This is a genomic window from Caballeronia sp. GACF4 (genome assembly GCF_023631025.1).
In the GTDB taxonomy this organism is placed as follows: domain Bacteria; phylum Pseudomonadota; class Gammaproteobacteria; order Burkholderiales; family Burkholderiaceae; genus Caballeronia.
Genome location: NZ_JALQDW010000002.1, coordinates 401,170 through 457,759 on the forward strand (window position 1 = coordinate 401,170; position 56,590 = coordinate 457,759).

Sequence of the window (56,590 nt, forward strand, 5' to 3'; positions counted from 1 at the left end):
ATGGCGGGGACGCGCCGTCCGTCTACACGGCGTTCTTCGACGCTTACGTGGCGCAACGGCGCGGCGGGTTATCGAAGGACCGCTACTGCGCGTTTCAGGGGACGATCGCCGCGCGCTACGGCGTATATCGCGCGAATCCGGGGCCGGAGGCGCAAAGTGCATGGGCCAGCTTCTTTCTGGATCAGCGGGCGCAGGCTTTGAGCTGGCGCGCGGCAGTCGACCCGACGCTGCGGGCAGGATAGGACGCGGCGCAGATAAGTCCGCGTCCGAAATCGCTTGGGAAGCGAAGGCTAGGAGAACCGCTTGAATGCCTTGATGGTGGAGTCGCCGGTTGCGGTAAGGCGCCATTGTTGTCGGCCCGAAGCCAGGTTCTCGAGTTGAACGAGTTGACGTTCGAGCAATGCATCGAGTTCATCGCGTTCCATGTCGACCTGATTGGGCTCTTCCTGAACCAGCAGCAGCGTGGCGAATTCGTGCGGACTCAGCATTCGTGTTCTCCATTAAGACCGAACGGCAAGGCGACCGGCTTTGTGAGCCGGGTCTCTTTGCTTCTAAGCGTTATTTGGAAGACTTCAATCTGCCGGGCAGTCGCGTTGTCGTGTGCTGCGTTTGCCGGGAATTCGGATTGTAGGCAAGCGTCTGAAGAGTGCCAAACTCCCGGTGAAAATTTTGGCTTTGACATTTCCTCGTCGCGCAAGCGGGTCCCAAGTCAGCCGAACTTGAAGAAATTACTTGAAGGTTTTGCCGCACTGCAAACACGCCAAAACAGGTTTATTCAGCGCCATGCCATTGACTCATCAATTGCGGCGACAAATGAATTTGCTTTGAATTAAGCAGACAATGCACCATTCGTTCTTTTGAACTGTCGGCTGATCGACGCGGCAAGCCGTTAGACCAGATCGGCTCGCTGTTAATCCGGACATCAATCACATGACTCGTTTCAACTGGCAGAACCCTTATCCGACTCCGCGCTTGCCGGTTTTCGCGCGCAATATCGTTTCGACGTCGCATCCGCTGGCCGCTCAAGCTGGCTTGCGCATGCTCTGGAAGGGCGGTAACGCCGTGGATGCGGCCATCGCCGCAGCGGCCGCTATCACGGTCGTCGAGCCGGTTTCATGCGGGCTCGGCGGCGACGCGTTCGCGCTGGTCTGGGACGGCAACCAATTGCATGGACTGAACGCTTCGGGCGTGGCGCCAGCAGCCTGGAACGTGGACTATTTCCGCACCAAATACGGCGAAGAGAACGGTCTTGCCCGTCAACCCAAACGCGGCTGGGACGCGGTGACGGTGCCCGGCGTCATCGCCGGATGGGAAGCGCTTCACGCGAAGTTTGGTTCGCTGCCCTTCGCCGATTTGATGCAACCTGCCATCGAAATCGCGGAGCGCGGACACGCGGTGGCCAGCATCGTCGCCTATAAATGGGCGGCCGCCGTGCCTGAACTGAAAGACCAGCCAGGCTTCGCGGATGTCTTCATGCCGCGTGGACACGCGCCCGAAGTCAGCGAACTCGTGCGTTTTCCCGGCCATGCGAACACGTTGCGACGGCTCGCGGAGCACGGCCCGCGCGCGTTTTACGAAGGCGAAAGCGCCGAGCGCATCGCTGCGTTCTCGCGGCAGGGCGGCGGCGCCATGACCATGGACGATCTCCGAAATTACCGCGCCGAGTGGGTCGAGCCGATTCAGAAGGATTATCGCGGCTACACCGTGCACGAGATTCCGCCGAACGGACAGGGAATCGCGGCGCTCATCGCGCTTGGCATCCTCAACAAGTTCGATGTCCGCGCGCTGACCGTCGACCGCATCGAGTCGCAGCATCTGCAGATCGAGGCGATGAAACTGGCGTTCGCGGATGTATATCGCTATGTCGCCGATCCGCGCTCGATGGAAGTCACGCCCGAGCAAATGCTCGACGACGCCTACCTCACGGAACGCGCCAAGCTGATCGATCCGAACAAGGCAAGGCATTTCGACTTCGGCATGCCGAAAGCGGGCGGCACCATCTACATGTCGGTCGCCGACGAGCGCGGCATGATGGTGAGCTTCATTCAATCGAACTACATGGGTTTTGGCTCGGGCGTGGTCGTGCCGGATACAGGCATCTCGCTGCAAAACCGCGGTTGCGGGTTCTCGATGGACCCGAAGTCAGCGAACGTGGTCGAGGGCGGCAAGCGGCCGTTCCACACGATCATTCCTGCGTTCCTCACGCAAGAAGTGGATGGCCAGCGCGAGGCCGTCATGAGCTTCGGTGTGATGGGCGGCGACATGCAGCCGCAAGGACATCTGCAGTCGATCGTGCGCATGCTCGACTACGGGCAACAGCCTCAGGCCGCCTGTGACGCGCCGCGCTGGAAGGTGAATCACGATTTCACGATCGATATCGAAGCGACACTCGACCTCGAAACGGCCCGCGCGCTCGAAGGGCTCGGCCACACCATCAAGTCGGTCGACGATCCGTACATGGATTTCGGCTCGGGACAATACATCTGGAAGCTGGATCGCCACGATCCAGAGCGTGGTTACGTTGCCGCAAGCGACAGTCGACGAGACGGGCTCGCGGCCGGCTTCTGAGCCTGCACGCGCCGGCAGCTGATCACGGCGGCAGGCGCGTCGTCGACGCCAAATCGCGCAACCTCCCTTGGCGGCACATTTCGTGCTCCTTCGTGCGCCAGCCGTTCTTGCGCATCGACTCGTAAGAATTTGACGTAGACGGAACTGCGCTGATGCGGCGCAAGTCTGTCCCCATGTCTGCAAATTCGTTGCAGGACGGCTAAGATGGAAAAACAAGCCGTTAAGACGCGAAGTTGAAGTCGCCCGAGCCGAATGGTTCGCGGCGTCGCCTGAACCTCGGCCCGCTCTTGTTGGCCGATGGCGCGTTCAGTCCATCCAGGGAGCGCGATACATGCACACCGATAGTACCCATGTGATGCCGTGGCGCATCGAAGACATCGATCTCAACCGGATCGATCGTCAGAAAGCGGCATCCAACGAACATCTTCTTTTGCTGTTGTGCGCATGCTCATTCATCGAGAGCGGCACGGATCTCTACACGAGCAATCTCAGCAAGTATTTTCACGACGACCCCGAGATTTCGGCGTGGCTGAACGACGAATGGGAGCCCGAAGAAATGCAGCACGGCCGGGCGCTCAAGACTTACATCAACCACATCTGGCCGGAATTCGACTGGGACCGGGCTTTCAAGAGCTTCTTCGACGAGTACTCGCTAACGTGTTCCTACGAAGCGTTCGAGAAAAAGCGTGCGCTCGAAATGGTGGCGCGGTGTGTTGTCGAAACGGGCACGGCCACGCTGTATCGCGCGATCAACGACTGCTCGGACGAGCCGGTGTTGAAGGAGATCACCGACAACATCCGCACCGACGAAGTGCGCCACTACAAGCACTTTTTCCGCTTCTTCAAGAAGTGGAACAAGATCGAAGGCAACGGGCGTCTCGCCGTGCTTGGCGCGTTGATCCGTCGCGTGATGGAACTGAAGAGCGAAGACTCGGAGATCGCGCTACGGCACGTGTTTGCGGTGCGTTATCCCGAGCGCGTCAAGGACTCGAGCTATAACCGCGAACTGTTCGCGCAGGTGAACGCGCTCGTGCGGCGCAATCTTTCGGCGGATCAGTGCATCAAGATGCTATTGAAGCCGCTCGATCTGCCCGCGCGCATTCAGCCGAGCGTTCACTATCCGCTTGCCAAGATCACGCAGTTGTTTTTCCGCTGATCAGGACGATGCCCGCTCAGGTTCATGCGGGCATTCGGTGGATCTGCCTTTCAAGTCATTTCCCCCATGACCGATGCCACGCCGCGTCAGGCCGAACTCTCGTCGCAAACGCCTTTCGATGAATGGCCGCCTGAACTCAGGACGCTCTTCGATGGCACGCTGACCGGCGCGCCCGTCGGCTTCACGGCGTCGCTATGTGCCGTCGACAGCGGCGGGCGCGTCCGCACCGCGCTCCTAAGTGCGGGCGAGCTGCTCGCGCCCGACGCGCGCACGCTCGTGTTCGCGTTGTGGCCCGGCTCGCGTACCGCGCAGGCGATCGCCGCGAGCGGGCGCGCGACCATCGCCTTCGTATTCGACGAAGCGTTCTTTCAGGTTCAACTGGATACGCGCCGCGTGGCGCTCGACGATGTCCCGCTCGCATGCTTTGTCGCCACGATCGAAAGCGGCGAAGCGCAACGTGTCGCCTATGCGCGTTTGAAGAGCGGGATTTCGTTCGAACTGACGGAGACCGAGAGCGTGCTCACGCGCTGGCGTGAGCAGCTTGACTGGCTGAAGCGGGCAGCGAGCGCTGCCGCCTGAAACACACCTTCGAATACTTAACGTCCGCGGCCGCCCGAGCGCATGCCGTCGCGCCGCGCGCCGCCGCTGTCGCTGCGCGCCTTGCCGCCGAGCAGCGCGCCGGGATTACCGGCCTTTGCGTTCGGATTCGCCGCGCGTGCCGCATCCGGACGGCGCGTTGCCGCGCCTGCATTGGCGTTGGGAGCGGCGGGCTTCGCGCCGGCAGGCTTGGGACCGCGTGCATCGCGGCCATCGCGTGAATTCGCCGCTTGCGATCCGCCGTTGCGATTACCGTTCGCCGGCTTGCCACTGCCGCGCGCTTCGCCAGATGCCGCGCCGCTTGCACGGCCGCCATCGCGTCGCGCTTCGCCGCCACCGCGCTTCGCTTCGCCTTCGCGTCGCGGGGCGCTGCTGCGCTTCGCTTCGCCGCCTTCACGCGGACCGCCGCGCCCTTGGCTGCGGCGCTGAATCGGTTCGGGACGCGCATCCGGGTCCGGCTCGAAGCCGGGAATCACTTCCTGCGGAATCGGGCGCTTGATCAGACGCTCGATGTCCTTCAGCAACTGAAGCTCGTCCACACAGACGAGCGATACCGCTTCGCCATCCGCGCCCGCGCGACCCGTGCGGCCGATACGGTGTACGTAATCTTCCGGCACGTTCGGCAAATCGAAGTTGACCACGTGCGGCAACTGATCGATATCGATACCGCGCGCCGCGATGTCGGTGGCGACGAGCACCTGCAAGGTCTGATCCTTGAACTCGGCCAGCGCACGCGTACGCGCCGACTGACTCTTGTTGCCGTGAATCGCAAGCGCGCTGATGCCGTCCTTGCCCAATTGCTCGGCAAGCCGGTTCGCGCCGTGCTTCGTGCGCGTGAACACGAGCACCTGGAACCAGTTGTTCGTGCGGATCAGATGCGTGAGCATCTCGCGCTTTCGGTCGCGATCCACCGGATAAATCTTTTGTTCGATACGCTCGGCCGTCGTATTGCGGCGCGCGACTTCGATCAGCGCGGGCGAATCGAGCAGGCTGTCGGCCAGCGCCTTGATTTCATCCGAGAAAGTAGCCGAGAACAGCAGGTTCTGACGCTTCGCGGGCAGGCGCGCGAGCACGCGCTTGATATCGTGAATGAATCCCATGTCGAGCATGCGATCGGCTTCGTCGAGCACGAGAATCTCGAGCTGCGACACGTCGATGGTCTTCTGCTGCATGTGATCGAGCAAACGTCCCGGCGTTGCCACGACGATATCGACGCCGCGCTTCAACGCGTCGATCTGCGGGTTGATGCCCACGCCGCCGAACATCACGGTCGACTTGAGCTTCAGATATTTGCCGTAGGCGCGCACGCTTTCCTCGACCTGCGCAGCGAGTTCGCGCGTCGGCGTGAGAATGAGCGCGCGGATCGGACGCTTCGTTCCGGCGGCAGCGGGCGCCAGTTGCGAAAGACGTTGCAGGATGGGCAGCGTGAAGCCGGCAGTCTTGCCCGTGCCGGTCTGCGCGCCCGCCAGGAGATCGCCGCCCTTCAGAACGGCGGGGATGGCCTGGAGCTGGATCGGGGTCGGAACGGTGTAGCCCAGTTCGTTGACAGCGCGTAGCAGAGGTTTGGACAGGCCGAGTGAATCAAAGGACATAAGGGATTTTCGAATTCGTTGTGTCGAACGGCGTGCATGCGAATGACGTTGCGGCGAACCGTGGTTCTGCCGGTTGCGCGCATGTGCGACGCTCGGAAAAAAATCGGGCGGCTTGCCATCGAGCGTTCATCGATTCATCGACGAGCGCGAAGCGTTGCCGCGGGGATTCGACGCGTTATCAAGACACGCCGGCTGGCCGTAAGTTGCATCGATGAAGCCGCGATGCCCGGGCTCACTCGCTGTTCGCCGCTTCACGCGACATAGCGCGCGACGCTCACGAACTGACAGAGACTGCCCGCCAGCACGAACAGATGCCAGATACCGTGGCCGTGCCGGATACGCTCGTCGTTGATGAAAAAGTAGATACCGGCGCTATAGATCACGCCGCCCGCCACCAGCCACGCGGTGCCCGCGGGCGGCAGCGCCGTCACGAGTGGACGGACGGCTACGAGCGCGAGCCAGCCCATCAACACGTACAGCACCATCGAAACGCTGCGGGTTCGGCGCCCGAGCGTGAGTTCCTGCGTAATGCCGAGAACCGCGAGGCCCCAGCTTACGCCGAATAGCGACCAGCCCCAGGGACCGCGCAATGTCACTAGTGTAAACGGTGTGTAGCTGCCTGCTATCAGCAAATAAATTGCCGAATGGTCGCACTTTTGCAGAATCGACTTCAGGCGAGGCGAGCGCACGCAGTGGTACAGCGTCGAAATCAGGTAGAGCGCGCAGAGCATGGCGCCATAGATGGCGAAGCTCACGACCTTATAGGCATCGCCGTCCAACGCACCCATTACGACGAGCGCCACCAGACCGGCGATCGACAAGACCGTGCCGATCAAATGGCTGATGCTGTTGAAACGCTCGCCTACGTACATGCCCGATCCATACCGAAAGACGCGCCGGTGACGCGCCACAAAAGACAAGGGGCGCGGCCTAAGTTGAAGGCTGCGCCCCAATGCGTATTGTACGCTGTCTTTCCCGAATGTCAGTCGAGCGGCGCCGAACGCAGATTACTCACCTGCTGCGGCGACACCGGCGTGCCGTGATTGCCCCACGACATACGGATGTACGTCACGACCGCGGCCACTTCCGTATCCGACAGCGACTGCGCGAACGGCGGCATGCCGTGCGGCATCGGGTTGCCACCCGTGCTCGGCGGATAACCCCCGTTGAGCGTCATGCGGATCGGGTTGACCGCCGACGGCATCTGAATGGACTGGTTATTCGCGAGCGGCGGATATGCCGGCGGCTTGCCAAGACCATTCTCCTGGTGACACTTCGCGCAGTTCTCGGTGTAGACCTTCTTGCCCATGGTCAGCAATTCGCCGCCGAACTTCTCGGAGGTTTCGAGCTGCAACGACTCCGGCGCTTCCTTCTTTTGCGGAATCGACTTGAGATACGTCGAGATCGCGTTGATGTCGCCGTCGGTCATGTACTGCAAGCTGTTGTGGACGACTTCAGCCATCGGGCCGAATACCGCGCCACGCTGCGACACGCCGGACTTCAGCAAGTCGTTGATGTCCTTGATGTCCCAGTCGCCGAGACCGGCTTCCTTGTTCGACGTCAACGACGGCGCATACCAGTTTTGCAGCGGAATCAGACCGCCGGCAAATGCCGCCGAGCTGACCGGACCGCCCATGGCGTTGATCGACGTATGGCACATGGCGCAATGGCCGAGGCCTTCGACCAGATACGCGCCGCGATTCCATTCGACCGATTTGGTCGGGTCCGGCTTGTACTCGCCTTCGCTGAAGAACAGGGTGCGCCAGCCGATCAGCAGATTGCGATTGTTGAACGGGAAGCGCAGTTCATGCGGACGGCTCGCTTCGTTGACCGGCGGGACGGAGCGCAGATACGCGTAGATCGCGTCCGAATCGGCGCGCGTGACCTTCGTGTAGCTCGTGAACGGGAAGCCTGGATAGAGCAGACTGCCGTCCTTCGAGCGGCCGGTGTGCATCGCGCGATAAAAGTCGTCCGACGTCCATTTGCCGATGCCGAATTGATCGTCCGGCGTGATGTTCGGCGTGAACATGGTGCCGAACGGCGTCGCCATGGGCAGGCCGCCCGCGAATTCCTTGCCGCCGCGCACCGTGTGGCACGCGATACAGTCGCCGGCGCGCGCGAGGTATTCGCCTTGTTTGATCAGCGCGGCTTTGTCGGTAGGCGTCGCCGCGACGGCGCCGCCCGAATGCAGGTTGTCGCCGCCCGACCAGAGGACGGCGGCGGCTGCGACGGCTGCCACCACGACAGCCGAGGAGAGTGCGAACAGGGACTTGCGTTTCATTATGTTGTCGCTCCAGACGCCTTATTGCGGTTCGCTGCCGCAGGTCAGCGGCATCTTCAACGAGCCAGCGGGCGCGGGCACCGGGTTGGCGGGTGCGGTTTGCGTAGAGAGCCAGGCAGCGACGGCGGTCACGTCGTCGTCAGTCAGGCGCGAGGCGATTTGCTGCATGCAGTCAGGCGCTTTCGCGTGGCGCGTGCCCGATTTCCATGCGCCGACTTGCGCGCTGATGTAATCCGAGTGCAACCCGACGAGGCCCGGAATGGCCGGCTGCATGCCGGTCAGACCCTTGCCGTGACAGGCCGCGCAGGCGGGAATGTTCTTCGATGCATCGCCGTTCAGCACGATTTGCTGGCCGCGTGCAAGCGTGGAAGCCGAAACATTCGTCTTGGCAGGCGGCGGATACGGCGGGCGCTGGCTCGAGAAGTATCCGGCGATCTGATGAAGGTAGTCGTCCGAGAGATACGTGACGAGGTAGTTCATAGGCGGATACTTGCGCCGGCCTTCGCGGAAATTCTGGAGCTGGTTGTACAGATAATCGGCAGGCTTGCCGGCAAGACGCGGGAAATAGTCATTGTCCGTGCCTTCGCCATGAACACCGTGACATGCCGTGCAGCCTTGCACGCGCGCTGCCATGGTGTCCGGGGCGATCGGCTGGTTCTGCGCCTGGGCTTGTGCCTGACCCGCGCCGAATACGCCGGCGCTGCTGACGACGGCCAAAGCGAGCAGCGGACGAAAAATGCGTCTTGAAAACACGCGACACTCCATGAAATTCGGGGACCTGCCGAGCTTCGTGCGGCTCGGTGCGAAGGTGGCGAACCACGGCCACGCGTTGGGTGGCGGAGGGTGGCGGGCCACGGCCATAGTGGCTCGACGAGCCTCTGATGCGACGCGGAATTCTATCATCGATGCATGATGATGACTATTTGACACAACTTTCCGCCCTCACTGAGGCGCAATCGCGACAATCTGCCGCGTCACAACCAAGAACTTTGACATAGCGCAACACACATGCAGGTCGACAAAGCATCGACTTTATTGTGCGAAAACGGGGTCGCTGCACTCTATTCTCACGGCAAGCTTAGGAAGCTCGATGCGCAGGTTCAAGACCTTTCAATGGTGCCGCGCAAGGTGCGTTCGTTTAGACTGCGCGGGCCGAGACTCGCAGGTTCTTCCATGATCTCCCCAGCCTTACATCCAACAATTGGCGTTCCCGAAGCGTCCACGGCGGCGCCATGAACGGCGATTTCGACTTCCTCTGGCTCGCGCAGGTCGTATTCGGAGCATTGAGCGATACCGCGTTTGCCTGTGCGCTTGGCGCGGCGCTCTTCGACGCGTGGCTCTGCGGCGAAAGAGCGCACGCGGTCGTTTCGCCTGCGCATCGGGGTTGGCGGCATGCAGCGCGTGCCGGAACCGTGGCCGCAATTACCTTCGTGGCTTGCAACTTCGTGTGCTTGTGGCTTCAGGCCGCGGCGATGAGCGGTTCGCCTGTCAGCGATGCGGGCGCGTCGCTGTGGCTCGTCGCGACTAGCACGCAAGCGGGCATCGGCTGGCTGGTGGCGTTGGCGGGCGGCCTGGTGATCGTGCTGGCCTGCGCGACGGGCAGACCGCAAGGCGCATCGAAGACAGGGTTCGCGATCTTCGGCGCGCTCGTGGCCGCTGCAGGGAAAGCGGCTATCGGCCATGCCGCCGATGCCGGTGCGTTTTCCCTCGCCGAAGCCGTGCAGACGCTGCATCTGCTTGCCACGGGCGTGTGGGGCGGGATCGTCATCGTGGGCGCGCTGGCGATGTTGCCGGCGCTCGGAACATCGGTGGCGCGTGCGTCGTTGATTCGCATCGTCGCGCGCATGTCGCGGGTGGCGATGCTCGCGGTGATCGTCATCATCGCGACGGGCGTGTTCAACGCGTGGCGCGGCACGGACGGATCGGCGGCGGTGCTCGTCGACAGCAACTGGGGGCACGCGCTGATCGTGAAAACGGGACTGGTTCTGGCGGCGCTCGCCTTGGGCGCGCTCAACCGCTGGTCGGTGTTGCCGCGCCTGCAGCGCACGGCATCGACGATGGATGCGCACACGGTCATCAACGTGATGCGCCTTGAAGCGGTGCTGATGCTTTGCGTGTTCGCCACGGCGTCGGTGTTGTCTCACGGCGTGCCAGGCGCGGCGCTCGCCGGCTGAACGCGTTTCGAACGCTTACTCGTATCCCAGCCGATGGCTGACGATCGGCGCGCAGAACAGCGCCACCGCGCAGCCGATCACTTTCCCCTGCAATTCGACATAAGCCGTGTGCGAGCTTGCAACGAGCAGCACTTCGAGCATTTGCGGCGCGCAGAAAATGCCCGCCACGCCAATGAACCAGTTGGTAACGACAGGAATGCGCCAGCCACGCTGCGCGCCAATTGCCGCCGCAACGACGCGCGCGACGCCGAAAACGACGAGCGCGCCGACGGCCATCTGCGCGCGGATATATTCATCGGGAAGGACTTGCCACATGGCTGTTCTCGTTCTTGGTGACTGTTCGCAGCTTACTTTGCAAGAATCTCGCCATATGTACGACAAAACGCAATCGGCGTCAAAAAAATCAGAAGGTGTGTTCCGGGCCGGGGAATGTGCCTTCACGCACTGCGCGCACGTAAGCGTCGACCGCCGCGAAAATGGTCGGCTGTCCCTGCATGAAATCTTTGACGAAACGCGGACGCTTGCCGTGGAAGATGCCGAGCATGTCGTGCAGCACCAACACCTGTCCCGAGCAGTCGATGCCCGCGCCAATGCCGATAGTCGGAATCGCCAGACTCTCGGTCACTTCGCGCGCGAGCAGCGTCGGCACGGCTTCGATCACGAGTAAGCGGGCGCCCGCCTGCTGGAGCGCCAGCGCGTCGCGGCGCATTTGCTCGGCGGCCGCTTCGGACTTGCCCTGCACCTTGAACCCGCCGAACGCGTGCACCGATTGCGGCGTGAGACCGACGTGTCCGCATACGGGAATCGAACGCTCGACGAGAAAGCGCACCGTGTCCGCAAGCCATTCGCCGCCTTCGAGCTTCACCATCTGCGCGCCGGCGCGCATCAGTTGCACGGCGTTGGCGTAGGTTTCCTCGCGCGATCCGATGGTGCCGAACGGCATATCCGCGACGATCAGCGCGCTCTTGCTGCCGCGCGCCACGCAAGCCGTGTGATACGCGATGTCCGCGAGCGTGACCGGCAGCGTCGTCGCATGGCCCTGAAGCACGTTGCCGAGCGAATCGCCGATCAGTATGACGTCGACGCCCGCGCGATCGAGCAGCGCGGCGAAGCTCGCGTCGTAGCACGTGAGCATCGCGATTTTTTCGCCGGCTTCACGCATGGCCTGGAGTTTCGGGACGGTGATCGCCGAACGGCTCGTTTCCTGCAAGTACGTCATGGTCGTTTCAAAACTCGATTAGGGGAAAACAGCAGCAAGCCTGGCGCTCAGACCGACACGCCTTTCACGAAAGATTCCTTGCGTCCGCGCATGGTCTCGATGCGCTCGACGAGCAACGCGAGATCTTCTTCCGATGTCAGCGGGTTCAGATGCTCCGCGTTCACCGTGAGCAGCGGCGTTGCATCGTAGTGATAGAAGAACTCGTTATACGTATCGCACAGTGCGCGCAGATACGAATCCGAAATCTGCAGTTCCATGGGGAGCGCGCGTTTTTGAATGCGCGAAAACAGCACTTCGGGACTCGCCTGCAGATACACGACGAAATCCGGCGCGGGCCCAGTGGTACCGATGCGTGAGGCCAGGTCCTTGTACAACTGGAACTCGTCGTCGGGCAGCGTGAGGCGTGCGAAAAGCTCGCTCTTCTGCGTGAGAAAGTCCGCGATCAACGGCGTGTGGCCGGTGAGCATTTCCGCGGCTTCACGCGTCTGCGTCACGCGCTGCAACGCGAAACTCAGTTGCGTCGCGAGCGCATGGCGCGTGGTGTCGCGATAAAAGCGTTCGAGAAACGGGTTGTCCTGCGGGCGCTCGAACAGCGTGCGCATGGACCAGCGTTCGGCGAGCAAGGTTGCAAGCGTGGTCTTGCCCACGCCGATAGGACCTTCGATCGCGATATAGCGGTGCGGCGGGCGCAGTTGCGGCGCGGTGACAGTGAGAGGCGGAGCGCTCATCGGCAATTGGGTTTGGTGGCGGCAGCGGGTGCCTCTGCTGCACTGGATGGAGCGGCGCGCGTGAGCACCTGACATTGGCAGGTCGCGACCTGCTCGATACGCTGATCGGCGACGCCCGCGAGAAATGCATTGGCGCGGCCGCGTTGCGGAATGACGAGTTCGGGTTCGAGTTCAAGCAGCGGCACGAGCACGAACGCGCGCTCCGTCATGCGCGGATGTGGCACGATCAGGTCCGCTTCGTCGATGCCCGACTGGCCATACAGCAGGATGTCGAGGTCGAGCGTGCGCGGCGCATTGCGATACGGCCGCTCGCGCCCGAATTGTTCCTCGATGTGGTGACACAAGCGCAAAAGCGCGCGCGCCGGCAACGATGTTTCGAGCTTCACGACGCAATTGAAATAGTCGTCGCCCGAAGAGTCGATCGGCGCGGTGCGGTAAAGGCTCGATTTGGCGAGCACGGTGATCGTGTGCTGCTGGGCGAGACACACGACTGCGTCTTTCAGGGTCTGGCGCGCATCGCCGAGATTCGCTCCCAGGCCCAGATAAGCAATCGTCATGGCAGAAGTCCTACGCCGTCGTTCGGCGAAAAGCGGGTAGATCCCGGCGATACGGCCCGGGGGCAAACCTGTATTCGCTACTGTAACGAAAAGCGGCGTTATTCGTTGTCGGCGCCTTCGACTGGGCCCGAGTCGCTCGCCGCGCCTGCTTCGTGTGCTTCGTGCTCCGCGGTCTCGCCGTTCTTGCGCTTTGCGTTGCTGCGCCGCCGGCGCTTCTTCGGACCGCGATCTTTCGTGCCGCCTTGCGAAAGCAATGCTTCGCGATCGGCGTGATCGGCTTCGATGAAATCGGTCCACCATTGACCGATTTCGGCATCCAGTTCGCCCGACTCGCAACGCAGCAGCAAGAAATCATAACCCGCTCTGAAGCGCGGATGTTCCAGCAGCTTCAAGGCGGTGCGGCCGCGCTTTTCGAGCCGATGCTGAAGCCCCCAGATCTCGCGCATATCCGACGAAAAACGCTTGTGAATGGCGAGCTTTTCGGTCTGCATGTCGAGCACGTCGTCCATTGCGCGATGCAGCGCCGGCACCGGATAGTCGCCGGCTGCGGTGAACTGTTGCCAGCGCGTCTGCACGTCGTGCCAAAGCAGCGTGGCGAAGAGAAAGCCCGGCGACACCGGCTTGCCCGCGCGCACGCGTTGGTCGGTGCTCGTCAACGCGAGCGTGACGAACTTCTCGCCATGCGGTTGCTCCAGCACGACATCGAGCAAAGGCAGGACGCCATGATGCAGCCCTTCCTTGCGCAGACGCGTGAGACACGCCAATGCGTGACCGGAAAGCAAGAGCTTAAGCATCTCGTCGAACAGACGCGCGGCGGGCACGTTGTCCATGAGATCGGCGAGTTCTTGAATGGGCGCGCGCGTGGCGTCGTCGATCTCGAAGCCGAGCTTGGCCGCGAAGCGCACGACGCGCAGCATCCGCACCGGGTCTTCGCGATAACGCGTGGCCGGGTCGCCGATCATGCGCAACAGGCGCGCGCGGATGTCGGCCATGCCGTCGTGATAATCCAGCACGGTTTGCGTGGCCGGATCGTAGTACATCGCGTTGATGGTGAAGTCGCGGCGCGTGGCGTCTTCGTGCTGCTCGCCCCACACGTTGTCGCGCAAGACGCGGCCGCTCGCGTCGACCGCGTGCGTGCGCGTGTCGAGTTCGCTGCGCTTGTAGCGGCGCGGCGCTTCGGCGGCGGGCGCGGTTTGCGCGGGCGGTGCATCCACGAGCGCGCGGAACGTGGAAGTCTCGATGATCTCCTGCCCGAACTGCACGTGCACGATCTGAAAGCGCCGCCCGATGATGCGCGCGCGCCTGAAAAGCCGTTGCACTTCGTCGGGCGTGGCGTCGGTCGCGACATCGAAGTCTTTGGGCGCGACGCCGAGCAGGAGATCGCGCACCGCGCCGCCGACGATGAACGCGCGATGCCCCGCCTGTTGCAGCCCGTCGGTCACGCGCACCGCGTTCTTCGAGATGAGCGAAGGATCGATGCCATGAACATCCGACGACAGGATGACCGGCACGCTCGGATCGCGCTTGGGCGGCGCGACGGTTTTCTTGCGCGTGCTCTTGCGAGCCGGTTTCGTTTCTGACGAAGCGCTGGCTTGAACGTCGCCATCGGTGGTATCGGCGCTTTCTTGTCCGAACAGCTTGCGGATGAGTTTTTTAATCACGTGTATCGAAGAGGTTCAGAATGCGCCAGCCTTTGGCTTGCGCATGCGCGCGCAGGGTGTCGTCGGGATTGGTTGCGACCGGGTCGGTCACGCGTTCGAGCAACGGGATGTCGTTGTGCGAATCGCTATAAAAATAGCTGTGTTTGAAGTCGGCGAGCGACTTGCCGAGCGTGCCGAGCCATTCCTCGACCCGCACGATCTTGCCTTCGCGATAACTCGGCGTGCCGGTCGGCCGGCCCGTGAGCGCCCCTTGCGGGTCGTTGTCGACGGTTTCGAATTCGCAAGCGATCAGCGTTTCGATGCCGAACGCTTCCGCGATAGGCGCGGTGATGAACGCGTTGGTCGCGGTGACGAGGCAGCAGAGATCGCCATTGTCCTGATGCTCGCGCACGAGCGTGACGGCAGCCGGGACGATGCGCGGATTGATCACCTCGCGCATGTACTGCGCGTGCCAGTCGTCTAGTTGCTCGCGCGAATGCTTGGCAAGCGGCCCCAGCATGGCGTGCAAATACGCGTTGATATCGAGCACGCCCGCCTGGTATTGGGCGTAGAAGGCATCGTTTTGCCGCGCGAAGCTGTCTGCATCGACGATACCGAGCTTGACCATGAAGCGGCCCCATTCGTGGTCGCTGTCGGTGGGAATGAGCGTGTGGTCGAGATCAAAGAGGGCTAGGTTCATGGGAGCGCATTTTACTTGAAGCGGGTCGGAGCGTTGTCTGTAGCGGCGTGCGCGTGAGGCTCGCCGAACAGGTCGATGGAATCGGGCGATGCGCTTTCCGTCTCGGACCCGGCCAGGTCCCACGAAGGCTGGCCGAAGCGCGCGAGCACGGTGCGCAAAAGCGGCATGGTCACGGCGCGCTTTTTTTCGAGCGAGAAGCGGTCGAGTTCGTCGAGCAGCGCCATGAGACTCGGCATGTCGCGCCGGAAATGCGTGAGCAGATAAGCGGGCACGCCTTCGGCCAGCACGATGCCGCGCTCGCGCGCCGCGTGCCGCAGCACCGACGCCTTGGCGTCATCCGCGAGCGGCAGCAGATGGAACACGAGGCCCCAGCCGAGCCGCGTGCGCAGGTCCTCGCGCACGGCGAGCTGCATTGGCGCGACATTGCCGGTCGCGACGAGCGCGCTGGCGGGATAAGCGCGCACTTCGTTGAAGAGATTGAACAGCGCGATTTGCTGCGCGGGCGAGAGGCCGTCGCAATCGTCGACGGCGTAGAGCGTCACGCGCGGATCGAAACCGAACGCGTTCAGCGCGCTTTGCGGGCTCAGAAAGCGCGCGCGGCCGTTCGCCTCGTACACGAGCGCGTGCAGCAGATGGCTGCGGCCGCTGCCGGCTTCGCCCCAGATATAGAACGTGCGATCCGCGACGGGTCCGGCCGCGAGCGCGCCTTCGAGCTCGCGCAGGCGCGTCACCAGTTCGTGGTTGCTCGCGGCGAAGAAGTTGTCGAAGGTGGCGGGCGGTGGTGTGCCCAGGTCGAGCGTCAGTTGGCGTTGCACGTGAGAAAGGAGTCGGTTCGGGCTGTTTGGGCGGATCGGTTGTGTCTTCGTCTTGTCTTCGTCGTGTCTTGAAAACAGGCGGTTCGGGTGCGCCGATGTTCGAAACGCCGCCGCTGGCCGCCTTTCGCGCGCGGCGCCGCTGCTTTCGCCGGACCGTATTCGATCTCGAAAAGAGCGCCGGCAGGCTTCGATGCACGCGCGGGAAAACCAGCCGGACGGCTGTCATCGGGTAAAATCGCATTTTACCGACCTTCTTGCGCTCCCCCCATGAATCAACCGAAATCCGCCCCTGATGCTCCCGGTTTGTCGTATCGCGATGCGGGCGTCGACATCGACGCAGGCGACGCGCTCGTCGACCGGATCAAGCCGTTCGCCAAGAAAACCTTGCGCGAAGGCGTGCTGGGCGGCATCGGCGGATTCGGCGCGCTGTTCGAAGTGCCCAAGAAGTACAAGGAACCGGTGCTCGTGTCGGGCACGGACGGCGTCGGCACCAAGCTGCGTCTCGCGTTCGAACTGAACCGGCACGACACGGTGGGCCAGGATCTCGTCGCCATGAGCGTGAACGACATCCTCGTGCAGGGCGCGGAACCGCTTTTTTTCCTCGATTATTTCGCCTGCGGCAAGCTGGACGTGGATACGGCGGCGGACGTGGTGAAGGGCATCGCACAGGGTTGCGAATATGCGGGCTGCGCGCTGATCGGCGGCGAGACAGCGGAAATGCCGGGCATGTACCCGGACGGCGAGTACGACCTCGCGGGCTTCGCAGTCGGCGCGGTGGAGAAGAGCAAGATTATCGACGGCAGCACGATCAAGCCGGGCGATGTCGTGCTGGGTCTGGCGTCGAGCGGTATCCATTCGAATGGGTATTCGCTGGTGCGCAAGATCATCGAGCGGGCGAATCCCGACTTGAACGCCGATTTCGACGGCCGTTCGCTCGCCGACGCGCTGATGGCGCCCACGCGCATCTACGTGAAGTCGCTGCTGTCGGCCATGCAGACCGTGACCGTGAAGGGCATGGCGCATATCACGGGCGGCGGTCTCGTCGAAAACATTCCGCGTGTGCTGCGCGAAGGGTTGACGGCTGAGCTGGATCATCGCGCTTGGCCTTTGCCGCCGCTGTTCGCATGGCTGCAGAAGCACGGCGGCGTCGCGGATGCGGAGATGCATCGCGTGTTCAACTGCGGCATCGGCATGGCGGTGATCGTCGCGGCGGAAGACGCGCAGGCAGCCACCGGCTTGCTGTCGGCAGCGGGTGAACAGGTTTGGCAGATTGGTGTGGTGCGGGAAAGCGCGGATGGGGAGGCGCAGACGGTGGTGGTTTGAATGCTTGCCGCGTTGTGATGTCGGTGTTGAAAACCCTCGCTGGTGGCGGGGGTTTTTGTTTTTCAACTACAGCAACGACATTACTCAGACGGCTGCGCGAGGACGCGTTCGAGTTTGGGCAGCGCGCTTTGCACCGTTTCCCAAACAATGTCCAGATTCGTATCGAAATAGCCGTGTGTCATGCGATTGCGCATGCCGCGTAGCTTTTCCACGGTACGGCAGCGTTGCTTTCCGCGAAGTCGGGAAACTCGGCCTCAATTTGAACCGCGGCTGCCCCTATTACGATGAGGTTCAGAATAACTGCCTGCTGAACCATCCGATTCGCGACGAAGTCTTCCTTGCTCAGCTTCTGAAGGTAGCCGCGTGCAGTTCGCGAAGCGTCCAGCAGATGGTCGATATAGTCGGTCAGGCGCAACTGGCGCTGTTTTGCATTCATACCGCGCGCGCCTCACTCAGAACAACGGATCGAAACTTCATTGGCAAGTCTTGCGGTGTCACGACGTCCACCGGCACGCCGAGCAGTTCTTCCAGTTCGACCTGAATTGCTCCAAGGTCGAAAAGCGTCGCTCCTTGTAGAGCATCAACCAAAATGTCGAGATCGCTGCCGTCGTCGTCTTCGCCGTGAAGAACCGAGCCGAAAACCCGCGGATTTGCCGCATGGTTGGCCGCGATGATGCGACGAACGTCGTTGCGATGCACTTCGAGCGCTGATGAAGGTTTGGTCATGGGACGGAACAATAAGAAGCCACGCATGAATGATAACGCGGCTTTGCCTTGAGGCATGAAGCGCAAGCGAGAACCGGTTTCGCCGCTTTTCTTGACGCCACCTCACCCCGCGACCGCCAACACCGTCGCCACCGCCCGCTCCGTTGCATCCCCCGCGCAACAATCCACCACCGCCCGCTCCGGTATCGAACGCAGCCACGTCAACTGCCGCTTGCACAACTGCCTCGTCGCGAAGACGCCCTTATCGCGCATTTCGTCATAGCGTGTCGCGCCGTCGAGATACTCCCATGCTTGCCGATAACCCACGCATCGCATCGACGGCATCGACAGATCGAGGTCGCCACGGGCGCGCAGCCGCTTCACTTCGTCGATGAAACCGTGCGCCAGCATCGTATCGAAGCGTTCCGCGATACGCGCATGCAGCACCGCGCGATCCGAAGGTTCAAGTGCAATCGGCACGAAGCGATACGGCGCATCGCCCGAAGACTCACGCGGCGCGGCAAGCAGCGCCGACATCGGCTGCCCGGTGAGCATGAACACTTCGAGCGCGCGTTGAATGCGCTGCGAGTCATTCGGCGCGAGACGCGCGGCGGTTTGCGGATCGATTAACGCAAGTCGCGCATGCAACGCCGGCCAGCTGTCGCGCGCGGCATCGGCATCCAGAAGAGCGCGCGTATCGGCATCGGCGGGAGGCAAGTCGTTCAAGCCCTGCGTGAGCGCCTTGAAGTACAGCATCGTGCCGCCGACCAGCAGCGGCACATGCCCGCGCGCGACGATCTCGCCGACGAGCCGCAGCGCATCGTCGCGAAACTGCGCGGCGGAATAGCTCTGTGAGGGATCGATGATATCGATCAGATGATGCGCGGCCAGCGCGCGTTCTTCCGCGTTCGGCTTGGCCGTGCCGATATCCATCTCGCGATAAACCAGCGCCGAATCCACACTGATAATCTCGACCGGCCGCGCCGAGCGCGCGGCGAACGCAAGCGCCGCCGCTGTCTTCCCCGATGCCGTCGGCCCCAATAAACACGCGATGGAACGAGCCGTCATTGTCCGCGCATGAAGAGGCGGTCGAGGTCCGCGAGCGTGAGTTGAAACCACGTCGGCCGGCCGTGATTGCATTGATCGGCGCGTTCGGTTGCTTCCATCTGGCGCAAAAGGCCATTCATTTCATCGAGCGTAAGGCGCCGGTTGGCGCGCACGGCGTGATGGCACGCGAGCGTTCCAAGCAACTCGTGCTGACGCTCGGTGAGCACGCGCGACCCGCCATACGCCTGCAAATCCGCCAGCACGGCGCGCGCAAGCGCTTGCAGATCGGCATCCTTGAGCAGCGCGGGAACTGCGCGAATGGCAATCGATGTCGGCGAGAGCACGGCCAGATCGAAGCCGAGCGCATCGAGCGTGGCGCGCTCCTCCTCGACGATGCCGATCTCGACCGCATCCGCCGTCATCGATACCGGAATGAGAAGCGGCTGCACGGCGATCGCACGATCCGCAAGCGCATTCTTGAACTGCTCGTAGAGAATGCGTTCGTGCGCGGCGTGCATGTCGACGATCACGAGTCCGCGCGCGTTTTGCGCAAGCACGTAGATGCCGTGAATCTGCCCGACGGCGAAGCCGAGCGGCTGGTCATCGGCGTGATCGAGCGGAGCGGGTCGCGGCGCATAAGCCGGCGCGCTTTCGCCGGCCCATGCCACCGAAGGCGACGCATCGGGCGTGGCGTTGTCTTTGCGGCCGAAGAGCGCGTCGTACAGCGCAAGCGGCTGCGCGACGGGCAAGGTGCCCTGCGTCATGCGCGACTGGCGCATCCATGACGTGCCGTTTTCGCCGCGCATCGGCGCCGTATCGCCGCTGCCCGTGGCGTAAGGCTTTGCGCTGAACGAAGCCGGTCCGGTCGGCGACAACTGCGCCGCATGCCCGCCCGACGTGGTTTCCGGCGACGCGCCCGCTTGCCGCGCAAGCGCGCGCTGCACGGCATGAAACACGTATTGGTGAATCGAGCGCGAATCGCGAAAGCGCACTTCGATCTTCGACGGATGCACGTTCACATCCACCGATTCGGGCGGCAAGTCGAGAAACAGCACATAGGCCGGATAGCGATTGCCATGCAGCACGTCTTCATAGGCCGCGCGCACCGCGTGCGTAAGCAGCTTGTCGCGCACGAAGCGGCCGTTGACGAAGAAATACTGTTGATCGGCGCGTCCGCGACTGGCGGTCGGCAGGCCCGCGCAACCGTAGACGGCGAGCGGCCCGGCGCGTTCATCGAGCGGCAGATGCGCGGTTTCGAACACCTCGCCGAGGATCTTCGCGACGCGCGTCCGCGGATCGCTCGCGTTCCAATGCTCGACGGCCTTGCCGTTGTGCATCACCGAAATGGCGACGTCCGGGCGCGCGAGCGCCATGCGCCGGATCACATCGAGGCAATGCCCGAGTTCGGTCTGTTCGCTCTTGAGGAACTTGCGCCGCGCGGGCGTGTTGAAGTACAGCTCGCGCACTTCCATGGTGGTGCCGACCGTGCCGGCTGCCGGGGAAATGGCGCCCGTTTGCGCGTCGATGCGCGTCGCGTGCGGACAACTCTCGGTGCGGCTCGTGATGAACAACTCCGCGACGGAAGCGATGGAGGCAATTGCCTCGCCGCGAAAGCCGAGCGTGGCGACGGCTTCCAGGTCCGCGAGCGAGCGGATTTTGCTGGTCGCGTGGCGTAAAAGCGCGAGCGGAAGTTCGTTGGGCGGAATGCCGCTGCCGTCATCGGCAATGACGATTCGCTTCACGCCGCCTTCATCGAGTGTGATGCGCAGGGTGCGCGCGCCTGCATCGAGCGCGTTTTCCAGCAGTTCCTTCACGACCGATGCCGGCCGTTCCACCACCTCGCCCGCCGCGATCTGGCTGATGAGCTGGTCGGGAAGCGGCGCGATGGCGCGCGAACCGCGCGCGGCGTCTGCGGTCAATGTGTAGGCGGAGGGATCGTTGAGTTCGGCCATCCCGAATTATAGCGATTCGCATCCGAGCGTCCCGATGCGCGATTTTGGCGGCAAAAGGGCGTCGAGACGGCGTCTGGATGAGCGCTTCCTAATTGAAGGCGCGTTTGCGTTCGGTATCATGGCGCGACCTTCCACGGTTCTTGACGGCGGGCAGATTCCTGTCGCGCCGGGCCATTTTTTTCGAGGAAAGCTTTTGGACACGCTGCTGCAATTTCTAGGGATGATCCTTCACATCGACAAGTCGCTCGGTGTCTTTATCCAGCACTACGGCGCTTGGGTCTATGCGGTGTTGTTCCTCATCGTGTTCTGCGAAACCGGGCTCGTCGTATTCCCGTTCCTGCCGGGCGATTCGCTGTTGTTCATCGGCGGCGCGTTTGCCGCGTCCCACGCGATGGACTTGAGCGCGCTCATCGTGCTGCTGCTCGTGGCGGCTGTTCTGGGGAACACGGTGAATTACTGGATCGGGCGCGCTATCGGCCCGAAGGTGTTCGACACCAACATTCCCGTGCTGGAGCGCTTTCTCGACCGCGCGGCGCTGCAGAAGACCCACAACTTTTATGAGCATCACGGCGGCAAGACTATCGTGATCGCGCGCTTCGTGCCGGTGGTACGGACCTTCGCGCCGTTCGTGGCGGGCGCTTCGTCGATGAATCACACGCGCTTTCAGTTCTTCAATATTCTGGGCGCGCTGGTTTGGGTCCTGTTGCTCGTGCTGCTCGGCTACTTCTTCGGCAACATTCCGTTCATTCGGCAGTATTTGAACGTGATCGTGCTGGTGGGAATCGGCGCGGCAGTGGTGCCGATCGCGCTGGGTGCGCTTTGGAAGCTGACGCGGCGGCGCTCGAAGGCGTAAGCCGTAACGGCCGATTGCTGCTTCGGGGCACTGAAATCGAGCGAGACGCGTGTCACTGCGCGCCTCGCTCGATGCGTTTTATCCGCGGCGAATCAGGCGGATAAGGAACAGCAGCACGACTGCGCCGATCACGGCCGTCACGAGCGAGCCGAAGATGCCGCCGCCGAACGAGATACCGAGCGTGCCGAACAGCCAGCCGCCGATCAGACCGCCGACCACGCCGACGATAATGTCGACGATCACGCCGAAGCCGCTGCCGTTCATGATGAGACCGGCGAGCCAGCCCGCGACGCCGCCGATGATCAGCCAGAGGATGATTCCGTGTTGCAAGAAATTCATGAGAAAAAACTCCGAGAGATTAGATGATTGCAGGACTGCAGGAAGCTCCTGCTTTCGAGCGCGGTGAATTTAGCCCAAAGAACGGCCACGCGGACCGGCCTGAGTGTCAAGTTTTGTCGATGCCACGGCTCGCGCCAGACACGGCAAGCGCGTCGAAGATAGTGTGTAATTTGATCAAAATTTAGAATGCCGAAACGCCCGGTGCACCGAATGGCCACGTGTGTCGTTTATGTCACGACGGCGGAATTGTTTCGGTAATGTTTTATGCTGGCGGATGTTGATCGTTTCACGTAATGCAACAGGAGCGGCGCGACGCATTGCTGTAATCGGCGCTGTGGGCTTTGAACACGCTGCAAGAGACTAGAACAAGAGAATGAGAACGTTGGTGTCGATGCAAATGGAAGGTTTCAAGCTATTCAGCCGCGCGGGCATCGCGGGGGCAGCGGTCGCGGCAATGCTCGCCGGATGTTCCTCCACACCGCGCACGCCCGCGCCTATCGTCGAGAGTTCGGCGTCGAGCGCGCCGCCTGTCGTTCAGACGACGTCGCCCGCCGTCATTCCCGCGCCGGTCGTGCCGCTCAACGCGCCGCCAGCGGAGCCGGGCTTCTATCGCGTGAAGCCGGGCGACACGCTTTACGGCATCGCGCGAAACTACAAGCAGAAGCCCGACGACCTCGCCAAATGGAACACGCTGCCCGAAAGCAAGCAGGTGAATATCGGGCAGCTGTTGCGCGTGGCGCCGCCGGGCGCAGCCGTGGCATCCGCGAGCACGGCGCAAAAGAAAGACATGCCGCCGCTCATTGCCACACCGCAGAAGTCATCGAGCGACAAGACCGAAAAGTCCGTCGCGCAAAAGCCCGCGCCCGAAGCCAGCGAAGAACATGTGAGCGCGGCCAGGGGCACGTTCGTGTGGCCCGCGAAGGGCGAGGTCGTGCGCAAGTTCGGCGCAAGCGGCAACAAGGGAATCGATATCTCCGGCAAGGTCGGGCAGCCCGTGAAGGCGGCAGCCGGCGGCAAGGTCGTGTATGCGGGCAGCGGCTTGCGCTCGTATGGGCGCATGATCATCGTGCGGCATGGCAACGATTTTCTGACCGCCTACGCCTATAACGACAAGCTGCTCGTGCACGAAGGCGATACGGTCAAGCAAGGTGCGACCATCGCCGACATGGGCACGGGACCGAGCGGCTCTCCGGAGCTGCATTTCGAAGTACGCAAGTCGGGCGCGGCGGTTGACCCGTTGCCCCTGCTTGGCGCAGGTGGTTGAAGAATGAAGGTTGAAACATGAAGGTCGAAGGAGAGTGATGGTGAAGAAAGTCATGGGCGCGGCATGTGTCGCGTTGTCATTGCTTGCTGGCTGCGATCAGCAGCAAAGCGAGGATGGGTTGAACAAGCTCAAGGCAATTTTCAATGCCGTGAAGCCCGACAATCTGCTGCTGAAGGATTTGCAGCCTGGCGTCACGACCGAGGCGCAGATTCGCAGTCAGATGGGCGACCCGGAAATCGAACGGACTTTCACCGACGGGTCCAAGCGGCTCGAATATCCGCGCGGCCCGGCGGGAACGAACACCTATTTCGTCGATCTCGACGCCGACGGACTCTTCGTGTCGGTGACGCAGGTTCTGACCGCGGCGAATATCGCGAAGGTAAGGCCCGGCATGACGCAGGATGAAGTGCGCCGGTTGCTTGGCAAGCCGACCACCGTCGCGGAGTATCGACTGAAGCAGGAACGCGTGTGGAGTTGGCACTGGCTCGAAGATGGCGTGAATCGCGACGCCATGTTCAACGCGCATTTCGACCCGAACGGCATCGTGGTGACGACTTCGCGCTCGGAGGCGGAGGGCGGCGGACGTCATTGAAAGGTGTAGAGGCAATGAACAATCAGAATAACGACAAGAGACGAAACGCCTTGATGAACGACGCCGCGCGCTATCGCGACCGTTATCTGCAAGACGCGAACGATGCGACGCTCACGATCTGGGCTTGCGACCGTGGTCATCACTGGGACGACGCGGTAGATGCGGCTCAGAATATTCGTTGCATGAACTGCGCGTCGCACCGGCGCGAGGTCGAGATGCAGCGCTTGCATGGCATCGCGCAGATGCGCGGCGGTGCGCTGTTATCGCCGGGCCGTGCCGACACCAAGGCGCCGCCTTCCTGGCGATGCGCGTGGGGACACGTCTGGGATGCGGATATCGAATCCGCGCAGCGTTCATGGTGTGCGGAGTGCGGCCGGACGGTGTTTTCGAAGTACCGCTGAGTCGCGCAAAAAAGAAAAGCCGGCGAGTGCCGGCTTTTGAGCTTCTTTGTCGGAGCGATGGCGTGGTTCGCCTGCTACTCGCCGGGCTGTTGGCAAAACCGTGCGCTCTTTATTCGTTACCTGCCTGGCGCGCCTGTGCCTTTACCCACAACTCGGTCGAATGCCGCCCATCTTTTTTGTGGTCCGTTTGCGCTTGAATCGACTTCCCCCGTGCGCAGACACAGTATCGAGGCAACGGTTTTGTATGAGTGTTCGTTCTCGAACACACGCAAGCAAGATACGTGGCGGATAAACCCTTAACCGTCCAATCGGCTTTTCGACTAAGCCAGTTCTTCGTGTTTGGCCTCCTGACGCAGGTTCGCCGCGACGAGCGATTGCGTGACCATGCGTGCTTCGGCTTGCGCGATGTGTTCGAGCGTCGCGTCTTCGAGCTGGTCGGCATAGATGGCGAGTGCATCGCACAGGTTGGCGTGCGCCGCGTCGTCGAGCGTCCACTCGCCCGTGCCGGTGTGCCGCTCGTCCAGTTCGACGAGCGCTTCGTAGGCTGCGGTGATGTCGTCGGCGTGATCCGTCACGTGACCGAGCTGGCCGAGTTCTTCCGCGATCAGCAGATGCCGGCACAGCGCCATGAAGAGCGGCTTCGAGCCGTGTCCGCGCCGGAGGGCGTCGAGTGCGGCATAGGCTTGAAGCAGCATGGCGTTGGTCATCGGTTCGCGGGCGGCGCGGCTATAGGTCAGCGCGCGCAACAGCGGCGACATGGCAGGACGGCCGGACTTCATATTCGTCGATTTTTTCTTCACGGAATTCTCCGGAACAGGTTCTTGCTCGCGCACCCGAACCGGCGGGCCGGGACGCTTCGTGCAATGAGCATGGAAACATCATCGCACTCGATAATTAGTGTTGTCTTAAGACGCGTCAGGCTTTGCAAAGGCGCGCCGTTCTCAAGCCGGGCTCAGCGATTCACCCGCCACGCGCACTCGCTCGCCGACCGCGACGCCGGGCGCGCTGTCGTAATTGAAGCTGCGCACGCTGCCATCGGTCATGCGGACTTGCACCTGATACGTCGTCGTCTTGTGGACGACATGTTCGATCTGATTGCCCGCGAGCCCGCCGCCAAGTGCGCCGATGATCGTCGCCGCCGTGCGTCCGCGACCGTTACCGATCTGCGTCCCCGCCAAACCGCCGACGACCGCGCCGCCTATTGCGCCGAGACCCGTGGTGGGCTGCGCGGTCTGCACCGCGTTCACCGCCATGACCTGGCCGGCATACGGATCGTACGCCGGTTGGGCTTCGACCGCTGCGGGCGCCGCGACCGCCACGCTATGTGCCGTCGTCGACGCCGGTTTCAAGTGATGCCCGCGAACCGCACGCGGCAATCGATCCGCGTCGCTTCCAGTCAAAGCCGGCGCGCCTGCGGGCGACGCCTTGGCGACTTGCGCGTCTACCAGCGGCGAAGCCGTCACGGCCGTCGCGGTGGCTTTCGATGACGGCAGAAGGCCGGTCATCGCGGCCACGCCCGTGCCGCAAGCGAGGATCACCGAGACGGCGGCGGCCGCCATGAGCGGATGAATACGCGAGGGCTTTTGATCGAACTGGGGTACGGCGTTCATGGCAGCGTCTCCGTTGAGTGCTTGCAAGGCATTGATGCCTGCCTGCTATAACGCCGCGTTTGCTGCCCGGTGGACGCGTTCGGTGTGACATTTGTAAGCAAACATCTCCGCTTGATTCGAACGAGGAGGCGTTTGAGAAGCGTCGCGTCACTTCGCGGCGGGCAAGTCACGCGTGTTGAGTGTCATGGCGACGAGCGCGTAACCAAGGAGATGCGGAAAGGCGCCGGTCATGCATGAAGACAAAAAAACGCTGGCATGCCGGGAAGCGCGCCGAAAGCAAAAAGCCGCTGATCCTTGCGGAACAGCGGCTTCTTTTGATGCTGGTGGCGAATCAGGGATTCGAACCCCGGACCTGCGGATTATGATTCCGTCGCTCTAACCGACTGAGCTAATTCGCCGAAAGAAGCGAGATTATGGCGATAGGTGAAACCGCTGTCAACCCCTGCCGCTCGTTTTATTCAAGCGGCAGGAAAGCGGCAGCAAAGCGCCATCGTCATCAATCTTCGTCGTAGACATTTGTTTTGCGCGTGTCCTTGACGAACAACATGCCGATCACGAACGTCGCCAGCGCAATCACAATCGGATACCACAAGCCCGAATAGATATCGCCTCTCGCGGCGACGATAGCGAAGGCCGTCGCCGGAAGAAATCCACCGAACCAGCCATTGCCGATGTGATACGGCAACGACATCGACGTGTAGCGAATCCGCGCCGGGAACATCTCGACCAGCATTGCCGCGATCGGGCCGTAGACCATCGTCACGAAGATCACGAGGATGGTCAGAACGACGATCGCCATTGGCCAGTTGATGAGCGCCGGATCGGCCTTCGCCGGGTAGCCCGCGCTCTTCAACGTGCCGGCAAGCGTCTTGTCGAAGGCCGCGCCTTGCGCCTTCGCGTCGGCCGCCTTGCCGTCGTAGGTGTTCACCACCGTTTCGCCCACCTTGATCTGCGCGAGCGTGCCCGCCGGTGCCGCGACGTTCTCGTAGTTGAGACCGGCCTTGGACAGCGCGCTCTTCGCGATATCGCACGACGACGTGAACTTCGACGTGCCCACCGGATTGAACTGGAACGAGCACTCGTCCGGATTGGAGATCACGACAATCGGCGACTTCTGCGTGGCGGCTTCGAGCGTCGGGTTGGTGTAGTGCGCGAGCGCCTTGAAGAGCGGGAAGAAGCTCAACGCGGCGATCAGGCAGCCCGCCATGATGATCGGCTTGCGGCCGATCCGGTCCGAAAGCGACCCGAAGAACACGAAGAACGGCGTGCCGATCAAAAGCGCCACCGCGACCATGATATTCGCGCTGGTGCCATCGACCTTGAGGGTTTGCGTGAGGAAGAAGAGCGAGTAGAACTGCCCCGTGTACCACACGACCGCCTGACCCGCCGTCAAACCGAACAGCGCCAGCAACACGATCTTCAGGTTCTTCCATTCGCCGAACGCTTCGGTCAGCGGCGCCTTCGAAGTCTTGCCTTCGGACTTGATGCGCTCGAACACCGGCGATTCATGCAGCTTCATGCGAATCCACACCGACACCGCGAGCAGCAGGATCGACACGAGGAACGGAATACGCCAGCCCCAGGCACCGAACTGTTCTTCGCCAACCATCGTGCGTACCGCCAGAATCACGATTAGCGAGATGAAAAGGCCAAGCGTCGCCGTGGTCTGGATCCACGCGGTCCATGCGCCGCGCTTGTTGGCCGGTGCGTGCTCCGCGACGTAGGTCGCCGCGCCGCCGTACTCGCCGCCGAGCGCGAGGCCCTGCAGCAAGCGCATCGCGATGAAAATGACCGGCGCCGCAATGCCTATGGTCGCGTAGCCGGGCAGGAAGCCGATCAGAAACGTCGACAGACCCATGATGACGATGGTCACGAGGAAAGTGTATTTGCGCCCGACCATATCGCCGAGCCGCCCGAACACGATCGCGCCGAACGGACGCACCGCGAAACCCGCCGCGAAGCCGAGCAGCGTGAAGATGAAGCCAGCGGTCGGATTGACGCCCGAGAAGAACGTCTTGCTGATGTAGATGGCAAGCGAGCCCGCCAGATAAAAGTCGTACCACTCGAACACCGTGCCGAGCGACGAAGCGAAGATGACCTTCCTTTCCTCGCTCGTCATCGGTGCGTGGGAAATGCGCCCCTCAACCGTAGCCATGAATCGTCTCCTGATTTGAATTCGCATACGTGTCGGAAACGCCCGAGGCGCTCCGGTGCAACGATTATTGGAACGAAAACTTACGGCGTTCTGACTCGCCCGGATGCGGGTCGAATTGGCGCATAAAGTACATCTTCGGCTAACCATCTTCTATTTTCTTTTTATCTCGCTCATTCTTGCGTCAATGCGCGTTTTATGTTGTTTGTCGAGATGTTAGGCGCTGAGCCGGCTCAGGGTTTGTCCCGCATAGGAAAAACCCGCTGTAAGCTCACGCGAACCAGCGTTCCAGCCAGTCGCGGCGCTTCCTGATACACATGATCTTCGATGGCGAGCGTGCCGCCGTGCATCGCCGTGATCTCCTTGACGATGGCGAGACCGAGGCCGCTGCCGTCGCCCTCGCGTCCGAGAATGCGATAGAAACGCTCGAGCACGCGCTCGCGTTCGGCGCTCGGAATGCCAAGTCCGGTGTCTTCCACTTCGAGATGAACGTGATCGAGATCGTGCTCGCCGGTCCGCACGCGCACGGTCACGCGTCCGTTCGGAGGCGTGTAGCGGATGGCGTTATCGATCAGATTCGACAGCAATTCACGCAGCATCACCGCGTTGCCCTCTACTTCGACGGGATACGCGGGCTCCTCGTAACCGATATCGATACCCTTCGCGAGCGCCGCCTGCACCCAGTCGCGCACGGCGAGCCGCGCGAGATCGGTCAGTTCGACGTGCGAGAAAATCTGCCCCGTCGCGCGATTTTCCGCGCGCGCCAACGCGAGCAATTGCGTGACGAGCCGTGCCGCGTGCTCGGAACTCATGGCGATCTGTTCGAGCGAGCGCTGCACTTCCGTCGATACCTCTTGGCGCAACGCAAACTCCGCCTGCATGCGCAGGCCGGCGAGCGGCGTTTTCATCTGATGCGCGGCGTCGGCGATAAAGCGCTTCTGAAACTCCATGTTCTGTTCGAGCCGCACGAGCAAATCGTTGAACGACGCCACGAGCGGCGCGATCTCGGGCGGCGCGCGGGCCGCTTCGAGCGGCGAGAGGTCGTCCGGACGCCGCGCGCGAATGTTCGACTGCAGCGCGTGCAGCGGCGCGAGCCCGCGCGAGAGGCCGAACCACACGAGCACGATGGCGAGCGGCAGGATCACGAACTGCGGAAGGATCACGCCTTTGATGATGTCGTTGGCGAGCTGGCTGCGTTTGTCCAGCGTCTCGGCGACCTGCACGAGCACCGGCTGCGTCTCGGCGGGATCGCGTCCCGGCGCGAGACCGGGCACATCGACCGTCGTATAGGCGACGCGAATGTCGTTGCCGCGCAGGGCGTCGTCGCGAAATTCGACGATGCCCGGCTGCGGACGATCGTCGTCATGCGGCAAGGGCATGTCACGGTCGCCGCCGACCAGTTCGCCGCGCGTGCCGAGCACTTGAAAGAACACGCTGTCGACGTTGTCGGCGCGCAGGAAATCGCGCGTGACATCGGGTAGACGCAGTTCGGCGACGCCGTTCACCGGCTGGATTTGGCGCGCGAGCATGTAGACGTCGGCTTCGAGCGCGCGGTCGAACGGACCGTTGGCAATCGACTTCGCGACCAGGTACGTCACCGCGATGCTCATCGGCCAGAGCAGCAGAAGCGGCGCAAGCATCCAGTCGAGAATCTCGCCGAAGAGCGAGCGCGGATGCGTTTCGTTGTCGGGTTCGAGTTCGTCGGGAGGCGCGAACGGGTTGGCGTAGCGCGCGTCGCGCTTGGCGTCGGTGTCGCTTTCGGTGGCGGCGTGGTCGTGTCCGTGCCCGGCTTCGCTTGGTTCGGTGGAAACGGGCGACGCCATGCGCGGCTACTTGTATTGAGGGCTGGCGGGCAGGGAATCGCTCGCCGCGGGTTGGGCAACGGCGCCGTTGTCGACGTTGGCGACGGCTTTTTCCAGCGTGTAGCCGAGCCCGCGCACCGTGATGATGCGCGCGCCGCTCGCTTCGATTTTTTTGCGCAAGCGGTGCACGTACACCTCGATTGCGTTGTTGCTTACTTCTTCACCCCACTCGCACAGATGATTCACGAGCTGTTCCTTCGACACGAGCCGCCCGATGCGCTGGAGCAGCACTTCGAGCACGCCGAGTTCGCGCGCGGACAGGTCTACGACTTGCTCGCCGATATGCGCGACGCGTCCGACCTGGTCGAACGCCAGCGAACCATGCTTCACGACAGTCGGACCGCCACCCGCGCCGCGTCGCGTCAACGCTCGAACGCGCGCTTCGAGCTCGTTGAGCGCGAAGGGCTTGGCCATATAGTCATCGGCGCCGAGGTCGAGTCCCTTCACGCGTTCGTCGACACTGTCGGCCGCCGTCAGGATCAAAACCGGCATCTGCGAATTGCGTGCGCGCAGGCGGCGCAGCACCTCCAGACCGGGCATGAGCGGCAGGCCGAGATCGAGAATCAGGAGGTCGAAAGTTTGCAGCGAAAGGGCGGTATCTGCCTCGACGCCATGCTTCACATGGTCGACGGCGTATCCCGATTGGCGGAGTGATCGAATGAGACCGTCCGCGAGTATGCTGTCGTCTTCGGCAATGAGGATTCGCATCGTGTTGTGCGCCTTCGTGCGCGGCAAAGCGCAGTCATTGCCGACACCGCATTTCGCCCGGCGCGGCGGTCTCCAGGTGTTTTGCGGTTTTTGCGCGGTGCGCGCGGCGTGGAAAAAAGACTGCGTCGCGCGATCGGGCTTGCAAAAACTACTGTTTTTTTATACAGTGTCTGCGGGAGTGCTACAGACGGGCTCGAGTTCGTTTCGAGCTTGCCGGCACCCGCCTCAGACGCCGTTCATCATAGCAAAGGACGATTCATGGAAGAAAGCAAGAAAGGCCCGGCTGGCATGACTGCGGAGAAGGGCAAGGCATTGGCCGCCGCGCTCGCGCAGATCGAAAAGCAATTCGGCAAAGGGTCGATCATGCGGCTCGGCGCAGGCGAGGTGGTGGAAGACATTCAGGTGGTCTCGACAGGGTCGCTCGGTCTGGATATCGCGCTTGGCGTCGGCGGCTTGCCGCGCGGCCGTGTCGTGGAAATCTACGGGCCCGAGTCGTCGGGCAAGACCACGCTCACGCTGCAGGTGATCGCCGAGATGCAAAAGGTCGGCGGCACGGCGGCGTTTATCGACGCAGAACACGCGCTCGACGTGCAATACGCGCAGAAGCTCGGCGTGAATGCGCAGGAACTGCTGATCTCGCAACCGGACACGGGCGAGCAGGCACTGGAAATCGCGGATGCGCTGGTGCGCTCCGGCTCCATCGACATGATCGTCATCGACTCCGTCGCGGCGCTCGTGCCGAAGGCGGAAATCGAAGGCGAAATGGGCGACTCGCTGCCTGGTTTGCAAGCGCGCCTGATGTCGCAAGCGCTGCGCAAGCTGACTGGCACCATCAAGCGTACGAACTGCCTCGTCATCTTCATCAACCAGATCCGCATGAAGATCGGCGTGATGTTCGGCAACCCGGAAACCACCACGGGCGGCAACGCGCTGAAGTTCTATTCGTCGGTGCGCCTGGACATTCGCCGTATTGGTTCCATCAAGAAGAACGACGAAGTCATCGGCAACGAAACGCGCGTGAAGGTCGTGAAGAACAAGGTCTCGCCGCCGTTCCGCGAAGCCATTTTCGACATCCTTTATGGCGAAGGCATTTCGCGTCAGGGCGAGATCATCGACCTGGGCGTGCAGGCCAAGCTGGTAGACAAGGCGGGCGCCTGGTACAGCTATAACGGCGAGCGTATTGGTCAGGGCAAGGACAACGCGCGCGAATTCCTGCGCGAGAACCCGGACATCGCCCGCGAGATCGAGAACAAGATCCGCGAATCGCTCGGCGTGGCGGCAATGGCTGACGCCGTGGCGCCGGGCGCCACGGTGGCGGACGAGTGAGTTGTCGCTTAATCGTTACGTGGTCGTCGTCTCGTTGTTTAGATACTCACTTGGTCACTGACGATGTTGAAGCGCCGGTTCGGATCGAAGGCTGGCAGAACGGACGGAAGGTTCGGGCGGTCTGCTGGTTCTGATGATCCGAATGGCGCGAGTGATCCTCAGTCGCGTGACACTCAGTCGCGCGATTCGACGAAGGCGTTGCGTGGTGGCTGGCGGCGAGAGTTGCCGGTGAATGCGCGTGATGCTGCTGAGTTGGACGCAAGGGCGGCCGATGTTGATGCTGCTGCTGTCCGGGAAAGTGAGACACCGTCGTCCGAAGATCGCCGGGCGCGTCTGGAGCAAGCCCGCGCGTTGCTGATGCAGGCAGCGTCCATTCGTGAGGGCAACGCACCGTCGAGAAACGCAACCTCCAAGCCGGCAGTGGAAACGCCGACTCTGGCGACCAACCGTGCGCAGAACGCGTCACCCTTGGCAAGCCGGATTGCCAATCCAAACCAATCATCTGCAATCGACGCCTTCGAAGACGCCGATCCTTTCGAGCCCTTCGAGCAGTGCACGCCGGATGTAGGCGTCAACACAGCATCCGAATCGGTCTACAGCCGTTCAAGTCAACGCGCTCGCAAAACTTCCGCTGCCGAAGTCAAAGATTCCAAGCGTCCGCAACGTTCGCTTAAAGGACGCGCGCTTGCTTACCTGTCTCGTCGGGAATATAGCCGCGCGGAGTTATCGCGCAAGTTGCGACCCTACGTCGAAGAAGCCGATTCGCTCGAAACACTGCTCGATAGCCTCGAACGTGACGGCTGGCTCTCGAACGAGCGCTTTGTCGAAAGCGTCGTGCATCGAAGAGCGGCGCGCATGGGCGGCAGCCGGATCATCCACGAATTGAAGCGTCATGCAGTGGGAGAGACGCTCATCGGCGAAACTGCCGACAAACTCGCGCAGACCGAAACCGCGCGAGCGCAGTCCGTATGGGAGAGGAAGTACGGCGTCGTACCGGAAACGCCCGCGGAGCGTGCGAAGCAAGCGCGCTTTCTCGCGGCGCGCGGCTTCTCCATGAGCACGATCAGCAAGGTGTTGAAGGGAAGCGACGAAGACTGGACCGACGAAGTCATCGACGATTGATGGCGAACGCCGTCTAGTTTAGTGCGGGCGCATTCGAGCGCCATGTGATTGCCCGAGCGCCATGTGCATCTATTTCGTGCTTTCACGTGCTGGACTCATGGCGAAGCCGCATTCCATCACGACGTGGTTCAAAACCATTCACACGCGAAGCGTTAGGTTAATTATTCCATGCTCCACGCGCTTGCCTCATCATGCTGGCGGATTTCGACCGCTGAGTAATCTCAGGTTTCGCGCGCATGCAAAGAGTTCGGGCTCATGTTTCCACATCCGCGTGTTGAGCTTCTAGTCCACCAAAGTAAGAAGTGATTCCAAACGACCATGTGCATGCAAGCTCCGAGGCGGGAAGAAAATCCCGGACTGCGCCGAAGCGTTAATAAGCACAGGCTTCTCAAGCTTTCCCCGCGCACGTTTCTGGTGCCTGAGTCATCCCCGGCTTGAAATACCCAATATGCTAAAATTCCACGGTTTTCCTGTTCCGGCTTTGGTCCAGCATGCCTCTTTCCCCGCCCGTTTCCCGACAATTGCGCCATCGTCGCGCGATTCGGATTGAAGCGTTCGAGCGAGATGACGGCCTATGGGACATCGAAGCCGTTCTAACCGATGAGAAGACGCGCGACTTTCAACTCGTGACGGGCGTGCGGCCATACGGTCAGCCAATCCATGAACTCTGGCTACGCATTACCATCGACCGCGAACTTACTATCGTCGACGCAGAAGCGTCCTCGGAGTGGGCGCCTTATGCTGGTCTCTGCGCCGAGTCCAATCCCGCCTATCGCTCGCTCATCGGGCTCAATCTCCTCAAGAATTTTCGCCGCGAAGTCAATCAGCGTATTGGCGGCGCGGCTGCTTGCACGCATCTCACCGAGTTGTGCGCCGTCCTGCCGACCGTCGCCATTCAGGGATTCGCGGGTCAGGTCTGGAATACCGAATCGGGTAATCCGTTCGATTCGAAGGACGCAAAGGCAGCATCGGACACACCGCCGTTTCAACTCGGGCGCTGTCACGCATTGCGCTTCGACGGCCCCGCGGTCGAGGAGTACTATCCGCGCTGGTTCGAGCGCGCAGGCACAAACGACACCAAGCCGCGCGACACCTAGCGCGCACGCGGCGATCAGCATTCAAACAAGAATCGATGAAATCAGCGGTTCAGCAAATCGAAGTTCACTCCAACTCTCAGACTGAAGGAATCACGCATGAAGATTCACGAGTACCAGGGTAAGGAAATCCTGCGGAAATTCGGCGTCGCGGTCCCGCGCGGCAAACCCGTGTTCTCGGTGGATGATGCGGTCAAGGCCGCGGAAGAGCTGGGCGGCCCGGTATGGGTCGTCAAGGCGCAGATTCACGCTGGCGGCCGTGGTAAGGGCGGCGGCGTGAAGGTCGCGAAGTCGATCGATCAGGTCCGCGAATACGCGAACCAGATCCTCGGCATGCAGCTCGTCACGCACCAGACCGGTTCCGAGGGCCAGAAGGTGAACCGTCTTCTGATCGAAGAAGGCGCGGACATCAAGAAGGAACTTTACGTCGGCCTCGTGCTCGACCGCGTATCGCAGAAGGTCGTCGTGATGGCGTCGAGCGAAGGCGGCATGGACATCGAGGAAGTCGCGGAAAAGACGCCCGAGTTGCTGCACAAGCTGCCGGTCGATCCCGCCACGGGCTTGAAGGACGCCGAAGCGGACGACCTCGCCCGCAAGATCGGCATTCCAGACGCATCGTTGCCGCAAGCACGCACCATTCTGCAAGGTCTCTACAAGGCGTTCTACGAGACGGATGCATCGCTCGCGGAAATCAACCCGCTGATCCTGACCGGCGACGGCAAGGTCATCGCGCTCGACGCCAAATTCAACTTCGACGCGAACGCGCTCTTCCGTCACCCGGAAATCGTCGCGTATCGCGATCTCGACGAAGAAGATCCGGCTGAAGTCGAAGCGTCGAAGTTTGACCTCGCGTACATCTCGCTCGACGGCAACATCGGCTGTCTCGTGAACGGCGCGGGTCTGGCCATGGCCACGATGGACACCATCAAGCTGTTCGGCGGCGAGCCGGCCAACTTCCTGGACGTCGGCGGCGGCGCCACGACCGAGAAGGTAACCGAAGCCTTCAAGCTGATGCTCAAGAATCCGAACCTGAAGGCGATCCTCGTCAACATCTTCGGCGGCATCATGCGCTGCGACGTGATCGCGGAAGGCGTGATGGTCGCGTCGAAGGCCGTGGACCTGAAGGTGCCGCTCGTCGTGCGCATGAAGGGCACGAACGAAGACCTCGGCAAGAAGATGCTCGCGGACTCCGGTCTGCCTATCATCTCCGCCGACAGCATGGAAGAAGCCGCGCAGAAGGTCGTCGCGGCGGCCGAAGGCAAGTAAGCGCGCCCGCTTCCTAGTCTGACAAGAGCGTTCCACCAGACACGAATGGCGGCGCGGGCTTTCCATATGAGAAAGCGTCGCGACGCCAAACGAACAGAGGTCACTACATGTCGATTCTGATCAACAAAGACACGAAGGTCATCACGCAGGGCATCACCGGCAAGACCGGTCAGTTCCATACGCGCGCCTGCCGCGAATACGCGAACGGCCGCGAAGCGTACGTTGCGGGCGTGAACCCGAAGAAGGCCGGCGAAGATTTCGAAGGCATCCCCATCTACGCGAGCGTCAAGGAAGCGAAGGCCGAAACGGGCGCAACCGTATCGGTGATCTACGTTCCGCCCGCGGGCGCCGCCGCCGCGATCTGGGAAGCCGTCGAGGCCGATCTCGATCTCGCCATCTGCATCACGGAAGGCATTCCGGTTCGCGACATGCTGGAAATCAAGGACCGCATGCGCCGCGAAAATCGCAAGACGCTGCTGCTCGGACCGAACTGCCCCGGCACGATCACGCCGGACGAACTGAAGATCGGCATCATGCCGGGTCACATCCACCGCAAGGGTCGCATCGGCGTGGTATCGCGCTCGGGCACGCTGACGTATGAAGCAGTGGGTCAGTTGACGGCGCTGGGTCTTGGCCAGTCGTCGGCAGTCGGTATTGGCGGCGATCCGATCAACGGTCTCAAGCACATCGACGTGATGAAGATGTTCAACGACGATCCGGAAACGGACGCCGTCATCATGATCGGCGAGATCGGCGGTCCGGACGAAGCGAACGCCGCTTACTGGATCAAGGACAACATGAAGAAGCCGGTGGTTGGCTTCATCGCGGGCGTCACGGCGCCTCCGGGCAAGCGCATGGGTCACGCAGGCGCGCTGATCTCGGGCGGCGCGGACACGGCCGATGCCAAGCTCGAAATCATGGACGCGTGCGGCATCAAGGTCACGAAGAACCCGTCGGAAATGGGTCGTCTGTTGAAGTCGGTGATCTAAGTGGGTTTATCGGCAGAACGGCCTGGGGTTTGGTACTCTTACCGAATCCTTTCGTAACCGCCGAATAGAAAGCGAGGGAGCGTTGGCTTCCTCGCTTTTTTTATTACTACATGCTCGATTTTTTTGCGACGCTCCATTGGGGCGCGGTGCTTCAGATCATCGTCATCGACATTCTGCTCGGTGGCGACAACGCGGTCGTGATCGCGCTTGCCTGTCGCGGTTTGCCCGACGGCCAGCGCACGCGTGGCATCTTGCTGGGCACGCTCGGCGCCATCGTGCTGCGCGTCGTGCTGATCGCGTTCGCGGTGTTTCTGCTCGATATCCCGTTCCTCAAGTTCGTCGGCGGCATCCTGCTGCTGTGGATCGGCGTGAAGCTGATGCAGCCCGACCACGACGCGCACGAGATCAACGCGTCGGACAAGCTCTGGACAGCGGTCAAGACCATCGTCATCGCGGACGCCGTGATGAGCCTCGACAACGTCATCGCCATTGCGGGCGCGGCGGAGGCGGCGGACCCGCGGCATCGCTTCACGCTCGTCGTCTTCGGGCTGGTGGTGAGCATTCCGCTCATCGTGTGGGGCAGCACGCTGGTGCTGAAGCTGCTCGATCGCTTTCCGGTCATCGTGCTCTTCGGCGCGGCGTTGCTCGGGTGGATCGCGGGCGGCTTGATCATCGACGATCCCTTCATCGATCGATGGCCCGAGCTGAACACGGAGCTCGTCGGGTATATCGCGAGAGCGGTGGGCGCGATTTTCGTGGTCGCGGCGGGCGTGCTAATCAAGCGGCGCGCGCTCGCCAGTGGAAAACGGGCGCCGGGGTGAGGTTGTTCTATGCAGTGGGGTGATTGAGGCGCACTCCGCCGAATCGCGTTGACCGGAACGGCTCACACTGAGGCCTTTACCGAAAGACGCTCACCCCAGGCCCCCACGTTAGCCATTCGGCCGACTGTCACCGCTAAAGCTCCCTGAATAAGATCGAAGCGTCCAGATTGCATCATGCATCCGGGCGCTTTTTGTCCTTTTGGGAGTACCGATGACAACGATCACCTGCAACACGAATTCGCCGCGCGCCTGGCGCGCGATGCACGGCTGGCTGCGCTCTGCCGGCGACGCGGCGACGCGAGGCTTCACCCTGATCGAACTGATGATCGTGTTGGCGATCGTCGGCGTGGTGGCCGCGTATGCGATTCCCGCGTATCAGGATTATCTGGCGCGCAGCCGGGTGGGCGAGGGCTTGTCGCTCGCGGCATCGGCGCGGCTTGCCGTGGCCGAGAACGCGGCGAGCGCGGCCGATCTCGCAAGCGGATATGCCTCGCCGCCGGGCACGCGCAACGTCGACTCGATCCACATCGACAGCGACAACGGCCAGATCACGATTGCCTATTCGACGCGCGTCGCGCCAGCAGGATCGAACACGCTCGTGCTCGTGCCATCCACGCCCGACAACGCCGAGACTCCGACGGCCCGCGTGTCGCTTGCGCGCGGATCGGTGCAGGCAGGCACCTTGACGTGGGAATGCTTCGCGGGCGGCAAGGCGGCGTCGTCGTTGCCGGCGCCGGGCGCGGGACCGTCGCCCGCGGAGGCACCGAGCTTGCCCGCCAATCTCGCGCCGGCGGAATGCCGTGGCTGACGTGCATCGCTGACGACGGGCAGACGAGCGGTGCGTCGGCATCGCTCGTCTGCCATCGGCAAGAAGCGGTCAGGTGCGGGGATTTTTTGTTGGAAACGCGGGGATTTCGTCGCAAATCGGGCTGTGTACCGGACATGGGCAGCAAAGTTTTGTATAGTGCGCCGGTTGCCGACGTTCACAGCCCCTCATGCCTTCTCAATACGCGCGCTACCTTTGTTTTGCCGTTCTGTGCCTTGCGTTGACCTTGCCGTTTGGCGTCGTCAACCACACGTACCCGATTCCGACCTTCTACGCCGAATACAGCGCGCTGGCGCTTTACTTGGCGCTCGGGGCGACGGTCGCGCTGCTCGTGCGCGTGTCGGAGCCGCGCGTGTCGTTCGCCTCGCCGGTCGTTGCGCTCATGCCGCTTGCGTTCGGCGTGCTGCTCATCGCGCAGACGGTGTTGCTGCCGGTATCGCAGCCTTCGATGAACTGGCTCGGCGGCGCGTATCTGCTCGCCTCGTTCATCGCGGTGCATACCGGCTACGGGCTCGTGCGCGCGGGTTTGTCGGAGAAGGCGTTGCGCATCGGCGCGGCCGCGCTCATGGCGGGCGGTTCGTTCGCGGTCTTTTGCCAGATCGTGCAGTTGCTGCATCTGGAGGTGAAGTTCACGCCGTTTGTCGTCGCTTATAACGTGATGGCTGAGCGGCGGCCGTTCGGCAACATGGCGCAGGCGAATCACCTCGCAACGGTGATCGCCTTCGCGATGGCGGGCGCGCTGTACTTCGTGCAGACGCGGCGTTTGCCCGTTATCGTGTGGCTCGCGCTGACGGCGGTGTTTTCGCTAGGACATGCGCTGACCGTTTCGCGCGGACCCTGGTTGCAGATGGCGGTGATCGTCGTCGCCGGATTCTGGATGGCGTTCGTGCAGGGGCGGCCGGCAGCGGCGGAAGGTTTCGACGGACCCGGCCGCCGCGATCTTCGCGCGTGGCTCATGCCGGTGGTGCTCGCGCTCGTGTTCTTCGCGGTGAACGCGGCGGTGCGCTGGGCCAACGTGCGCTTCCACTTCGACCTCGCGCAATCGGCCGCCGAGCGCATGCAAGACGCCAATCAGATCGCGCCGCGCCTTGCGTTGTGGAAATACGGCTGGACGATGTTCCATACGCATCCCATCCTCGGCGTCGGCTGGGGCGAGTTTCCGCGCTATCAGTTCGACATGGTGCGCGAGCTGGGCGGCGTCGAGATCGCGAACAATGCGCATGACATCTTCATCGATTTGCTCGCGAAGACGGGCGCGCTGGGCCTCGGCATTCTGGTACTGGGGTTCGTCTTCTGGCTGATTCGCGTGCTGCGCGCGCCGCAGACGCCCGCGCGCATTTTCGGGCTTTCGCTGCTTGGCGTTCTGCTGATGCATGCGTTGGTTGAGTATCCGCAGCAATACATGTTCTTTTTGATGCCGGCGATGCTCGTGATCGGCTTGCTGGAGACGCGGCCGTTGCGGCTGGTGGCGAAGCCGTTGTCGTTCGGCGTGTACGTGGTGCTCGTGGTGGGCGGGCTGGCGGCGTTGTATCCGGTAATGCTCGACTATCATCGGGCCGAGGTGCTTTACTACGGATCGCGGCCGGCGGAGCAGTATCGGGACGATCCTTCGTTCCTCTTCACCGCGTGGGGCGAATACGGCGCGGCCACGCTCGTGCCGATCAACGCGCAGAACCTCGAAGAGAAGCTCGCGATGCATCGCAAGGCGATTGCGTTGCTGCCGGGCGAGACGGTGTTGCGGCGATATGCGGTGCTGCAGGCGCTTGCTGGTCAGCGCGACGAAGCGCTGGACACGATGGCGAAGCTCAAGATTTTCGCGACCCAACTGCATGACTGGCCGAAGCAACTGGCGTCGGTTTATCAGCTCATCGATGAGACGGGGAAGCCGCTGGCTTCTTTCAAGGCGGATCTGGTGAAGTTGTATGGAGAGCCGGGGGTTGGGGGCGCCACTGCCGATGATGACGACGATGACGAGTGAGGTCGGCGTCGGCTCCGGGCGCGAGGACTACGCCGCCACCCAATCCCCCGACTTCCCGCCATGCTTCTCCAGCACCTTCACATTGTTGATCGTCATGCCGCGATCCACCGCCTTGCACATGTCGTAGATCGTCAGCAAGCCGATCTGCACGGCGGTGAGCGCTTCCATTTCCACGCCGGTGCGCCCGACCGTTTCCACACGCACTTCGCAGTGCACGCCAGGTAGCGTTTCGTCGATGCTGAAATCCACCGCCACGCGCGTCAGCGCAAGTGGATGACACAGCGGAATCAGGTCGGCCGTGCGCTTCGCGCCATGAATAGCGGCGATGCGCGCGACGCCCAGCACGTCGCCTTTCTTCGCGCGGCCTTCGCGGATCAGCGCCAGCGTGCCATCGAGCATGGCGATGGAACCGCGCGCGACGGCGATGCGGCGTGTCTCGCCCTTGTCGCCGACATCGACCATGTGCGCCTCGCCGGCGGCATCGAAATGTGTGAGTCCGGACATAGCCTCTCCTTCGAACGGGCGCTCATCATACCAGCGCGATACGGCGTCTTCGGTCCGATTCAATCCACCGCCGAGCGCCGAACACTTGATACGATAAGCCCGTTTTCGTCATCAAGCTGACCGGCTCGCCGACGCCGGTTTCGCGCCATGAATCTGACACGTTCGAGCCGTGCGCTCATTTTCGTGCTGTGCCTGAGTCTCGCCATGCCGCCCGTTGCGTTGGCGCAGGTTGGTGCGTCCGTGGCTCGCGTGGATGATTCGGCGAAGGCGGGCGCAAGGGGCGCTGCAAACGCGACCGCCGCGAACGTGACCGCGACCGCCGCAAACGCGATTACCGCAAATGCGACCAACGCAAATGCGACCACCGCAAATGCGACCACCGCAAATGCGGCCACCGCAAACGCGATCGCCGCAAACGCGACCACCGCAAACGCGACCACCGCAATCGCGACCAACGCAAATGCGACCACCGCAAATGCGACCGCCGCAAACGCGACCAACGCAAACGCGACCAACGCAAACGCGACCACCGCAAACGCCGGCACCTCAAACGCGCCCACCGCAAACGCGCCCACCACAACCGCGCCCACCACAACCGCGCCCACCGCAAACGCGCCCACCGCCACCGCGCCCACCGCAACCGCGCCCACCACAACCGCGCCCACCACAACCGCAACCGCAACGGCAACTACGCCCAAGGCAACTGCGACCACCACCACCGTCCCCGCCTCACCCCCCGCCAACCTGGCCGACGGCGTCTTCGGCGTCTACGGCGGCGCCGAAAGCCGCTTCGCCAATCGGCCTGGCGAAATGAGCGGCCTGCGTGCGCCCTTGTCCTCGGTGCAGCTTCCCGATCTCGGCGATGGCTCCGACGGCACGCTTTCACCGCAAGCCGAACGCACGCTCGGCGAACGGATGATGCGCGAAGTCCGCGCCGACCCCGACTATCTCGACGACTGGCTGATGCGCGATTACCTCGATTCCATCGCCACCAAGCTCTCCGCCGCCGCCGCGACGCAGTACCTCGGTGGCTATCGGCCGGACTTCGACCTGTTCGCCGTGCGCGATCCGCAAATCAACGCGTTCTCGATGCCCGGCGGTTTCATCGGCGTGAACACGGGGCTGATTTCCGCGACGCAGACCGAGTCGGAACTGGCGTCGGTCATCGGTCATGAGATGGGGCACGTGCTGCAGCGGCACATCGCGCGCATGATCGGCGCGCAGAAAAAGAGCGGCTATGCCGCGCTCGCTGCCATGCTCGCCGGCTTGCTCGCTGGCGTGATGGCGCGCAGCGGCGATCTCGGCATGGGTATCGCAATGGGCGGGCAGGCGTTCGCCGTCGACAATCAGCTCAAATTTTCGCGCGCGGCGGAACACGAGGCGGACCGCGTCGGCTTTCAAATGCTCGCCGCCGCCGGCTACGATCCCTACGCGATGACCGCGTTTTTCGCGCGTCTGGACCGCCTGACGATGTCCGACAACGGCGTGCCGCCTTATGCGCGCACGCATCCGCTGACCGTCGAGCGCATCGCCGATATGGAGGATCGTGCGCGGCGCGTGCCGTATCGGCAGCCGCGTCAGTCGCCCGAATACGCGTTCGTGCGGGCGCGCGCGCGGGTGTTGCAGGTCAATTATGCGAGTGATTATCGCGAGGTCGCGAGCCGGCTGAAGACCGAGATCAGCGATCAGACCGCGCTCAATCCGGCGGCGAACTGGTATGGCGTCGCGCTCGCGCAGTCGCTGCTCGGCGATTACGACGCCGCCAACGATGCGCTCGCGAAGTCGCGCCGTCTGTTCGAAGGCGAGGAGGCGAATGCGGCGGTGGCATCGGCGCAGGCGCGGCAGGAGTTAAAGAGTATCGGCGGCGCGGATGCGGCTAGCGGCGCACGGGGTTTGAAGGCGCAGCGTGGGGCGGCATCGTCGGCGAAGGCGGCTGCTTCCGTCGATGCCGGGTTGAATCTCGCTGCCGACGGCGTGAGATCCGCACAGACGAGGCATTCGCCTGCCGTCACCGATGCAAGGACGAATGGCGTCGCGTTATCGGAAGGCATGTCTTCGCTGCTCGGCAGTAGTGCGCACGATGTGCTGAGCTTTTCGGGGAGCGGCAATCGCGCGAGTAATCCGAACAATCCGCTCAACGTCAAGAGCGCGGCCAACACAGACGGCGCGACGCTGGCGAACGGCGGGAACGGCGCAAACAACCCAAACAACCCAAACGCAAAAAGCCCGAAAACCGCAAACGTCTCAACCGCAGTGAAAAATTCGTCGATCCACCAAACCAATCCATCCGAGACGAATCGCGCGGGCGCTGCAACAACCACCGACGCGAACAGCAACTCCCGCCACACGACCGCATCCAACACCCCGACCTCGAAGAACACGATCCCGCTTCCGCCGGTCCATGTCACGAGCACCTCGATCCCGCGCCAGAGCCCACAACCCGCCGCGTCACCGCAGCCGCCAGCGCCCGCAACACCCCGCAGCACGCCTAGCCTCGACGTGCTAGCCGCCGATATCGCCCGCCGCGCCGGCCGTAACGACGACGCCATCCGCCTCGCGGAAATAGCGCAGAAGCGCTGGCCGGACTCGCACGCGGCGATCGATATCCATCTGCAAGCCTTGCTGTCGGCGCACCGCTACGCCGATGCTCAATCGCTCGCGCGCCAGGAAACGCGCGCCGACCCGTTACGCCCCGACTGGTGGCTTTATCTCGCGCAGGCGAGCGCGGGCCTCAACGACCCGCTGAGCCAGCATCAGGCGATGGCCGAGAAATTCGCGCTCGACGGCGCGTGGCCATCCGCGATTCGGCAGCTAAAGGAAGCGCGCGACCTGAAAACCGCGAGTTTCTACGATCTCTCGACGATCTCCGCGCGTCTGCGCGATTTCGAAACGCGCTACAAGGAGGAGCGCGAGGAGGAGAAAAACAGCTGAACGGCGGCGGGCTACGGGTAGCTCTAAGCGAGCGCCCGACCTTGGCCACGACCGTACACGATCCGTGCGCCGATAACCTCTAACCCTGCACGCCAATAGCCCGCGCAGCCGGACTTGCGACAAAGCCAAAACGCGCTTGGACATCCGTCCGTCTGATCGTCTGCAGGGGAAGATCAATGCCGCCGCGCCAATGAAACACGCCACCGTGCTCGGGCAAAGCAGCCTCATCCAGCGAAGCATGATCCGCCAGCACCTCCAGATCATGATCGTGCAAGGCGGCCACGCGAGCCGGCGAGGAAGCATCGGCGAACAACACACCGCCTTCATCGTCGATCCACGCCTGTTCCGGCTCGAACGCCGCGCCCGCCTGATCGGTCAGCTGCAACGAACCATCCGCCGATACATCGAGCCGCACGATCCACGGCGTATAAGCCAACTCCACATACACGCGCTGCGGACCGTTCTGGAAGAACCACTGACCCTCGTCGTCGCGCTCGTAATTGCGGTTGATGAAGCCGATCAGCGCCTCATGCCGGATGGGACTGCCGAGTTCGCCCGCGGCTTGCGCGGCATCGTCGCGCATGCGCCACTGGCCGCGTCGGTCGAGCAGAAGCCAGCCCGTGCAATGCGGCACGTTCGGCCATTTGGCAAGCGCCTGCCTGACGATGTCATCCATGAGCGACGAAGTTCTCCAAATAGCCGAACACACGCTGCGACAACCAGTCGATCCGCCCTGGAAACGGCCCCGTCATGAAGCCGACATGTCCGCCGTGGTTCGGCTGATCGAGCGTGACGCGCGACGACACTTCCGCCTGCGACGGCAACGCGAACTCGGGCAAGAACGGATCGTTACGCGCGTTGAGGATAAGCGCTGGCGCCGCGATGCGGTTCAGATGTGCGCGCGTGGTCGCGGTCGACCAATAGTGGTTGGTATCGCGAAAGCCGTGCAGCGGCGCGGTCACGACGTTGTCGAACTCGTACAGCGTGCGCGCGGCGAGTACGGCGTCGCGGTCGTAAAGGCCGGGAAACTGTCCGAGCTTCGCAAGCGCCTTGCGCTTGAGCGACTTCAAAAAGCTGCGTGTGTAGATCATGCCGAAGCCTTGCGAGATCGCTGCGCCGCCCGCGTGAACATCGAGCGGAGCGGAGATGGCGGCCGCCGCGCTGATGATCGACGAAGCCTCGGCGCCGCGGTCGCACAGCCAGTGCAGCAGCACATTGCCGCCCAGCGAGACGCCCGCCGCCACGATCGGCCCCGCGTGATTGGCGCGCAGGCGTCGCAGAATCCAGTCGACTTCGGCGCTGTCGGCGAGATGGTAAAACCGCGGCAGCAGATTGAGCGCTCCGCTACACGTGCGAAAGTGCGGCACGACGCCGTGCCAGCCGCGCGCTTGAGCGGCGGCCATCATCGTGCGGGCGTAGTGGGAGTCCGAACTGCCTTCGAGGCCGTGAAACAGCACGAAGAGCGGGGCGTCGGCGGGTGCTTCGTCGGCTACCCAGTCGAGATCGATGAAGTCGCCATCCGGCGTGGTCCAGCGTTCGCGCCGGTATTGCACCGCCGGCTTGCGCGCGAAGAGCGCCGGCACGATGGTCTGCGCGTGGCTCGTCGGCAGCCAGCGCGGCGCGTTGTAGAGCCAGTCCGCAACCGGCGCGCCGAGCGTTCGCCCGGCTGCCTGCACGCTTTCCTTAAGCGCCGCTGCGGGCCCCGTATCCACGAATGACGAATCGTGTTTCAACAAAGGATCGCGCTTCATGGCCACTCCCCGACATACGTCTTCTTAGTGCTGCTCTGCAACCGGGCCGCGTTTTTTAGTGCAGCGGCCCCTGACCGTGGCGCATCTTGACCGCGAACTGGCCGGCTGTTTCCATTGGCATCTCGCTCGCGTGAATGTGCGCGATTTTCCATTCGCCGCGTTCGTGGACCATCACGTAAGTCGTGAACACCATGCGCGGCGCCACCGTTCCCGCTGGCTGATGCGCCTCCGCGATCGCATACACGACGGTGCCGAGACTGTCGTACACGCGGATATCGAGCGGCTCGATGGTCACCGCCTGCGCTTCGAACTGCTTGCCGATCCCGGCGCGGATGCTCGGCAGACCATGCAGATGCGTGCCGTCCGCGCAGATGCACGTGGCGAATTCCTCGTCGATCCACAACGACATCACGCTGTCGATGCTGGCGTCCGCGACAGCCTGGTAATAAGCGTTGAGGGTGTCGGCTGCGGCTTCGAAGAGGCGGGCGAAACGTGGCATGGCTCGTGGGTCTCAGGCTTTCGTTACGGCGCGCGCCCGTAGTGCCGGACTAGCGCCGCATCGGTCATTGGTCAAAGCATGCCCCCGTTCGGAGGCATTCGCGTGTGAGCGCCCGCACACTTGGGTCGATGCCGTCGGAGAACCGCTAGCGGATGTCGCAGCGGATCAATCTTCGAGATATCAACGATGCGCGAGCAGCATGCCGCGCAAGTCGCCGAAAACCTGTTCGGCGGAAAGTTCGCGAAGGCAGTTCAGATGGCCGAGCGGACACTCGCGGGCAAAGCACGGACTGCATTCAAGATGCAGCCATTGTACCTTTGCGAGATCGGACAAGGGCGGCGTGTGGCGCGGGTCGGTCGAGCCGTACACCGCGACGAGCGGCCGTCGCATGGCCGCCGCGACGTGCATGAGGCCGGAATCGTTGGTGACCACCGCGCTCGCTCGCGCGATCAACGCGCATGCTTCGCCGAGCGATGTCTGGCCGCACAGGTTGCGCACATTCGGTGCGCGGGCGGCGATGGCATCGGCGACGGCGGAATCTTTATTCGATCCCAGCGCGATGATCCGCGCATACGGAAACGACTGCGCGACGAACTGCGCCAGCGACGCAAAATGCTCCGGCGGCCAGCGCTTGGCGGGACCATACTCCGCGCCGGGGCAAAACACGACGAGCGGCGTACGCGTATCGAGATTGAAGCGCGCCGACACACGCGCGGACTCGTTCGGATCGTTTTCCAGGCGCGGCACGGGCAGCGTTGGCGCGGGATTTTCGATGCCTTCGGGCTGCGGTTGCGCAAACTTGTCGACGAACGGCAGCTTCGCGCCCGGCGCATAAGCGAGCGCGGCGTAGTGCACGGTCATCGGCGGACGCTCGGTCTTCGGCGGATTGGCATGCCGCACGTTGAGCAGACCGTAACGGCTTTCGCCCTTGTAACCGATGCGCAGCCGGATGCCCGCCATCCAGGGCAGCAGCGCGGATTTCGCGGAGTTGGGCAGCACGTAGGCGGCGTCGTAGCCGACATCGCGCAGGTCGCTCGCCAGTTGCCAGCGGCGCAGCAGTTGCAGCTTGCCGTGAGCGAGGTCGGTGGCGTAGACGTCGTGAATTTCCGGCATGCGTTCGAGCACGGGCGCGACCCACGAGGGCGCGACGGCATCGATCACGATGCGCGGATGCAGCTTTCTCAACAGCGTGAAAAGCGGCTGCGCCATGAGTGCGTCACCGATCCAGTTCGGTGCTATTACCAGCGCGCGGCGCATCAGTCGTTTTCCGATCTCAAAATATACGCGGCTCGCGGCTTATGGCGAGTCGTCGGTTGATGTGGGTGAGAGGCTTGAGCGCGCAATGTGTGATTGCGATTCGCGCATTGGACGAAGGCCGAAGCGGGCACGAGGCGTGGCTTCGGCCTTCCGTAAGAGGGCGGCTGCTCAATGCCCCTTGATGACTTCGCCGTCTTTCAGCTTGTAGCGCGTGCCGCAATACGGGCAACGCGCTTCGCCGTGCGTGATGTCGATAAACACGCGCGGATGCGTGCTCCAGCGCTGCATCTTCGGATTCGGACAGAACGCGGGCAGGTCCTTGGCCGACAGTTCAACCAGCGGCATTTCCTTCAGGTCGCTCATTGCAATCTCTTTTGAATGACTTGTGTTGCGTGCGGGGACACGGCGGGACGCTCGAAACCTCGCCCGCCGCAGCTTGCATTAAACCTTGGCGAGCCAGCTTGCGTACTTCTCGTTCTTGCCGCCGACCACGTCGAAGAATGCGCTTTGCAGCTTCTCCGTGACGGGACCGCGCGCGCCCGAGCCAATGGTGCGGTTGTCGAGTTCGCGAATGGGCGTGACTTCGGCGGCGGTGCCGGTGAAGAACGCTTCGTCGCAGGTGTAGACCTCGTCGCGCGTAATGCGCTTTTCGATCACCGGAATGCCGAAGTCGCGCGCCAGCGTGATGACCGTGTCGCGCGTGATGCCGTCGAGGCACGAAGCCAGGTCCGGCGTGTACAGCTTGCCGTTGTTGACGAGGAAGAAGTTCTCGCCGGAGCCTTCGGAGACATAGCCGTCCACGTCGAGCAGAAGGGCTTCGTCGTAGCCGTCGGTGATGGCTTCCTGATTCGCGAGGATGGAGTTCACGTACCAGCCGGAGGCCTTGGCGCGCACCATCGACACGTTGACGTGATGGCGCGTGAACGACGAGGTCTTGACGCGAATACCGTTCGCGATGCCGTCTTCGCCCAAATACGCGCCCCACGGCCACGCAGCAATGGCCACGTGAATGGTGTTGCCCTTGGCCGATACGCCGAGCTTTTCCGAGCCGACCCAGATGATCGGGCGGATATAGCAGGATTCGAGCTTGTTCTCGCGCACGACTTCGAGCTGCGCGGCTTCGATGGTGGCCTGGTCGAACGGCACTTCCATCTGAAAGATCTTGGCCGAATTGAAGAGACGCTTGGTGTGTTCCTTCAGGCGGAAAATGGCCGTGCCTTGTGACGTCTTGTATGCGCGCACGCCTTCGAACACGCCCATGCCGTAGTGCAAGGTATGGGTCAGAACGTGGATATTGGCGTCACGCCAGTCGACCAGCTTGCCATCCATCCAGATCTTGCCGTCGCGGTCGGCCATTGACATACGGTTCTCCTAGCTGTCTCGTTCAGTGAATGCGGGGCTTGGCGCCTTAGTTCGGCATGAGTGCGGCGCGGGCCGAAAGGCGGCGAAAGACCGTTATTTTAGCTTGATTTCGCGACGGAACCGATCTCGAAGCGGCTTTCACGACGCTATAATTTCCCTTTCGCCGCCAAGTTGCCGGCAAAGTTTCCTTTCGTCGCGGTATTGCGCGCGGTATTACGCGCGGGATCGGAACCAGCGTGGAGCCAGCGCCCGGCGCATCGGTTGGAAGCGGCCAAATACGCGTCATCATGGATTGGCCGCTAAAAGCATCCGGTGCTATCGGTTAAAATGCTGGTCTTTCCTGTTGCATCAAGCGAGGTCGAGAGTGTGTCCGGCAGTCACCGCGCAACGGTTCCCAAGCTCACCGCCTCAACGGAGCGCGCCCGGCATGTGCTTGTACTTGAGCGCCGCCGCCTGTCTGTTCCTTCGATCTCCTGCTTTCCCGGTTCCTCGTATTGCCTGTTTTGCCCGCGCGTTCGGCCCGCTCGCGCGGCCTTCGCCTCCGGCATGATCCGCGTGTCGTTGCCACGGCTAAAAGAAGTCCTCGAAGTCACGCGGCCACCCCACGAACCGGCCGGCACAAGCCGGTCTTCCTCGCCCGAACCGCTTTTCTACCTACGTTGACTCCCATGACGAAAGTATTGCGTTTCACCGACCTCATCTCCGAAGGCAAAGTCTCCGGCAAGCGTGTGTTCATCCGCGCGGATCTGAACGTGCCGCAAGACGATGCCGGCAACATCACCGAAGACACGCGCGTGCGCGCCTCGGTGCCGGCCATCGAGGCCGCGCTCGATGCAGGCGCTGCCGTAATGGTCACGTCCCATCTGGGCCGCCCGACCGAAGGCCAGTTCAAGCCGGAAGACTCGCTCGCGCCCGTCGCGAAGCGTCTGTCCGAATTGCTCGGCCGCGACGTGCCGCTCGTCGCGAACTGGGTCGATGGCGTCGAGGTTCAGCCGGGCAACGTCGTGCTGCTCGAAAATTGCCGCTGCAACAAGGGCGAGAAGAAGAACGACGACGGCCTCGCGCAACAACTCGCGAAACTCTGCGACATCTATGTGAACGACGCCTTCGGCACCGCGCATCGCGCGGAAGCAACCACGCACGGCATCGCGAAGTACGCGCCGGTCGCGTGCGCGGGCCCGCTGCTCGCCGCCGAACTCGATGCGCTCGGCAAGGCGCTCGGCAACCCGAAGCGTCCGCTCGTCGCCATCGTCGCCGGGTCGAAGGTTTCGACCAAGCTGACCATTCTGAAGTCGCTGGCGGAGAAGGTGGATCAACTGATCGTCGGCGGCGGTATCGCCAACACGTTCATGCTGGCCTCGGGCCTGAAAATTGGCAAGTCGCTCGCCGAAGCCGATCTCGTCGACGAAGCGAAGGAAATCATCGATCAGGCGCGCACGCGCGGCGCATCGGTGCCTATTCCGAGCGATGTCGTCACCGCGAAGGAATTCGCCGCGACCGCGAAAGCCGAAACCAAGCCCGTCGCGGATGTGTCCGACGACGACCTGATCCTCGACATTGGTCCGGACACCGCGAAGGCGCTCGCCGCGCAACTGGAAACGGCGGGCACGATCGTGTGGAACGGCCCCGTCGGCGTATTCGAGTTCGACCAGTTCGGCAACGGCACGAAGACGCTGGCGCAGGCCATTGCGAGTTCGTCGGCATTCTCCATCGCGGGCGGCGGCGACACGCTCGCGGCCATCGCGAAGTACAACATTCACGACAAGGTGAGCTACATCTCGACCGGCGGCGGCGCGTTCCTCGAATTCCTGGAAGGCAAGACGCTGCCCGCGGTCGAAGTGCTCGAGTCGCGGGCTTAAGGTCTTGACGACCCGAGGAAATCCGGCGAAGGCAGGCAAGAAGGGCGCGCAGGAAGCCGGCGGCGCGCAAAAAGACGGAATCAGAAACGTAGTGGCGGGCGGGGCATCGGGCGACGAGCTCGACGCCGCCGCGCTCGCGGCGCGGGCCATTGCCGAAGCGGCTCAGAACACCGAGCCGTCGTCCGGCGAAGCCCGCGCGCAGAATCAGCAACCGAGGCAGAACGAAGACGCGGCATCGCCGGCACCAACGGCGGCGCCCGTCATCATCGGCGGCTTGCCCGCTCATGCAATCAAGCAAATCGATAAAGCGACGCCGGCACGATCCGGCGCGCGCGCGCAACCGGTGAGCAACACCTCACCGTCGGCGCAACGTGCTCGCAGCGTCACGGGCGGTCCTACAGAGACGAGGAATTCCATGCATCGCGCTACCAAAATTGTTGCCACCATCGGTCCGGCATCGAGCAGTCCCGAGATCCTGCTGCAGATGATGCAAGCGGGGCTCGACGTCGTTCGCTTCAACTTTTCGCACGGCACTGCCGACGATCATCGCCAGCGCGCCGAATGGGTGCGCGAGGCCGCGCGCCAGACGGGCCGCGAAGTCGCCATCATGGCCGACCTGCAAGGCCCGAAAATTCGCGTCGGCAAGTTCGAGAACAACAAGACGATGCTCGTCGCGGGCAACAGTTTCGTGCTCGACGCCAATTGCGAACTCGGCAACAACGAGCGCTGCGGACTCGACTACAAAGACCTGCCGCGCGATCTGCGCGCCGGCGACGTGCTCCTGCTGAACGACGGCCTGATTGTCCTCGACGTCACGCGCGTGATCGGCGAAGAGATTCACACGGTCGTAAAGGTCGGCGGCGAGTTGTCGAACAACAAGGGCATCAACCGGCAGGGCGGCGGACTCACGGCGCCGGCGCTGACCGAGAAGGACATGGAGGACATCAAGACGGCGATGTCGCTTGGCGCGGATTTCGTCGCGGTGTCGTTCCCGAAAAACGCGACGGACATGGAAATGGCGCGTCAACTCGCGAACATCGCGGGCGCGCCTTACGGCATCAAGCCGAAGATGATCGCGAAGATCGAGCGCGCCGAAGCCATTCCGGCGCTGCAAGGCATTCTCGATGCGTCGGACGGCATCATGGTCGCGCGCGGCGATCTCGCGGTGGAGGTGGGCAACGCGGCCGTGCCCGCGCTGCAAAAGCGCATGATCCGCATGGGGCGCGAGTCGAACAAGCTCGTCATCACCGCCACGCAGATGATGGAATCCATGATCCACGCGCCCGTGCCGACCCGCGCGGAAGTGTCGGACGTGGCCAACGCCGTGCTCGACGGCACCGACGCCGTGATGCTTTCCGCCGAAACCGCGGCGGGCAAGTATCCGGTGACGACCATCGAGACGATGGCCGCCATTTGCGTCGAAGCCGAGAAGTCGGAAGAGTCGCAACTAGACCGCGATTTCCTCGACCGCACGTTCACGCGCATCGACCAGTCCATCGCCATGGGCGCGCTGTTCACGGCGTTCCATCTCGGCGCGAAGGCGGTCGTGGCGCTGACCGAATCCGGTTCGACCGCGCTGTGGATGTCGCGTCACTGGACGCATGTGCCGATCTTCGCGCTAACGCCACGCGTGGCGAGCGAGCGCACGATGTCGCTGTATCGCAATGTCACGCCGTTGCATCTCGATACCAACATGGACCGCGACGACGCGCTCAATCAGGCGCTGGAAGTGGTCGTGTCGAAGGGATACGCGGCGCGCGGCGACATGGTCGTGCTCACCGTCGGTGAGCCGATGGGCGCGGCGGGCGGCACCAACACGCTGAAGATCGTGCGCGTCGGCGATCATTTCTGAGCGCGCGTAGAGCGAAAAAACGCTTTCGGATGAGCGCGAATTCAGCCTGATCCGAGCCAGGCGTTATTTGTAAAGTAAAATCAACGGGTTCCGGCGACGGGACCCGTTCCCATTTCTTTTCGCTGCTCATGGCAACCTGAGCGGCGGTCAACATTTCTCCGTACCTCTTCGGACCATGACGATGTCCACGCTATACGAATCCACGATCAAATCGCTGCCGCTGCTCGGCCGCGGCAAGGTTCGCGACAACTATGCCGTCGGTCAGGACAAGCTCCTGATCGTTACGACCGACCGCCTCTCCGCATTCGACGTCGTCATGGGCGAGCCGATTCCGAACAAGGGCCGAGTGCTCAATCAGATGGCCGACTTCTGGTTCGAGAAGCTCGGTCATATCGTGCCGAATCACAATACGGGTATCGATCCGGCGAGCGTCGTCGCGCCGGACGAGGTGGCGCAGGTGACCGGCCGCGCGGTCGTGGTGAAGCGTCTCGAACCGATTTTGGTGGAAGCGGTCGTGCGCGGCTATCTCGCGGGCAGCGGCTGGAAGGACTATCAAGCGACGGGCGCGGTCTGCGGCGTGGAATTGCCGCCCGGCCTGCAAAACGCGCAGAAGTTGCCCGAGCCCATTTTCACGCCCGCCGCGAAGGCCGAAATGGGCCATCACGACGAGAACATCACGTACGACGACATGGAACGGCGCATCGGCACCGAACTGTCGGCCACCATCCGCCGCATTTCCATTCAGTTGTACAAGGAAGCCGCCGAGTATGCGGCGACGCGCGGCATCATCATCGCGGATACCAAGTTCGAGTTCGGCCTCGACAACAAGGGCGAGCTGTTTCTGATGGACGAAGTGCTCACCGCCGACTCCTCGCGCTTCTGGCCGGCCGACGGCTATCAGGTCGGCACGAACCCCCCGTCGTTCGACAAGCAGTTCGTGCGCGACTGGCTCGAAACGCAGCCGTGGAAGAAGGAACCGCCCGCGCCGAAGCTGCCCGACGAAGTCGTCGCCAAGACCGCCGAGAAGTATCAGGAAGCGTTGCAGCGCCTGACCGGGCAGACGCTCGCGTAACACCCGTATCGCGCGCGGTCATTTGGAAGAGATGACGGCGCGCCCGAACCAACGCCCAAGGAAAGCAGCTAAATGAGCGAAGTACAGACCGGAGCGCATTCGCACGATGCGCCGCTCGTCGGCGTGTTGATGGGTTCCAGCTCCGACTGGGACGTCATGAAGCACGCCGTCGCGATCTTGCAGGAATTCGGCGTGCCTTATGAAGCGAAGGTGGTGTCCGCGCATCGCATGCCGGACGAGATGTTCGGTTATGCCGAAAGCGCGCGCGCGCGCGGCGTGCAGGCGATCATCGCGGGCGCGGGCGGCGCGGCGCATCTGCCGGGCATGCTGGCCGCCAAGACCACGGTGCCGGTGCTCGGCGTGCCGGTGGCGAGCAAGTATCTGAAGGGCGTGGATTCGCTGCATTCCATCGTGCAGATGCCCAAGGGCGTGCCGGTCGCGACCTTCGCCATCGGCGAGGCGGGCGCGGCGAACGCGGCGCTCTTCGCGGTGTCCATTCTGAGCGTGACCAATGCGCGTTACGCCGAAGCGCTGGCCGCGTTCCGTGTGAAGCAGAACCAGGCCGCGCGCGATATGGCGCTGCCTCCGCTCTGAAGCGTTGAAACGTCGAAGCATTGAAGTGCGATGCTGCGCGCCCCTTTGCGCGGCGTCTGGAAATCAAACCAGCAAATCAGTCCCGGCAAGCCCCAGCCCACGATGAACCCAAACAAATCCCCGAACTCACCCATCCTGCCCGGCGCGTGGCTCGGCATGGTCGGCGGCGGCCAGCTCGGCCGCATGTTCTGCTTTGCCGCGCAGTCGATGGGCTACCGCGTCGCCGTGCTCGATCCTGACCAGACAAGTCCGGCGGGCGCGGTCGCTGATCGTCACATCCGCGCCGGTTACGAAGACAAAGCCGCGCTCACCGAACTCGGCCGCTTGTGCGCGGCGGTTTCCACCGAGTTCGAGAACGTGCCGTCGGCAAGTCTCGAATTCCTCGCTTCGTGCACGTTCGTGAGCCCGGCGGCGAGTTGCGTGGCAATTGCGCAGGATCGCGTTGCGGAGAAGCGGTTTATCGCCGAGGCGGGCGTGCCGGTCGCGCCGCACGTGGTGATCGAATCGCCGGAAGCGCTCGCGGCGTTGTCGGACGAGAAGATCGCGGCAGTGCTGCCCGGCATTCTCAAGACCGCGCGCCTTGGCTATGACGGCAAGGGACAGGTGAGCGTGCGCAACGTGCAGGAAGTGCGGAACGCGTATGGCTCGCTTTCGGGCGTGCCGTGCGTGCTCGAAAAACGCATGCCGTTGAAGTACGAAGTGTCCGTGCTGATCGCGCGCGGCGGCGACGGCAAGTCGGCCGTGTTCCCGCTTGCGCAGAATTCGCATGTCGGCGGCATTCTGGCAAAGACCGTCGTGCCCGCGCCCGATGCGCCCGCCGCGCTCGTCGCGCAGGCGCAGGATTCGGCGTTGACCATCGCGGCAAAGCTGGGCTATGTCGGCGTGTTGTGCGTCGAATTCTTCGTGCTGGAAGACGGAACGCTCATCGCCAATGAAATGGCGCCGCGTCCGCACAATTCCGGCCATTACACGGTCGATGCCTGCGCCACGAGCCAGTTCGAACAGCAAGTCCGCGCGATGACCGGCATGCCGCTCGGCGATACGCGCCAGCATTCGCCCGCCGCAATGCTGAATCTGCTCGGCGATATCTGGTTCAACGGCGACAAGCAACGTGCTCCCGCCTGGACCGACGTCGTGGCAATGCCGGCTGCGCGCCTGCATCTGTACGGCAAGGAAGAAGCGCGCCATGGCCGCAAGATGGGCCACATCAACTTCACGGCGGCGACGCTGGAAGAGGCGCGCACGGCGGCGCGCGACTGTGCGCGCATGTTGCATATCGCGCTCGATTGAAAGACTTGAAGCAGTAAGGCAATGACCATCATCCATCCGAGCGCCGCGCAGATCGACGAAGCAGCGGCCCTGCTCGACGCAGGCGAACTTGTCGCGTTTCCGACTGAAACGGTCTACGGCCTCGGCGGCGATGCCGAGAATCCCGAAGCCATCGCGCGCATCTATGCCGCGAAGGGCAGGCCGGCGAATCATCCGGTGATCGTGCATCTCGCGCCCGAAGCCGATCCAGGCTATTGGGTAAGCGCGTTGCCGTTAGACGCACAAAGGCTCATCGACGCCTTCTGGCCCGGACCCTTGACGCTCATCCTCGAGCGCGCGGAGCGTATTCCGGCGGCGGTGAGCGGCGGGCAGGATTCGGTGGGCATTCGTTGCCCGTCGCATCCGGTGGCGCAGCGGCTGTTGTCGGCGTTTCACGCTTTACGCAGCGGAACGGGCAAGCAAGGCGGCGTGGCGGGGCCTTCGGCGAATCGCTTTGGACACGTAAGTCCGACGAGCGCACAACATGTTCGCGATGAATTCGGCGCGAGCGTTCATGTGCTCGATGGCGGGACGGCGCAAGTGGGAATCGAATCGACGATTCTGGATTTATCGCGCGGCTTTCCCGCTTTGTTGCGGCCGGGACACGTGAGTCCGCGGCAGATCGCGGATGTGATCGGCGTCGCGCCGAGATTGCCGGATGGAACGGATGCCACCGCGCCGCGCGCCTCGGGCACGCTGAAGGCGCATTACGCGCCGAGGACGCCGCTCGCGTTGCTGCCTTTCGCGGCGATCGAACCGATCCTCGTTGCGGCCCGTGCCAATGCGCGCGACAAGAAGATCGCGCTGGTGGCGCGTGCGTCGAGCGCAGGCGATTGGGCGCGCGATTCCGGCGTGCACTTCGTGGCTGCACCTGAAGACCCGCAGAGTTACGCGCGGGAGTTGTATGGCTTGCTGCGGGCGCTGGATCGGGCGAATGTCGAACGGATTCTCATCGAGAAGCTGCCGGAATCGGTCGAGTGGATCGCGGTGAATGATCGGCTGGGAAGAGCGGCGGCGGCGTTCGAAGGGGAAGGCGCTTAGCTCGCTCATGTGCGCTTCGACAGCGACGCGAAGGATTGCCCACGGCAAAAAGAAACCGCCCGAAAGACCATCTCCGGGCGGCTCGCCGACTTCCAATAAACCGGACTACTTACCCAACCCCGCCGCCGCGACCTTTTGCTCCGCCGTCTGCGCATACAGCGCATGCAGATGCGTCGTCGGGTGCACGGTGTCCGCGTACATATAAAGTTGATCCGCGTTGGCCACCGTGTAGTTCTGCGGCGAGCAGAAAAGCGAGGTGGCGAATGCTTGCGGATTCGGCTCGCCGAAAGCCGCTGCTGCCGC

55 protein-coding genes, 1 tRNA gene and 1 pseudogene (2 of these 57 running past the window's edge) are annotated in these 56,590 nt (G+C 62.9%); 25 read left to right on the forward strand and 32 right to left on the reverse strand.

All coding sequences use genetic code 11. The features are described from left to right. On the forward strand, window positions 1–242 hold the 3' portion of the coding sequence (locus NCR40_RS01930) for a hypothetical protein (protein WP_250508586.1). 133 nt of this gene lie to the left of the window's left edge; only the last 242 of its 375 coding nucleotides appear in the window; the start codon falls outside the window, past its left edge; it ends in the stop codon at window positions 240–242. 48 nt (window positions 243–290) lie between these two features. Here the strand turns inward: NCR40_RS01930 and NCR40_RS01935 are convergent, their stop codons facing one another. Next, window positions 291–488 (reverse strand): hypothetical protein, encoded by a 198-nt coding sequence (locus tag NCR40_RS01935; protein ID WP_244827069.1) that lies wholly within the window; start codon window positions 486–488, stop codon window positions 291–293. 442 nt (window positions 489–930) lie between these two features. On the opposite strand from NCR40_RS01935, the gene ggt reads away from it, so the two are divergent. The 3 genes from ggt (at window position 931) to NCR40_RS01950 (ending at window position 4,303) form a co-directional block, all read left to right on the forward strand. Beyond that, entirely contained in the window at window positions 931–2,568 is a 1,638-nt protein-coding gene (gene ggt, locus NCR40_RS01940) for a gamma-glutamyltransferase (protein ID WP_250508587.1), read from the forward strand. 331 nt (window positions 2,569–2,899) lie between these two features. Further along, a complete protein-coding gene (locus tag NCR40_RS01945; RefSeq protein WP_250508588.1) occupies window positions 2,900–3,724 on the forward strand; it encodes a ferritin-like domain-containing protein in 825 nt (274 codons plus the stop codon). Window positions 3,725–3,790: 66 nt separating this feature from the next. Next, window positions 3,791–4,303 (forward strand): hypothetical protein, encoded by a 513-nt coding sequence (locus NCR40_RS01950; RefSeq protein WP_250508589.1) that lies wholly within the window; start codon window positions 3,791–3,793, stop codon window positions 4,301–4,303. Between the two features lie 17 nt (window positions 4,304–4,320). Here the strand turns inward: NCR40_RS01950 and NCR40_RS01955 are convergent, their stop codons facing one another. The 4 genes from NCR40_RS01955 to NCR40_RS01970 form a co-directional block, all read right to left on the reverse strand. Further along, window positions 4,321–5,913: a DEAD/DEAH box helicase gene (locus NCR40_RS01955; protein WP_250508590.1), complete on the reverse strand. Its 1,593-nt coding sequence runs from the start codon at window positions 5,911–5,913 to the stop codon at window positions 4,321–4,323. 251 nt (window positions 5,914–6,164) lie between these two features. Further along, window positions 6,165–6,785 (reverse strand): PAQR family membrane homeostasis protein TrhA, encoded by a 621-nt coding sequence (gene trhA / locus NCR40_RS01960; protein ID WP_250463154.1) that lies wholly within the window; start codon window positions 6,783–6,785, stop codon window positions 6,165–6,167. A 110-nt stretch (window positions 6,786–6,895) separates the two neighbouring features. Further along, on the reverse strand, window positions 6,896–8,194 hold the full coding sequence (locus tag NCR40_RS01965) for a cytochrome c (protein ID WP_250463157.1): 1,299 nt from the start codon (window positions 8,192–8,194) through the stop codon (window positions 6,896–6,898). A gap of 21 nt (window positions 8,195–8,215) precedes the next feature. After that, complete coding sequence (locus NCR40_RS01970) at window positions 8,216–8,959, reverse strand: c-type cytochrome (RefSeq protein ID WP_244827960.1); 744 nt, start codon at window positions 8,957–8,959, stop codon at window positions 8,216–8,218. A gap of 467 nt (window positions 8,960–9,426) precedes the next feature. On the opposite strand from NCR40_RS01970, the gene NCR40_RS01975 reads away from it, so the two are divergent. Further along, window positions 9,427–10,368 carry a CopD family protein gene (locus NCR40_RS01975; protein WP_250508591.1) on the forward strand — a complete coding sequence of 314 codons (942 nt, stop codon included), beginning with the start codon at window positions 9,427–9,429 and terminating at the stop codon, window positions 10,366–10,368. 15 nt (window positions 10,369–10,383) lie between these two features. Here NCR40_RS01975 and NCR40_RS01980 read toward each other — a convergent pair whose 3' ends face one another. The 7 genes from NCR40_RS01980 to hda form a co-directional block, all read right to left on the reverse strand. Next, complete coding sequence (locus NCR40_RS01980; protein ID WP_244827077.1) at window positions 10,384–10,683, reverse strand: hypothetical protein; 300 nt, start codon at window positions 10,681–10,683, stop codon at window positions 10,384–10,386. Window positions 10,684–10,771: 88 nt separating this feature from the next. Next, entirely contained in the window at window positions 10,772–11,587 is an 816-nt protein-coding gene (panB, locus tag NCR40_RS01985) for a 3-methyl-2-oxobutanoate hydroxymethyltransferase (protein ID WP_250463164.1), read from the reverse strand. Window positions 11,588–11,634: 47 nt separating this feature from the next. Further along, window positions 11,635–12,315 (reverse strand): deoxynucleoside kinase, encoded by a 681-nt coding sequence (locus tag NCR40_RS01990; protein ID WP_250463167.1) that lies wholly within the window; start codon window positions 12,313–12,315, stop codon window positions 11,635–11,637. After that, the gene (folK, locus tag NCR40_RS01995; RefSeq protein WP_250463170.1) at window positions 12,312–12,872 is read right to left on the reverse strand and encodes a 2-amino-4-hydroxy-6-hydroxymethyldihydropteridine diphosphokinase; all 561 of its coding nucleotides are present in this window, start codon (window positions 12,870–12,872) and stop codon (window positions 12,312–12,314) included. The genes NCR40_RS01990 and folK overlap by 4 nt, the downstream gene beginning before the upstream one ends. Window positions 12,873–12,970: 98 nt before the next feature. Then, window positions 12,971–14,533: a polynucleotide adenylyltransferase PcnB gene (gene pcnB, locus NCR40_RS02000; RefSeq protein ID WP_250508592.1), complete on the reverse strand. Its 1,563-nt coding sequence runs from the start codon at window positions 14,531–14,533 to the stop codon at window positions 12,971–12,973. Continuing rightward, window positions 14,526–15,212 (reverse strand): histidinol-phosphatase, encoded by a 687-nt coding sequence (locus tag NCR40_RS02005; RefSeq protein WP_244827082.1) that lies wholly within the window; start codon window positions 15,210–15,212, stop codon window positions 14,526–14,528. The genes pcnB and NCR40_RS02005 overlap by 8 nt, the downstream gene beginning before the upstream one ends. 11 nt (window positions 15,213–15,223) lie before the next feature. Further along, entirely contained in the window at window positions 15,224–16,027 is an 804-nt protein-coding gene (gene hda / locus NCR40_RS02010) for a DnaA regulatory inactivator Hda (RefSeq protein WP_244827083.1), read from the reverse strand. Between the two features lie 267 nt (window positions 16,028–16,294). Here hda and purM point away from each other — a divergent pair, with 267 nt between their 5' ends. After that, the gene (gene purM / locus NCR40_RS02015) at window positions 16,295–17,350 is read left to right on the forward strand and encodes a phosphoribosylformylglycinamidine cyclo-ligase (protein ID WP_250508593.1); all 1,056 of its coding nucleotides are present in this window, start codon (window positions 16,295–16,297) and stop codon (window positions 17,348–17,350) included. An 80-nt stretch (window positions 17,351–17,430) separates the two neighbouring features. Here the strand turns inward: purM and NCR40_RS02020 are convergent. The 4 genes and pseudogenes from NCR40_RS02020 to mutL form a co-directional block, all read right to left on the reverse strand. Beyond that, window positions 17,431–17,786 (reverse strand): annotated as a pseudogene (locus NCR40_RS02020) (HepT-like ribonuclease domain-containing protein). After that, window positions 17,783–18,076, reverse strand: a complete 294-nt coding sequence (locus tag NCR40_RS02025; RefSeq protein ID WP_250463250.1) for a nucleotidyltransferase family protein — start codon at window positions 18,074–18,076, stop codon at window positions 17,783–17,785. Before NCR40_RS02025 ends, NCR40_RS02020 begins: the two are co-directional and overlap by 4 nt. Before the next feature lie 102 nt (window positions 18,077–18,178). Then, entirely contained in the window at window positions 18,179–19,123 is a 945-nt protein-coding gene (gene miaA / locus NCR40_RS02030) for a tRNA (adenosine(37)-N6)-dimethylallyltransferase MiaA (protein WP_250508594.1), read from the reverse strand. Continuing rightward, a complete protein-coding gene (gene mutL, locus NCR40_RS02035) occupies window positions 19,120–21,054 on the reverse strand; it encodes a DNA mismatch repair endonuclease MutL (RefSeq protein WP_250508595.1) in 1,935 nt (644 codons plus the stop codon). The genes miaA and mutL overlap by 4 nt, the downstream gene beginning before the upstream one ends. Window positions 21,055–21,247: 193 nt before the next feature. Between mutL and NCR40_RS02040 the strand changes: the two genes are divergently transcribed. Continuing rightward, window positions 21,248–21,907 carry a VTT domain-containing protein gene (locus NCR40_RS02040; protein ID WP_244827087.1) on the forward strand — a complete coding sequence of 220 codons (660 nt, stop codon included), beginning with the start codon at window positions 21,248–21,250 and terminating at the stop codon, window positions 21,905–21,907. A 78-nt stretch (window positions 21,908–21,985) separates the two neighbouring features. Here the strand turns inward: NCR40_RS02040 and NCR40_RS02045 are convergent, their stop codons facing one another. Then, window positions 21,986–22,237: a GlsB/YeaQ/YmgE family stress response membrane protein gene (locus NCR40_RS02045; protein WP_244827961.1), complete on the reverse strand. Its 252-nt coding sequence runs from the start codon at window positions 22,235–22,237 to the stop codon at window positions 21,986–21,988. Between the two features lie 382 nt (window positions 22,238–22,619). On the opposite strand from NCR40_RS02045, the gene NCR40_RS02050 reads away from it, so the two are divergent. From NCR40_RS02050 to NCR40_RS02060, 3 genes are read left to right on the forward strand one after another with little or no spacing between them, the layout of a single operon-like run. Then, window positions 22,620–23,510: a peptidoglycan DD-metalloendopeptidase family protein gene (locus tag NCR40_RS02050; protein WP_250463186.1), complete on the forward strand. Its 891-nt coding sequence runs from the start codon at window positions 22,620–22,622 to the stop codon at window positions 23,508–23,510. 37 nt (window positions 23,511–23,547) lie between these two features. After that, complete coding sequence (gene bamE / locus NCR40_RS02055; protein ID WP_244827089.1) at window positions 23,548–24,102, forward strand: outer membrane protein assembly factor BamE domain-containing protein; 555 nt, start codon at window positions 23,548–23,550, stop codon at window positions 24,100–24,102. Window positions 24,103–24,116: 14 nt separating this feature from the next. Then, complete coding sequence (locus NCR40_RS02060; RefSeq protein WP_250463188.1) at window positions 24,117–24,503, forward strand: hypothetical protein; 387 nt, start codon at window positions 24,117–24,119, stop codon at window positions 24,501–24,503. A gap of 320 nt (window positions 24,504–24,823) precedes the next feature. Here NCR40_RS02060 and NCR40_RS02065 read toward each other — a convergent pair whose 3' ends face one another. The 6 genes from NCR40_RS02065 to NCR40_RS02090 all read right to left on the reverse strand — a co-directional run bounded on the left by NCR40_RS02065 (window position 24,824) and on the right by NCR40_RS02090 (window position 30,835). Beyond that, window positions 24,824–25,303, reverse strand: coding sequence for a hypothetical protein (locus NCR40_RS02065; protein ID WP_250463190.1), 480 nt, complete (start codon window positions 25,301–25,303; stop codon window positions 24,824–24,826). A gap of 141 nt (window positions 25,304–25,444) precedes the next feature. Continuing rightward, window positions 25,445–26,113 (reverse strand): glycine zipper 2TM domain-containing protein, encoded by a 669-nt coding sequence (locus NCR40_RS02070; RefSeq protein ID WP_250508596.1) that lies wholly within the window; start codon window positions 26,111–26,113, stop codon window positions 25,445–25,447. Between the two features lie 321 nt (window positions 26,114–26,434). Beyond that, window positions 26,435–26,511, reverse strand: a tRNA-Met gene (locus tag NCR40_RS02075). Between the two features lie 98 nt (window positions 26,512–26,609). After that, entirely contained in the window at window positions 26,610–28,268 is a 1,659-nt protein-coding gene (locus tag NCR40_RS02080) for an MFS transporter (protein WP_244827131.1), read from the reverse strand. Window positions 28,269–28,498: 230 nt separating this feature from the next. Further along, window positions 28,499–30,088 carry a sensor histidine kinase gene (locus tag NCR40_RS02085; protein WP_250508597.1) on the reverse strand — a complete coding sequence of 530 codons (1,590 nt, stop codon included), beginning with the start codon at window positions 30,086–30,088 and terminating at the stop codon, window positions 28,499–28,501. 6 nt (window positions 30,089–30,094) lie between these two features. Then, complete coding sequence (locus NCR40_RS02090) at window positions 30,095–30,835, reverse strand: response regulator transcription factor (RefSeq protein ID WP_250508598.1); 741 nt, start codon at window positions 30,833–30,835, stop codon at window positions 30,095–30,097. Window positions 30,836–31,093: 258 nt separating this feature from the next. Between NCR40_RS02090 and recA the strand changes: the two genes are divergently transcribed. The 8 genes from recA to NCR40_RS02130 all read left to right on the forward strand — a co-directional run bounded on the left by recA (window position 31,094) and on the right by NCR40_RS02130 (window position 40,257). Continuing rightward, entirely contained in the window at window positions 31,094–32,161 is a 1,068-nt protein-coding gene (recA, locus tag NCR40_RS02095; protein ID WP_284502972.1) for a recombinase RecA, read from the forward strand. Between the two features lie 357 nt (window positions 32,162–32,518). Continuing rightward, on the forward strand, window positions 32,519–33,283 hold the full coding sequence (gene recX, locus NCR40_RS02100; RefSeq protein ID WP_502800648.1) for a recombination regulator RecX: 765 nt from the start codon (window positions 32,519–32,521) through the stop codon (window positions 33,281–33,283). A gap of 491 nt (window positions 33,284–33,774) precedes the next feature. Then, the gene (locus NCR40_RS02105) at window positions 33,775–34,380 is read left to right on the forward strand and encodes a DUF2889 domain-containing protein (RefSeq protein WP_250463302.1); all 606 of its coding nucleotides are present in this window, start codon (window positions 33,775–33,777) and stop codon (window positions 34,378–34,380) included. A 96-nt stretch (window positions 34,381–34,476) separates the two neighbouring features. Next, entirely contained in the window at window positions 34,477–35,643 is a 1,167-nt protein-coding gene (gene sucC / locus NCR40_RS02110) for an ADP-forming succinate--CoA ligase subunit beta (RefSeq protein ID WP_244827136.1), read from the forward strand. Between the two features lie 107 nt (window positions 35,644–35,750). Then, window positions 35,751–36,632: a succinate--CoA ligase subunit alpha gene (gene sucD / locus NCR40_RS02115; protein ID WP_159835338.1), complete on the forward strand. Its 882-nt coding sequence runs from the start codon at window positions 35,751–35,753 to the stop codon at window positions 36,630–36,632. A 110-nt stretch (window positions 36,633–36,742) separates the two neighbouring features. Further along, the gene (locus tag NCR40_RS02120; protein WP_244827137.1) at window positions 36,743–37,453 is read left to right on the forward strand and encodes a TerC family protein; all 711 of its coding nucleotides are present in this window, start codon (window positions 36,743–36,745) and stop codon (window positions 37,451–37,453) included. A gap of 211 nt (window positions 37,454–37,664) precedes the next feature. After that, window positions 37,665–38,261, forward strand: a complete 597-nt coding sequence (locus NCR40_RS02125; RefSeq protein WP_502800649.1) for a pilin — start codon at window positions 37,665–37,667, stop codon at window positions 38,259–38,261. Window positions 38,262–38,448: 187 nt separating this feature from the next. Continuing rightward, entirely contained in the window at window positions 38,449–40,257 is a 1,809-nt protein-coding gene (locus NCR40_RS02130) for a PglL family O-oligosaccharyltransferase (protein WP_250463304.1), read from the forward strand. A gap of 27 nt (window positions 40,258–40,284) precedes the next feature. Here NCR40_RS02130 and moaC read toward each other — a convergent pair whose 3' ends face one another. After that, a complete protein-coding gene (gene moaC, locus NCR40_RS02135; RefSeq protein WP_250508599.1) occupies window positions 40,285–40,761 on the reverse strand; it encodes a cyclic pyranopterin monophosphate synthase MoaC in 477 nt (158 codons plus the stop codon). Between the two features lie 59 nt (window positions 40,762–40,820). After that, window positions 40,821–41,480 carry a hypothetical protein gene (locus tag NCR40_RS31580; RefSeq protein ID WP_250508600.1) on the reverse strand — a complete coding sequence of 220 codons (660 nt, stop codon included), beginning with the start codon at window positions 41,478–41,480 and terminating at the stop codon, window positions 40,821–40,823. 91 nt (window positions 41,481–41,571) lie between these two features. Between NCR40_RS31580 and NCR40_RS02145 the strand changes: the two genes are divergently transcribed. Continuing rightward, a complete protein-coding gene (locus tag NCR40_RS02145; RefSeq protein WP_250508601.1) occupies window positions 41,572–43,692 on the forward strand; it encodes a M48 family metalloprotease in 2,121 nt (706 codons plus the stop codon). Window positions 43,693–43,771: 79 nt separating this feature from the next. Here NCR40_RS02145 and NCR40_RS02150 read toward each other — a convergent pair whose 3' ends face one another. The 6 genes from NCR40_RS02150 to NCR40_RS02175 form a co-directional block, all read right to left on the reverse strand. After that, on the reverse strand, window positions 43,772–44,368 hold the full coding sequence (locus NCR40_RS02150; protein ID WP_250508602.1) for a DUF2946 family protein: 597 nt from the start codon (window positions 44,366–44,368) through the stop codon (window positions 43,772–43,774). Further along, window positions 44,361–45,443 (reverse strand): YheT family hydrolase, encoded by a 1,083-nt coding sequence (locus NCR40_RS02155; protein WP_250463311.1) that lies wholly within the window; start codon window positions 45,441–45,443, stop codon window positions 44,361–44,363. Before NCR40_RS02155 ends, NCR40_RS02150 begins: the two co-directional genes overlap by 8 nt. Before the next feature lie 55 nt (window positions 45,444–45,498). Beyond that, window positions 45,499–45,942, reverse strand: a complete 444-nt coding sequence (locus tag NCR40_RS02160; protein ID WP_244827142.1) for a nuclear transport factor 2 family protein — start codon at window positions 45,940–45,942, stop codon at window positions 45,499–45,501. 180 nt (window positions 45,943–46,122) lie between these two features. Continuing rightward, window positions 46,123–47,199 carry a lipopolysaccharide heptosyltransferase II gene (waaF, locus tag NCR40_RS02165; RefSeq protein ID WP_244827143.1) on the reverse strand — a complete coding sequence of 359 codons (1,077 nt, stop codon included), beginning with the start codon at window positions 47,197–47,199 and terminating at the stop codon, window positions 46,123–46,125. 168 nt (window positions 47,200–47,367) lie between these two features. Next, window positions 47,368–47,562, reverse strand: coding sequence for a zinc-finger domain-containing protein (locus tag NCR40_RS02170; RefSeq protein ID WP_244827144.1), 195 nt, complete (start codon window positions 47,560–47,562; stop codon window positions 47,368–47,370). Between the two features lie 78 nt (window positions 47,563–47,640). Beyond that, window positions 47,641–48,561: a branched-chain amino acid transaminase gene (locus NCR40_RS02175; RefSeq protein ID WP_250508603.1), complete on the reverse strand. Its 921-nt coding sequence runs from the start codon at window positions 48,559–48,561 to the stop codon at window positions 47,641–47,643. A gap of 668 nt (window positions 48,562–49,229) precedes the next feature. Between NCR40_RS02175 and NCR40_RS02180 the strand changes: the two genes are divergently transcribed. The 6 genes from NCR40_RS02180 to NCR40_RS02205 all read left to right on the forward strand — a co-directional run bounded on the left by NCR40_RS02180 (window position 49,230) and on the right by NCR40_RS02205 (window position 56,287). Beyond that, window positions 49,230–50,420, forward strand: coding sequence for a phosphoglycerate kinase (locus NCR40_RS02180; protein WP_250508604.1), 1,191 nt, complete (start codon window positions 49,230–49,232; stop codon window positions 50,418–50,420). A gap of 343 nt (window positions 50,421–50,763) precedes the next feature. Continuing rightward, window positions 50,764–52,272, forward strand: coding sequence for a pyruvate kinase (gene pyk, locus NCR40_RS02185; protein ID WP_370652122.1), 1,509 nt, complete (start codon window positions 50,764–50,766; stop codon window positions 52,270–52,272). 181 nt (window positions 52,273–52,453) lie between these two features. Then, window positions 52,454–53,344, forward strand: coding sequence for a phosphoribosylaminoimidazolesuccinocarboxamide synthase (locus NCR40_RS02190; RefSeq protein ID WP_244827147.1), 891 nt, complete (start codon window positions 52,454–52,456; stop codon window positions 53,342–53,344). A gap of 72 nt (window positions 53,345–53,416) precedes the next feature. Beyond that, on the forward strand, window positions 53,417–53,938 hold the full coding sequence (gene purE, locus NCR40_RS02195) for a 5-(carboxyamino)imidazole ribonucleotide mutase (RefSeq protein WP_244827148.1): 522 nt from the start codon (window positions 53,417–53,419) through the stop codon (window positions 53,936–53,938). Window positions 53,939–54,040: 102 nt separating this feature from the next. After that, window positions 54,041–55,228 carry a 5-(carboxyamino)imidazole ribonucleotide synthase gene (locus NCR40_RS02200; RefSeq protein ID WP_244827149.1) on the forward strand — a complete coding sequence of 396 codons (1,188 nt, stop codon included), beginning with the start codon at window positions 54,041–54,043 and terminating at the stop codon, window positions 55,226–55,228. A 21-nt stretch (window positions 55,229–55,249) separates the two neighbouring features. Beyond that, entirely contained in the window at window positions 55,250–56,287 is a 1,038-nt protein-coding gene (locus NCR40_RS02205; RefSeq protein ID WP_250508605.1) for an L-threonylcarbamoyladenylate synthase, read from the forward strand. 105 nt (window positions 56,288–56,392) lie between these two features. Here NCR40_RS02205 and NCR40_RS02210 read toward each other — a convergent pair whose 3' ends face one another. After that, window positions 56,393–56,590: the final stretch of an SGNH/GDSL hydrolase family protein gene (locus NCR40_RS02210; RefSeq protein WP_250463320.1), read on the reverse strand. 912 nt of this gene lie beyond the right edge of the window; the window shows 198 of its 1,110 coding nt (coding positions 913–1,110); the start codon falls outside the window, past its right edge — the gene reads right to left on this strand; its stop codon occupies window positions 56,393–56,395.

Coding starts and splice junctions, on each gene's coding strand:
- NCR40_RS01935 (WP_244827069.1), bottom strand. CDS start 488: ATGCTGAGTCCGCACGAATTCGCCACGCTGCTGCTGGTTCAGGAAGAG.
- ggt (WP_250508587.1), top strand. CDS start 931: ATGACTCGTTTCAACTGGCAGAACCCTTATCCGACTCCGCGCTTGCCG.
- NCR40_RS01945 (WP_250508588.1), top strand. CDS start 2,900: ATGCACACCGATAGTACCCATGTGATGCCGTGGCGCATCGAAGACATC.
- NCR40_RS01950 (WP_250508589.1), top strand. CDS start 3,791: ATGACCGATGCCACGCCGCGTCAGGCCGAACTCTCGTCGCAAACGCCT.
- NCR40_RS01955 (WP_250508590.1), bottom strand. CDS start 5,913: ATGTCCTTTGATTCACTCGGCCTGTCCAAACCTCTGCTACGCGCTGTC.
- trhA (WP_250463154.1), bottom strand. CDS start 6,785: ATGTACGTAGGCGAGCGTTTCAACAGCATCAGCCATTTGATCGGCACG.
- NCR40_RS01965 (WP_250463157.1), bottom strand. CDS start 8,194: ATGAAACGCAAGTCCCTGTTCGCACTCTCCTCGGCTGTCGTGGTGGCA.
- NCR40_RS01970 (WP_244827960.1), bottom strand. CDS start 8,959: ATGGAGTGTCGCGTGTTTTCAAGACGCATTTTTCGTCCGCTGCTCGCT.
- NCR40_RS01975 (WP_250508591.1), top strand. CDS start 9,427: ATGAACGGCGATTTCGACTTCCTCTGGCTCGCGCAGGTCGTATTCGGA.
- NCR40_RS01980 (WP_244827077.1), bottom strand. CDS start 10,683: ATGTGGCAAGTCCTTCCCGATGAATATATCCGCGCGCAGATGGCCGTC.
- panB (WP_250463164.1), bottom strand. CDS start 11,587: ATGACGTACTTGCAGGAAACGAGCCGTTCGGCGATCACCGTCCCGAAA.
- NCR40_RS01990 (WP_250463167.1), bottom strand. CDS start 12,315: ATGAGCGCTCCGCCTCTCACTGTCACCGCGCCGCAACTGCGCCCGCCG.
- folK (WP_250463170.1), bottom strand. CDS start 12,872: ATGACGATTGCTTATCTGGGCCTGGGAGCGAATCTCGGCGATGCGCGC.
- NCR40_RS02005 (WP_244827082.1), bottom strand. CDS start 15,212: ATGAACCTAGCCCTCTTTGATCTCGACCACACGCTCATTCCCACCGAC.
- purM (WP_250508593.1), top strand. CDS start 16,295: ATGAATCAACCGAAATCCGCCCCTGATGCTCCCGGTTTGTCGTATCGC.
- NCR40_RS02025 (WP_250463250.1), bottom strand. CDS start 18,076: ATGACCAAACCTTCATCAGCGCTCGAAGTGCATCGCAACGACGTTCGT.
- miaA (WP_250508594.1), bottom strand. CDS start 19,123: ATGACGGCTCGTTCCATCGCGTGTTTATTGGGGCCGACGGCATCGGGG.
- mutL (WP_250508595.1), bottom strand. CDS start 21,054: ATGGCCGAACTCAACGATCCCTCCGCCTACACATTGACCGCAGACGCC.
- NCR40_RS02050 (WP_250463186.1), top strand. CDS start 22,620: ATGAGAACGTTGGTGTCGATGCAAATGGAAGGTTTCAAGCTATTCAGC.
- bamE (WP_244827089.1), top strand. CDS start 23,548: ATGGTGAAGAAAGTCATGGGCGCGGCATGTGTCGCGTTGTCATTGCTT.
- NCR40_RS02060 (WP_250463188.1), top strand. CDS start 24,117: ATGAACAATCAGAATAACGACAAGAGACGAAACGCCTTGATGAACGAC.
- NCR40_RS02070 (WP_250508596.1), bottom strand. CDS start 26,113: ATGAACGCCGTACCCCAGTTCGATCAAAAGCCCTCGCGTATTCATCCG.
- NCR40_RS02080 (WP_244827131.1), bottom strand. CDS start 28,268: ATGGCTACGGTTGAGGGGCGCATTTCCCACGCACCGATGACGAGCGAG.
- NCR40_RS02085 (WP_250508597.1), bottom strand. CDS start 30,088: ATGGCGTCGCCCGTTTCCACCGAACCAAGCGAAGCCGGGCACGGACAC.
- NCR40_RS02090 (WP_250508598.1), bottom strand. CDS start 30,835: ATGCGAATCCTCATTGCCGAAGACGACAGCATACTCGCGGACGGTCTC.
- recA (WP_284502972.1), top strand. CDS start 31,094: ATGGAAGAAAGCAAGAAAGGCCCGGCTGGCATGACTGCGGAGAAGGGC.
- recX (WP_502800648.1), top strand. CDS start 32,519: ATGCAGGCAGCGTCCATTCGTGAGGGCAACGCACCGTCGAGAAACGCA.
- NCR40_RS02105 (WP_250463302.1), top strand. CDS start 33,775: ATGCCTCTTTCCCCGCCCGTTTCCCGACAATTGCGCCATCGTCGCGCG.
- sucC (WP_244827136.1), top strand. CDS start 34,477: ATGAAGATTCACGAGTACCAGGGTAAGGAAATCCTGCGGAAATTCGGC.
- sucD (WP_159835338.1), top strand. CDS start 35,751: ATGTCGATTCTGATCAACAAAGACACGAAGGTCATCACGCAGGGCATC.
- NCR40_RS02120 (WP_244827137.1), top strand. CDS start 36,743: ATGCTCGATTTTTTTGCGACGCTCCATTGGGGCGCGGTGCTTCAGATC.
- NCR40_RS02125 (WP_502800649.1), top strand. CDS start 37,665: ATGACAACGATCACCTGCAACACGAATTCGCCGCGCGCCTGGCGCGCG.
- NCR40_RS02130 (WP_250463304.1), top strand. CDS start 38,449: ATGCCTTCTCAATACGCGCGCTACCTTTGTTTTGCCGTTCTGTGCCTT.
- moaC (WP_250508599.1), bottom strand. CDS start 40,761: ATGTCCGGACTCACACATTTCGATGCCGCCGGCGAGGCGCACATGGTC.
- NCR40_RS02145 (WP_250508601.1), top strand. CDS start 41,572: ATGAGCGGCCTGCGTGCGCCCTTGTCCTCGGTGCAGCTTCCCGATCTC.
- NCR40_RS02150 (WP_250508602.1), bottom strand. CDS start 44,368: ATGGATGACATCGTCAGGCAGGCGCTTGCCAAATGGCCGAACGTGCCG.
- NCR40_RS02155 (WP_250463311.1), bottom strand. CDS start 45,443: ATGAAGCGCGATCCTTTGTTGAAACACGATTCGTCATTCGTGGATACG.
- NCR40_RS02160 (WP_244827142.1), bottom strand. CDS start 45,942: ATGCCACGTTTCGCCCGCCTCTTCGAAGCCGCAGCCGACACCCTCAAC.
- waaF (WP_244827143.1), bottom strand. CDS start 47,199: ATGCGCCGCGCGCTGGTAATAGCACCGAACTGGATCGGTGACGCACTC.
- NCR40_RS02170 (WP_244827144.1), bottom strand. CDS start 47,562: ATGAGCGACCTGAAGGAAATGCCGCTGGTTGAACTGTCGGCCAAGGAC.
- NCR40_RS02175 (WP_250508603.1), bottom strand. CDS start 48,561: ATGTCAATGGCCGACCGCGACGGCAAGATCTGGATGGATGGCAAGCTG.
- NCR40_RS02180 (WP_250508604.1), top strand. CDS start 49,230: ATGACGAAAGTATTGCGTTTCACCGACCTCATCTCCGAAGGCAAAGTC.
- NCR40_RS02190 (WP_244827147.1), top strand. CDS start 52,454: ATGTCCACGCTATACGAATCCACGATCAAATCGCTGCCGCTGCTCGGC.
- purE (WP_244827148.1), top strand. CDS start 53,417: ATGAGCGAAGTACAGACCGGAGCGCATTCGCACGATGCGCCGCTCGTC.
- NCR40_RS02200 (WP_244827149.1), top strand. CDS start 54,041: ATGAACCCAAACAAATCCCCGAACTCACCCATCCTGCCCGGCGCGTGG.
- NCR40_RS02205 (WP_250508605.1), top strand. CDS start 55,250: ATGACCATCATCCATCCGAGCGCCGCGCAGATCGACGAAGCAGCGGCC.